Annotated in this window: 53 protein-coding genes and 2 tRNA genes (2 of these 55 cut by a window edge); 22 read left to right on the top strand and 33 right to left on the bottom strand. The window is 71.5% G+C overall.

Annotated features, from left to right (window positions below; all coding sequences use genetic code 11):
- Window positions 1-2,491, top strand: the 3' portion of a protein-coding gene (locus FB454_RS15805; RefSeq protein WP_030269580.1) for a cation-translocating P-type ATPase. 2,009 nt of this gene lie to the left of the window's left edge; 2,491 of the gene's 4,500 nt are visible here — the last part of the coding sequence; its start codon lies beyond the left edge, outside the window; it ends in the stop codon at window positions 2,489-2,491.
- Here FB454_RS15805 and FB454_RS15800 read toward each other — a convergent pair.
- The gene (locus tag FB454_RS15800) at window positions 2,488-3,435 is read right to left on the bottom strand and encodes an L-threonylcarbamoyladenylate synthase (protein ID WP_030269579.1); all 948 of its coding nucleotides are present in this window, start codon (window positions 3,433-3,435) and stop codon (window positions 2,488-2,490) included. The two genes, FB454_RS15805 and FB454_RS15800, sit on opposite strands and share 4 nt — an antisense overlap.
- An 89-nt stretch (window positions 3,436-3,524) precedes the next feature.
- The gene (locus FB454_RS15795) at window positions 3,525-4,115 is read right to left on the bottom strand and encodes a winged helix-turn-helix domain-containing protein (protein ID WP_013283247.1); all 591 of its coding nucleotides are present in this window, start codon (window positions 4,113-4,115) and stop codon (window positions 3,525-3,527) included.
- A gap of 65 nt (window positions 4,116-4,180) precedes the next feature.
- On the opposite strand from FB454_RS15795, the gene FB454_RS15790 reads away from it, so the two are divergent.
- The gene (locus FB454_RS15790) at window positions 4,181-4,771 is read left to right on the top strand and encodes a dienelactone hydrolase family protein (protein WP_030269578.1); all 591 of its coding nucleotides are present in this window, start codon (window positions 4,181-4,183) and stop codon (window positions 4,769-4,771) included.
- A 3-nt stretch (window positions 4,772-4,774) separates the two neighbouring features.
- Here FB454_RS15790 and FB454_RS15785 read toward each other — a convergent pair whose 3' ends face one another.
- From FB454_RS15785 to FB454_RS15770, 4 genes are all read right to left on the bottom strand, one after another.
- A complete protein-coding gene (locus FB454_RS15785) occupies window positions 4,775-5,464 on the bottom strand; it encodes a PH domain-containing protein (RefSeq protein ID WP_030269576.1) in 690 nt (229 codons plus the stop codon).
- Window positions 5,465-5,571: 107 nt separating this feature from the next.
- Window positions 5,572-6,054 carry a hypothetical protein gene (locus FB454_RS15780; protein ID WP_232236628.1) on the bottom strand — a complete coding sequence of 161 codons (483 nt, stop codon included), beginning with the start codon at window positions 6,052-6,054 and terminating at the stop codon, window positions 5,572-5,574.
- Window positions 6,055-6,064: 10 nt separating this feature from the next.
- Window positions 6,065-6,451, bottom strand: a complete 387-nt coding sequence (locus tag FB454_RS15775; protein WP_013283243.1) for a VOC family protein — start codon at window positions 6,449-6,451, stop codon at window positions 6,065-6,067.
- A complete protein-coding gene (locus tag FB454_RS15770; protein WP_013283242.1) occupies window positions 6,448-6,753 on the bottom strand; it encodes an ArsR/SmtB family transcription factor in 306 nt (101 codons plus the stop codon). Before FB454_RS15770 ends, FB454_RS15775 begins: the two co-directional genes overlap by 4 nt.
- Window positions 6,754-6,804: 51 nt before the next feature.
- On the opposite strand from FB454_RS15770, the gene FB454_RS15765 reads away from it, so the two are divergent.
- Together FB454_RS15765 and FB454_RS15760 are read left to right on the top strand one after the other, a co-directional pair.
- Window positions 6,805-7,371, top strand: coding sequence for an AAA family ATPase (locus FB454_RS15765; protein ID WP_030269574.1), 567 nt, complete (start codon window positions 6,805-6,807; stop codon window positions 7,369-7,371).
- A gap of 122 nt (window positions 7,372-7,493) precedes the next feature.
- A complete protein-coding gene (locus tag FB454_RS15760) occupies window positions 7,494-8,525 on the top strand; it encodes a DMT family transporter (protein WP_030269572.1) in 1,032 nt (343 codons plus the stop codon).
- A 4-nt stretch (window positions 8,526-8,529) separates the two neighbouring features.
- Here the strand turns inward: FB454_RS15760 and FB454_RS35385 are convergent, their stop codons facing one another.
- Window positions 8,530-8,658: a hypothetical protein gene (locus FB454_RS35385; RefSeq protein WP_269635817.1), complete on the bottom strand. Its 129-nt coding sequence runs from the start codon at window positions 8,656-8,658 to the stop codon at window positions 8,530-8,532.
- Window positions 8,659-9,002: 344 nt separating this feature from the next.
- On the opposite strand from FB454_RS35385, the gene FB454_RS15755 reads away from it, so the two are divergent.
- Window positions 9,003-9,371, top strand: coding sequence for a hypothetical protein (locus FB454_RS15755; RefSeq protein WP_145823131.1), 369 nt, complete (start codon window positions 9,003-9,005; stop codon window positions 9,369-9,371).
- 2 nt (window positions 9,372-9,373) lie between these two features.
- Here FB454_RS15755 and FB454_RS15750 read toward each other — a convergent pair.
- The 6 genes from FB454_RS15750 to gyrB form a co-directional block, all read right to left on the bottom strand.
- Window positions 9,374-9,449 (bottom strand) — tRNA-Ala (locus tag FB454_RS15750).
- 10 nt (window positions 9,450-9,459) lie between these two features.
- Window positions 9,460-9,588, bottom strand: a complete 129-nt coding sequence (locus tag FB454_RS35175) for a DLW-39 family protein (RefSeq protein ID WP_013283222.1) — start codon at window positions 9,586-9,588, stop codon at window positions 9,460-9,462.
- Window positions 9,589-9,631: 43 nt separating this feature from the next.
- A tRNA-Ile gene (locus FB454_RS15745) sits at window positions 9,632-9,705 on the bottom strand.
- Between the two features lie 144 nt (window positions 9,706-9,849).
- A complete protein-coding gene (locus tag FB454_RS15740; protein ID WP_013283221.1) occupies window positions 9,850-10,776 on the bottom strand; it encodes a DUF3566 domain-containing protein in 927 nt (308 codons plus the stop codon).
- Window positions 10,777-10,779: 3 nt separating this feature from the next.
- Window positions 10,780-14,559 (bottom strand): intein-containing DNA gyrase subunit A, encoded by a 3,780-nt coding sequence (gene gyrA / locus FB454_RS15735; protein WP_145823130.1) that lies wholly within the window; start codon window positions 14,557-14,559, stop codon window positions 10,780-10,782.
- A 130-nt stretch (window positions 14,560-14,689) separates the two neighbouring features.
- Window positions 14,690-16,636: a DNA topoisomerase (ATP-hydrolyzing) subunit B gene (gene gyrB / locus FB454_RS15730; RefSeq protein WP_013283219.1), complete on the bottom strand. Its 1,947-nt coding sequence runs from the start codon at window positions 16,634-16,636 to the stop codon at window positions 14,690-14,692.
- Window positions 16,637-17,183: 547 nt separating this feature from the next.
- On the opposite strand from gyrB, the gene FB454_RS15725 reads away from it, so the two are divergent.
- Window positions 17,184-17,738: a hypothetical protein gene (locus FB454_RS15725; protein ID WP_013283218.1), complete on the top strand. Its 555-nt coding sequence runs from the start codon at window positions 17,184-17,186 to the stop codon at window positions 17,736-17,738.
- Here the strand turns inward: FB454_RS15725 and FB454_RS15720 are convergent.
- Window positions 17,723-18,211, bottom strand: a complete 489-nt coding sequence (locus FB454_RS15720) for a MarR family winged helix-turn-helix transcriptional regulator (protein ID WP_013283217.1) — start codon at window positions 18,209-18,211, stop codon at window positions 17,723-17,725. The two genes, FB454_RS15725 and FB454_RS15720, sit on opposite strands and share 16 nt — an antisense overlap.
- A gap of 80 nt (window positions 18,212-18,291) precedes the next feature.
- On the opposite strand from FB454_RS15720, the gene FB454_RS15715 reads away from it, so the two are divergent.
- Entirely contained in the window at window positions 18,292-18,531 is a 240-nt protein-coding gene (locus FB454_RS15715; protein WP_145823129.1) for a hypothetical protein, read from the top strand.
- On the opposite strand, the gene FB454_RS15710 is transcribed toward FB454_RS15715, so the two are convergent.
- The 6 genes from FB454_RS15710 to dnaA form a co-directional block, all read right to left on the bottom strand.
- Entirely contained in the window at window positions 18,522-19,127 is a 606-nt protein-coding gene (locus tag FB454_RS15710) for a DciA family protein (RefSeq protein ID WP_013283215.1), read from the bottom strand. The two genes, FB454_RS15715 and FB454_RS15710, sit on opposite strands and share 10 nt — an antisense overlap.
- On the bottom strand, window positions 19,117-20,250 hold the full coding sequence (gene recF / locus FB454_RS15705; RefSeq protein ID WP_013283214.1) for a DNA replication/repair protein RecF: 1,134 nt from the start codon (window positions 20,248-20,250) through the stop codon (window positions 19,117-19,119). Before recF ends, FB454_RS15710 begins: the two co-directional genes overlap by 11 nt.
- Before the next feature lie 16 nt (window positions 20,251-20,266).
- Window positions 20,267-21,139 carry a phosphogluconate dehydrogenase (NAD(+)-dependent, decarboxylating) gene (gnd, locus tag FB454_RS15700; protein WP_013473312.1) on the bottom strand — a complete coding sequence of 291 codons (873 nt, stop codon included), beginning with the start codon at window positions 21,137-21,139 and terminating at the stop codon, window positions 20,267-20,269.
- A 40-nt stretch (window positions 21,140-21,179) separates the two neighbouring features.
- Complete coding sequence (dnaN, locus tag FB454_RS15695) at window positions 21,180-22,313, bottom strand: DNA polymerase III subunit beta (protein WP_013283212.1); 1,134 nt, start codon at window positions 22,311-22,313, stop codon at window positions 21,180-21,182.
- Between the two features lie 212 nt (window positions 22,314-22,525).
- Window positions 22,526-22,798, bottom strand: a complete 273-nt coding sequence (locus FB454_RS15690) for a hypothetical protein (RefSeq protein WP_141722578.1) — start codon at window positions 22,796-22,798, stop codon at window positions 22,526-22,528.
- 572 nt (window positions 22,799-23,370) lie between these two features.
- A complete protein-coding gene (gene dnaA, locus FB454_RS15685; protein ID WP_013283211.1) occupies window positions 23,371-25,194 on the bottom strand; it encodes a chromosomal replication initiator protein DnaA in 1,824 nt (607 codons plus the stop codon).
- A gap of 576 nt (window positions 25,195-25,770) precedes the next feature.
- On the opposite strand from dnaA, the gene rpmH reads away from it, so the two are divergent.
- From rpmH to FB454_RS15640, 9 genes are all read left to right on the top strand, one after another.
- Window positions 25,771-25,908 carry a 50S ribosomal protein L34 gene (gene rpmH, locus FB454_RS15680; RefSeq protein ID WP_013289388.1) on the top strand — a complete coding sequence of 46 codons (138 nt, stop codon included), beginning with the start codon at window positions 25,771-25,773 and terminating at the stop codon, window positions 25,906-25,908.
- 34 nt (window positions 25,909-25,942) lie between these two features.
- The gene (gene rnpA, locus FB454_RS15675) at window positions 25,943-26,356 is read left to right on the top strand and encodes a ribonuclease P protein component (RefSeq protein ID WP_030269559.1); all 414 of its coding nucleotides are present in this window, start codon (window positions 25,943-25,945) and stop codon (window positions 26,354-26,356) included.
- 41 nt (window positions 26,357-26,397) lie between these two features.
- Window positions 26,398-26,637, top strand: coding sequence for a membrane protein insertion efficiency factor YidD (gene yidD / locus FB454_RS15670; RefSeq protein WP_013477538.1), 240 nt, complete (start codon window positions 26,398-26,400; stop codon window positions 26,635-26,637).
- Complete coding sequence (gene yidC / locus FB454_RS15665) at window positions 26,638-27,639, top strand: membrane protein insertase YidC (protein ID WP_013289386.1); 1,002 nt, start codon at window positions 26,638-26,640, stop codon at window positions 27,637-27,639.
- Window positions 27,640-27,849: 210 nt separating this feature from the next.
- Entirely contained in the window at window positions 27,850-28,440 is a 591-nt protein-coding gene (locus FB454_RS15660) for a Jag family protein (protein WP_013477537.1), read from the top strand.
- Between the two features lie 341 nt (window positions 28,441-28,781).
- Complete coding sequence (gene rsmG / locus FB454_RS15655) at window positions 28,782-29,534, top strand: 16S rRNA (guanine(527)-N(7))-methyltransferase RsmG (protein WP_420063435.1); 753 nt, start codon at window positions 28,782-28,784, stop codon at window positions 29,532-29,534.
- Between the two features lie 245 nt (window positions 29,535-29,779).
- Window positions 29,780-31,117, top strand: coding sequence for a ParA family protein (locus FB454_RS35380; protein ID WP_082171330.1), 1,338 nt, complete (start codon window positions 29,780-29,782; stop codon window positions 31,115-31,117).
- A gap of 27 nt (window positions 31,118-31,144) precedes the next feature.
- Window positions 31,145-32,185, top strand: coding sequence for a ParB/RepB/Spo0J family partition protein (locus FB454_RS15645; RefSeq protein WP_145823128.1), 1,041 nt, complete (start codon window positions 31,145-31,147; stop codon window positions 32,183-32,185).
- A 1,897-nt stretch (window positions 32,186-34,082) separates the two neighbouring features.
- Window positions 34,083-34,961 (top strand): hypothetical protein, encoded by an 879-nt coding sequence (locus FB454_RS15640; RefSeq protein ID WP_145823127.1) that lies wholly within the window; start codon window positions 34,083-34,085, stop codon window positions 34,959-34,961.
- A gap of 2 nt (window positions 34,962-34,963) precedes the next feature.
- On the opposite strand, the gene FB454_RS15635 is transcribed toward FB454_RS15640, so the two are convergent.
- Both FB454_RS15635 and FB454_RS15630 read right to left on the bottom strand, forming a co-directional pair.
- Window positions 34,964-35,959, bottom strand: a complete 996-nt coding sequence (locus FB454_RS15635; protein WP_013289379.1) for a D-alanine--D-alanine ligase family protein — start codon at window positions 35,957-35,959, stop codon at window positions 34,964-34,966.
- Window positions 35,960-35,966: 7 nt separating this feature from the next.
- Entirely contained in the window at window positions 35,967-37,280 is a 1,314-nt protein-coding gene (locus FB454_RS15630; protein ID WP_013477530.1) for an aminotransferase-like domain-containing protein, read from the bottom strand.
- Between the two features lie 282 nt (window positions 37,281-37,562).
- On the opposite strand from FB454_RS15630, the gene FB454_RS15625 reads away from it, so the two are divergent.
- Window positions 37,563-38,228, top strand: a complete 666-nt coding sequence (locus FB454_RS15625) for a GNAT family N-acetyltransferase (protein ID WP_013289377.1) — start codon at window positions 37,563-37,565, stop codon at window positions 38,226-38,228.
- Between the two features lie 8 nt (window positions 38,229-38,236).
- On the opposite strand, the gene FB454_RS15620 is transcribed toward FB454_RS15625, so the two are convergent.
- The 7 genes from FB454_RS15620 to murJ form a co-directional block, all read right to left on the bottom strand.
- The gene (locus FB454_RS15620) at window positions 38,237-39,397 is read right to left on the bottom strand and encodes an N-acetylmuramoyl-L-alanine amidase (protein ID WP_145823126.1); all 1,161 of its coding nucleotides are present in this window, start codon (window positions 39,395-39,397) and stop codon (window positions 38,237-38,239) included.
- Window positions 39,398-39,559: 162 nt separating this feature from the next.
- A complete protein-coding gene (gene trxA / locus FB454_RS15615) occupies window positions 39,560-39,883 on the bottom strand; it encodes a thioredoxin (RefSeq protein WP_013289375.1) in 324 nt (107 codons plus the stop codon).
- Between the two features lie 38 nt (window positions 39,884-39,921).
- A complete protein-coding gene (gene trxB, locus FB454_RS15610; protein WP_030269547.1) occupies window positions 39,922-40,875 on the bottom strand; it encodes a thioredoxin-disulfide reductase in 954 nt (317 codons plus the stop codon).
- Between the two features lie 176 nt (window positions 40,876-41,051).
- Window positions 41,052-41,993 carry a hypothetical protein gene (locus FB454_RS15605; protein WP_071097344.1) on the bottom strand — a complete coding sequence of 314 codons (942 nt, stop codon included), beginning with the start codon at window positions 41,991-41,993 and terminating at the stop codon, window positions 41,052-41,054.
- Window positions 41,990-42,694, bottom strand: a complete 705-nt coding sequence (gene sigM, locus FB454_RS15600) for an RNA polymerase sigma factor SigM (protein WP_030269539.1) — start codon at window positions 42,692-42,694, stop codon at window positions 41,990-41,992. Before sigM ends, FB454_RS15605 begins: the two co-directional genes overlap by 4 nt.
- Before the next feature lie 43 nt (window positions 42,695-42,737).
- The gene (locus tag FB454_RS15595; protein ID WP_030269537.1) at window positions 42,738-44,348 is read right to left on the bottom strand and encodes a protein kinase family protein; all 1,611 of its coding nucleotides are present in this window, start codon (window positions 44,346-44,348) and stop codon (window positions 42,738-42,740) included.
- Between the two features lie 410 nt (window positions 44,349-44,758).
- Entirely contained in the window at window positions 44,759-46,507 is a 1,749-nt protein-coding gene (gene murJ / locus FB454_RS15590) for a murein biosynthesis integral membrane protein MurJ (RefSeq protein ID WP_145823125.1), read from the bottom strand.
- 132 nt (window positions 46,508-46,639) lie between these two features.
- Between murJ and FB454_RS15585 the strand changes: the two genes are divergently transcribed.
- Together FB454_RS15585 and FB454_RS15580 are read left to right on the top strand one after the other, a co-directional pair.
- Window positions 46,640-48,100, top strand: coding sequence for a CCA tRNA nucleotidyltransferase (locus tag FB454_RS15585; RefSeq protein ID WP_013289369.1), 1,461 nt, complete (start codon window positions 46,640-46,642; stop codon window positions 48,098-48,100).
- 176 nt (window positions 48,101-48,276) lie between these two features.
- Window positions 48,277-50,313 carry a S8 family serine peptidase gene (locus tag FB454_RS15580; protein WP_145823124.1) on the top strand — a complete coding sequence of 679 codons (2,037 nt, stop codon included), beginning with the start codon at window positions 48,277-48,279 and terminating at the stop codon, window positions 50,311-50,313.
- A gap of 57 nt (window positions 50,314-50,370) precedes the next feature.
- Here the strand turns inward: FB454_RS15580 and FB454_RS15575 are convergent, their stop codons facing one another.
- Both FB454_RS15575 and FB454_RS15570 read right to left on the bottom strand, forming a co-directional pair.
- On the bottom strand, window positions 50,371-51,879 hold the full coding sequence (locus tag FB454_RS15575; protein ID WP_013289367.1) for a flotillin family protein: 1,509 nt from the start codon (window positions 51,877-51,879) through the stop codon (window positions 50,371-50,373).
- A gap of 25 nt (window positions 51,880-51,904) precedes the next feature.
- Entirely contained in the window at window positions 51,905-52,447 is a 543-nt protein-coding gene (locus FB454_RS15570; RefSeq protein ID WP_013289366.1) for an NfeD family protein, read from the bottom strand.
- A gap of 81 nt (window positions 52,448-52,528) precedes the next feature.
- Here FB454_RS15570 and FB454_RS15565 point away from each other — a divergent pair, with 81 nt between their 5' ends.
- Window positions 52,529-53,008 (top strand): methylated-DNA--[protein]-cysteine S-methyltransferase, encoded by a 480-nt coding sequence (locus FB454_RS15565; protein ID WP_091330524.1) that lies wholly within the window; start codon window positions 52,529-52,531, stop codon window positions 53,006-53,008.
- 65 nt (window positions 53,009-53,073) lie between these two features.
- Here FB454_RS15565 and FB454_RS15560 read toward each other — a convergent pair whose 3' ends face one another.
- Together FB454_RS15560 and FB454_RS15555 are read right to left on the bottom strand one after the other, a co-directional pair.
- The gene (locus tag FB454_RS15560) at window positions 53,074-54,153 is read right to left on the bottom strand and encodes an inositol-3-phosphate synthase (protein WP_013289364.1); all 1,080 of its coding nucleotides are present in this window, start codon (window positions 54,151-54,153) and stop codon (window positions 53,074-53,076) included.
- 23 nt (window positions 54,154-54,176) lie between these two features.
- Entirely contained in the window at window positions 54,177-54,815 is a 639-nt protein-coding gene (locus FB454_RS15555) for a PadR family transcriptional regulator (protein WP_013289363.1), read from the bottom strand.
- Between the two features lie 174 nt (window positions 54,816-54,989).
- Between FB454_RS15555 and FB454_RS15550 the strand changes: the two genes are divergently transcribed.
- Entirely contained in the window at window positions 54,990-55,436 is a 447-nt protein-coding gene (locus tag FB454_RS15550; protein ID WP_013289362.1) for a DUF5318 domain-containing protein, read from the top strand.
- A gap of 194 nt (window positions 55,437-55,630) precedes the next feature.
- Window positions 55,631-57,491 carry the 5' portion of a transglycosylase domain-containing protein gene (locus tag FB454_RS15545; protein ID WP_145754171.1) on the top strand. Its footprint extends 965 nt past the window's final position, so the window shows 1,861 of its 2,826 coding nt (coding positions 1-1,861); the start codon lies at window positions 55,631-55,633; the stop codon falls past the right edge of the window.

Below are 57,491 nucleotides of genomic sequence, written 5' to 3'. Positions count from 1 at the left end.
GCGCGTCGAGGTCGGCGACGAGCACGGCCCGGCCGGGCTGCTCCGCGCGTTCGTGGAGGAGCTGTCCAACCCGCTCACCCCGGTGCTGGCCGCCGGTGCGGTGCTCTCCGCCGCGTTCGGCTCACTCGTCGACGCGGCACTGGTGGGCGGCGTGGTGGGCGGGTCCGCTCTGGTCGGCGCGGTGCACCAGCGCAACACCGAACGATCGCTCGCCGAGCTGCTGTCCCGCTCGGCGGTCACCGCCCGGGTGCTGCGCGACGGCACCGAGCGGGTGGTGCCCGCCGAGGAACTGGTACGCGGCGACGTGATCACGGTCAGCTCCGGGGACGCCGTACCGGCCGACTGCCGGGTGCTGACGAGCGACGGGCTGGAGGCGGACGAGTCGTCACTGACCGGCGAGTCGCTGCCGGTGGCGAAGAGCCCGGAACCGGTGGTGGCGGCGGCCATCGCCGAACGGCACTCGATGCTGTTCGAGGGCACCACTGTGGCCGCCGGGCACGGCACCGCAGTGGTGGTGGCCACCGGTGCGGAGACCGAGGCCGGGCGGAGCCTCGCCATGGCCCGGCAGGCCCCGCCCGCCAGTGGCGTGGAGGCGCGGCTCGGCAGGCTGACAAGCAGCGCCGTACCCCTTGCGGCCGCCTCGGCGATCGCTGTCGCAGGCGCAGGGCTGCTTCGGGGCGTACCCCTTGCCGAAACGGCGGCGACCGCCGCGAACCTGGCCGTGGCGTCGGTGCCGGAGGGGTTGCCGTTCCTGGTCAGCGCCGCGCAGCTGGCGGCGGCGCGGCGGCTGGCCGAGCACGGCGCCCTGGTCCGCAACCCCCGGACCATCGAGGCGCTGGGGCGCGTCGACGTGCTCTGCTTCGACAAGACCGGCACGCTCACCGAGGGGAAGCTGATGCTGGCCGGCGTGGGTACGGGCGACGGCCGGTACGCCGCGCTGGACGACCTGGACGAGCCGCTGCGGTCGACGCTGGCCGCCGCGGTGCGGGCCACCCCTGCTGCGGCGGATCCGGACGAGTTGCCGCAGCAGACCGACCGGGCGGTACGCCACGGCGCGGACACCGCCGGGGTGGACGAGCGGACCGGAGCGGCGGACTGGACCGCCACGGCCGGGCTGCCGTTCGAGCCGTCCCGCGGCTACAGCGCCGCTGTCGGGCGTGCCGCCGGCGGGCTGCTGCTGAGCGTGAAGGGCGCCCCCGAGTCGGTGCTGCCGCGCTGCGCGTCCCGCCGAACCGCCGAGGGTGACCGGCCGCTCGACGCGGCCGGACGCGAGGAGGTGCAGGCCATGCTGGCCGGGCGGGCCGGTGCCGGGCACCGCATCCTCGCCGTGGCCGAGTGCCAGGTCTCCACCGAGCAGGTGAGCGACGAGCAGGTCGACGGCCTGGTCTTCGTGGGTTTCCTGACGCTCGCCGACGGGGTGCGGGAGAGCGCCCGGCCGGCGGTGGCCCGGATCCGGGCCGCGGGTGTGCACACCGTCATGATCACCGGCGACCACCCGGCGACCGCCGAGGCGATCGCCGCCGCGATCAGCCCGGACGACGGCGGGCAGCGCGTCGTCACGGCCAGCGACCTGGACCGGCTGGACGACGCCGCGCTCGCCGAGCGCCTGATGGCCACCGACGTGGTGGCACGCTGCACGCCCGCCCACAAGGTACGGATCATCCAGGCGTTGCAGCGCCAGGACCGCACCGTCGCGATGACGGGTGACGGCGCCAACGACGCCCCGGCGATCCGGCTCGCCGACGTCGGTATCGCGCTCGGTCAACGCGGCACTCCCGCCGCCCGCGCCGCCGCCGACCTGGTGGTCACCGACGACCGGCTGGAGACGATCATCGCCACGCTCGTCGAGGGACGGGCCATGTGGTCGTCGGTACGGCACGCGCTGAGCATCCTGGTCGGCGGCAACCTCGGCGAGATCGCGTTCAGCGTGCTGACCGCCGCCGCGACCGGCCGGTCCGCCCTCAACGGCCGGCAACTGCTGCTGGTCAACCTGCTCACCGACCTGGCGCCCGCGCTCGCCATCGCGGTCCGGCCGCCCGCCGACGACAGCGCCGACCACCTGCTGCGGGAGGGGCCGGACTCCTCGCTCGGCGTCACCATGACCCGGGAGATCGGGCTGCGCGCGGCGTCGACCACGCTGGGCGCGACCGCCGGCTGGACGATCGCCAGGTGGACCGGCACCCAGCGGCGTGCCAGCACCGTCGCGCTCGCCTCGCTGATCGGCACCCAGCTCGGCCAGACAGTGCTGGCCGGCGGCACCAGCCCCAGCGTGCTCGCCGCCACCGCCGCGTCGGTCGGCGTGCTCGTGGCTGTGGTGCAGACGCCGGGCGTCAGCCAGTTCTTCGGCTGCACCCCGCTCGGCCCGGTGGGCTGGACCATCGCCACCGGGTCGGCACTCGGCGCGACGTTCGCCAACGGTGCGCTGACCAAGCTGGTCGACCGCCTGCCGCAGCCGGGTTCGCATCGGCGACCCGACGCCGGCCAGTCCTAGCGCCAGGTGGCGGCAGCCCGGCGCAGCCGGTCGTTTATCGCTCGGCCCACGCCGGTCTCCGGCACCGGCTCGGCGACGATCTCGGTCACCCCGGCCGCGTCGAGCCGGTGCAGCGCGTCGAACAGGCGCGCCGCCGCCGCCGTCACGTCGCCGTCGGGCGACAGGACCTCCACCGCCGCCCAGTCGCCGTCCGCCGGTGGCTCCCGGAAGGCCAGGAAGCCCCGCCGGCCGCCGCCGGGCTCGGCCGCCGCGCCCAACCGCAACGGGGTACGCGGGGCGTAGTGCGCGGCGAGCGTCCCGGGCGCGACCGGCTGGCCGGAGCTGCCCTGGCGCACCTCGACCGGGCCGACCGCCTCGACGAGCGCCTCGACCGGCAGCGCGCCCAGCCGCAGCACCACCGGCCGCTCACCGCGCGCGTCCACGATCGTCGACTCGATCCCGCATCGGGTGGGCCCGCCGTCGAGCACCACGTCCACCGCGCCGCCCAGCCCGGCCACCACGTGCTCGGCCCGGGTGGGGCTGAGCTGGCCGAACCGGTTCGCGCTCGGCGCCGCCACCGGCACTCCGGCGGCGGCGATCAGCGCCCGCGCCGACGGCTCGTCCGGTACGCGTACCGCCATGGTGTCCAGACCGGAGGTGACGATCGGCGGGATGATCTCCGGACGGTCCACGATCAGGGTGAGCGGGCCGGGCCAGAACCGCTTCGCCAGCTCGGCCACCGCCGCGGGCACCTCGCCCACCAGCGCGGCCAGGTCGGCGGCGTCGGCCAGGTGGCTGATCAGCGGGTCGAAGCTGGGCCGCGCCTTCGCCTCGAAGATCCGCGCCGCGGCCCGGGCGTCGAGCGCGTTGGCGCCCAGCCCGTAAACCGTCTCGGTGGGAAAGGCGACCAGCCCGCCGGCACGCAGGACGGCGGCTGCCTCGTCGATGCCGCGCTCGGCCGGCAGGACGCGCGGGGATCCGATGCTCACGCTTCCGACGCTAGTCTGCCCGGTTCGCCGTCCCGGCAAGACCCTGCCGTCACGTGGTGGGGCCGTCAGTCGCGTGGGTCGGTGGCGGGTTCCGTGTCGGGGAGCGTGGGCGCGTCGGTGGGGTAGAGGCCGGCGGCGAAGCCGTACACCTGGTCGCCGGCGCGGGGGATCTGCGCGAACCGCCGGGCCAGCGCCTGCACCTCCGCCCAGAACTCGCGGACGTCCTCGATCGGGATGCGCGCGTGCACGAGCGTGCACCGCAACTCGTCGGCGGCGTGCGCGGCCGCCGCTTCGGCTGCCGCCTCGGCGAGCCCGTTGATCCGGGACACCACCTGCTTGTCCTCGGCCCGGCTGAGCGCGCCGACGTAGTAGGTGCGGGCCACCCGCCCGTAGAACCGCTCCTCGATGGCGCGTACCCGGCGGGTCCGCACCACGCGCAGCAGACCGGCGTCGACCAGTTGGTTCACGTGGTACGCCACGCTGCTCTTCGGCCGGTCGACGGCGCGGGCCATCTCGTTGACAGTGGCGGCGCGCTCCAGGAGCAGTTCGAGCAGCGTGCTCCGCAGCGGGTCGGCGAGCGCACGCAACTGCTCCGGAGCGGTGACCACGAGCAGGTCGTCGAGGTCGTAGTCCGGGATTCGCTCATTGACCGACATTTCTCGACCGTTCTAAGATTCTGGTTCGTTCGACAACTCTGGTCTGACAACTCAGGAGTGTAGTGATGGCCGAGATCGTGCTCTTCCACCACATTCAAGGGCTCACGGACGGCGTCCGCGCGCTCGCCGGCTCCCTGCGGTCCGGTGGCCACACAGTCCACGCCCCCGACCTCTTCGACGGCGAACGGCCGGCCACCATCTCCGACGGCGCCGCGCTGATCAAGCGGATCGGCGGCGACGTCCTCGACCGGCGCGCCGACGCGCTCGTCGCCGGCCTGCCCGCCGGCCTCGTCTACGCGGGCGTCTCCTGGGGCGCCGCCATCGCCCAGCGGCTCGCCCAGACCCGGGCCGGCGCCCGGGCCGCCCTGCTCTACGAGGCCTGCCTGCCGGTGACCGGCGAGTGGGCGATCGGCCCGTGGCCCGACGGGGTGGCGGTGCAGGTGCACGGCATGGAGCGCGACCCGTTCTTCGGGCTCGAAGGCGACGTCGACGCCGCGCGCGAGCTGGTGTCGATCGTCGGTCCCGAGCGCGGCGAGCTGTACGTCTACCCCGGCGACCGGCACCTGTTCACCGACAGTTCGCTGCCCTCGTACGACGCCGAGGCCACAGCGCTGGTGGTGAGCCGCAGCCGCGAGCTGCTCGACCGGCTCGGTTGACGCCTACTCGTCACCGCGCAGCCGCGCCAACGCGGCCGCGTACTCGGCGTCGGTCAGCACTCCACGCTCGTACTGCCTGGTCAGCGCGTGGATGTCGCGCCGCTGCGTGGCGCTCGGAGCGGGCCGCCGGATCTGCCCCGGCGGGTCCAAATGGTCGGTGCGGACCGGATCCGGCGCCGGGCTCGCCGCCGCGCGCTGCTCCGGGGGTCGGGCGTTGCGATGGCACTCCCGCAGGTTCGCGAGGATCTCGTCGTAGTGCTCCGGCCAGGTGACCAGCCGGGTCAGCTCCAGGCGGAACGGCCGGACGACGGCGCCGGACTGGATCGGCGTCTGCACCGGCTCGCCGTCGATCCGCTCGATGACGATCGCGTCGCGTCCCACGTCCAGGCCCACGATCGAACCCGTACCGCTGTGTATCTCCGCAACCGACGCCCACGGCACTGTGGTCGTGCGGAGCAGCGAGCGCGAGCGTACGCCGACAGGGCTCACCCAGACGCCGAGCATCGCGCGGCGGACCGCGACGGCGAGGCCGACGGCGTTCCACACGCCGAGGAACACCGCATCCCGTCCCGGCATCCTGCCGCTTCTGACCTCGAACACGAGGAGCACGAAGAAGCCGACCGCCAGCACCGCCACGACCATGAAGCCGGAGGTGGTCAGGTCCAGCGAGTACGGGCGCCGCCACACCGTCATGCGGCCAGAGTGACCGATCGTGTCCAGCGGTTCCGCGCGGAGTCAACGACCTCTCGCCAACTTCACGACCTCGGCGAGGCTCGCGACCCGGTCGCACTCGTCGTCGGTCAACGTGTTGATGAGTGCCTTGGCGGCCTGGGCCTGGGGAGTCGTGGGCAGGGCGCCGGCCAGCAGGTCCGGCAGGACCAGCTCGTAGCCGACCCGCGCCCGGGTGAGTAGCGGTGGCGGCTGCGGGTCACCGCCGTGGCGACGCGCAGCGCGTGCTCGTTGCCGGGCGGCACGTGCGGGCGGTCGCGCTCCCGGGCGCCGAACCGCATCCGGTGGCGGAACTCGCACGTCTCGCACGTCGCCGGTCCGGCGGTCAGCCGTGCCCCGCAGTCGGGACAGGTCAGCCGGTCCACCGCGCCGTCCACGGTCCGCCAGTCGTACGCCCCGGGGTCGTCGACGACGAGCCAGGCCAGCTCGCTCTCCTCGGGCGAGCCCGGCGCCACGTCCAGCTCACCGCGCAGCCGCGCCCAGGCGTCCCGGATCTCGTCCTCCAGGCGCGCCACCGCGGCCGCCAGCGCCGGGCTACGCCACGGTCCGGCCACTGTCGACCCGCTACCGGTACTGTGCGATCTGGATCAGGTTGCCGCAGGTGTCGTCGAACACCGCCGTGGTCACCGGGCCCATGTCGACCGGCTCCTGGGTGAACAGCACGCCGAGGCCCCGCAGCCGGTCGTGCTCGGCGGCCACGTCGTCCACCGCGAACTGCGTCAGCGGTATCCCGTCGCCCGCGAGCGCCTCCTTGAACGCCTTGGCGGCCGGGTGCGCGTCGGGTTCCAGCAGCAGCTCCACGCCGTCCGGGGCGTCCGGCGAGACCACAGTCAGCCACCGGTACTCCCCGGTCGGCACGTCTGTCTTCTTCACGAAGCCCAGCACCTCGGTGTAGAAGCGCAGTGCCTTGTCCTGGTCGTCGACGTACACGCTGGTGAGGTTGATTCTCATGGGTTCTCCTGGGTGGGTGCGTCGGACCTGAGCCATCGCTCGGTGATGGACCGCAGCGGCCGGGTGTCGAGGTGGTGGAACTTGTAGCGACCCTGCCGCCGCGTGACGATCAGGCCGGCGGCCTCCAGGACGTCGAGGTGCTGGGAGATCGCCTGCCGGGACGAGCCGACCTGGTGCTTGGTGGCCAGCCGGCCGCAGATCTCGAACAGGGTCTGACCGTCGCGCTCGGTCAGCTCGTCGAGGATCAGGCGGCGGGTGGGATCGGCCAGCGCCTGGTACAGATCGCCCACGTCACCCACCATATGCAAGTAACAGCTTGCCTATCAAGAGGCTGTCTGCCAACGGAGGACGTCATGCCCGGATTCATCCTCACCGGCGCTCCCGGCTCCGGTAAGACCGCGATCCTGCGCCACCTGGAGGTCGACGGCCATCCCGTCGTGGAGGAGGCGGCGACCGACGTGATCGCGCTGCACCAGGCGCTCGGCCGGCCCGAACCGTGGCGGGAGCCGGACTTCGCCGAGCGGGTGCTGGCTCTCCAGCGGAGGCGTCGGCGCCGAGCCGAAGCGCACGCCGGGGAGATCATCTTCCACGACCGCTCACCCGTCTGCACGCTCGCGCTGTGCCGCCACCTGGGGTCGACGCCGCCGTCCGCCCTGCTGGACGAGGTCGAGCGCCTGACGACGGAACGCCGCCACTACGAGCGGACCGTCTTCTTCGTACGGAATCAGGGCTTCGTCGAGGCGACCGCCGCCCGCCGGATCAGCTTCGAGGAGTCGCTCGTCTTCGAGCGCGTCCACGAACTGACGTACCGCGACGCGGGATTCGACCTCGTCGAGGTGCCCGCGGGACCGCTCGCGACGCGGGTGGCCGCGATAAAGCAGGCGGTCGATCGTCTGCGCGCCGCTAGGGTGCGGACATGACGTTCCGCGTTGTCTCGCCGCCACCGGTCACCCGGTAACGACGCCGTTCACCGAACCCGGCTTTCGATCCAGAGCCCGGGTGCGTTCGCGGTGCCCGGGCGGCGACGACAACGGAGAATCCCGTGCGCAGAAATCTGCCCCCGACCGTGGGGCGAGGAACCCTGTACATCCTCCTGGCGGCGATCGCCTGGGGCACCGGCGGCGCCGCGGCGGCCGTCCTCTACGACACCAGCGGGTTGGGCCCCGTCGCCGTCTCCGTCTGGCGGTTCGCGGGCGGCGTCCTGCTGCTCGCCGCCGGACACCTGACACGTCGGCGACCATCCTCGCGTATCCGGGTCGTCAGCACCCGGCTGCGCCACAGGTGGCGGCAGGTCGTAACGACAGGCGTAGGTCTCGCCGTCTACCAGACGGCGTACTTCGCCGCAGTGGGGTACGCCGGTCTGGCCGTCGCCACCATGGTCACCCTGGGCGCCGGGCCGGTCCTCATCGCCCTCGGTTCACGCCTGGCCCTCGGCGAGCGACTCGGCCGATCCGGCGGAGTCACAGTCGTGACAGCACTCGTCGGCCTGGTCCTGCTGCTGGGCGGTGGTAGCGCCGGCAGCGCCCCGGCGCCGCTGCTGGGATTGGCCTGCGCGCTGCTGTCCGCGGCCGGGTACGCAGCCGTCACCCTGCTCAACCGGAAGCTCGGCCGAGACGGCGGCTGGCACACTCCGCTGCTGGGCGGATTCGCCGTCGGAATGATCTGCCTGCTTCCGCTGGCCCTGCTCGAAGGGATCCTGCCCACAGCCGGTGACACCCGTCAGACAGTGGGCCTGCTCGCCTTCCTCGCCGTGGCGCCCACCGCCGTGGCGTACACCCTGTTCTTCGCCGGGTTGGCCTCGGTCCGGGCGACCACCGCGTCGGTCATCGCGCTCGTGGAGCCGGTGACGGCGGCGCTCATCGCGGTGCTCCTGCTCGACGAACGGCTCACAGTGACCGCCGTTCTCGGGTCGATCGTGCTGCTCGCCGCGGTGGTCACGCTGATGCTCGGCGAACCCGGGCCGGCGCCGTCGTCGACTGCGGCGCTCAGGGACCGTGACGCCGACATGCGGAACCGCCGCCGGCCTCGACGAGCGAGGGCCGGCGGCGGTGTGGCGACGCGCCGTCCGGGGTGACGGATCAGCCGGCGAGCTGGCGCCGCACCGAGTCGGTGTCCATCAGGTACGACATGAACTTGAACTTGACGTCCTGGACCCCCTCCTGGGCGTTCTGGAGAACCTGTTCCACGCGTTCGGCCGCGACGGGCACGAGATCGTCTTCGTCTTCGACTGCCGGCTCGCCGACCAGTCCTCTACGAGCGGGATGCCGTCGGTGAGATACGCGACGACGCGGGCACGAAGGTGATGTGGCGGCCGCTGAACAGCTTCGACGCAGGGAGTCCGCTCTACCCCGTCGGCCTCGCCGAGCTGCTTCGCGGAGAAACCCGTTGTCGTAGGTAGTGCCGCCCGCCCACCATGGCCGCTGTGAGCCGAAGCCTCCGAACAGACCCCCGTTCGCGCCAGGCACTCCGGCGCGCGCCCCGGCTCGACCGGCTGCGGATCCACGTTCACGCACCGCGATCCGGATTCGCGCACCCGGCAAGCGGGCAAGACGTGCGCGACGTGCTGGAGACCCTCGGGCCCTGGGCGTGGTACGGGTTACGCGGCATCGAGCTGCGACAGAGGGAGGATTTCCGGCCCGGATTCGTCGTCTACGGCAGAACCAGGGTGCCGGGCGAGATCGTTCTCTACGAGCAACCGCTACCGGAGGCCGCGTCGATGCGGGACTTCATGCGGTTCGACGTACTGCTGCACGAGCTAGGGCATCACGTGCTCCAACACCGCAGCCGGAAGGTCGGCCGGGTGCAACGCCGATCAGATCATGAACGGTTCGCCGAGGCTTTCGTTGATCGATGGAAGCCGACTGCCGAGGCGGCACGCGACACAGCAGCATCGACAGCCGCTGATGATCCGGCGAAATGATGTGGTGGAGCCCAGGGGACTCGAACCCCTAACCCCTGCCTTGCAAAGGCAGTGCTCTGCCAGTTGAGCTAGGGCCCCGTGACGGCGTTCAGCGCAGGTCGGGCGCCGTGGTCGCCTCGTGCCACAGGGCGCGCTCGTCGTTCGAGGCCTTGACCTTCTTGGCCACGACGGCGGCCACACCGACGATGCCGGCCAGGATCAGGAGCTTCTTGAACATGTGCTTGACCCCTCGCGCTCGACTGTCGTCGGACGATGTGCGGTGGGGCTAGCTGGAATCGAACCAGCGACCTCAGAGTTATCAGCTCTGCGCTCTAACCGACTGAGCTATAGCCCCGCGTAGCGACGAGCTAGGTTAACCCATCGCCTCCACCGCGCCCAAATCGGGGGTCTGTGGTGGGAAGCACCCGCGCCACCTCGAACCTACCCGGACGCACGACGCCGGGGCGACCGCTTTACGCGGTGCCCCGGCGCCGGTCGATCAGTCCCGCTCGGCGAGCGTCAGCTCGATCCCGCCGACCAGGTCGGCGCAGACGTTGTAGACGAACGCGCTGAGCGTGGCCAGCGCGGTGAACAGCACGACGTTCACCAGGCCGATCAGCGCCGACGTCAGGATCACGCCCTTGGCGGTGATCCGGAAGCCGCCGCCACCCTGGCCGCCGCCGGCGTTCACCAGGTCGGTGAGGCTGTCGTTGACGCTCTTGAACACACCCATGGCGTCCAGCGCCAGGTAGAGCACCGACGTCGCCACGACGACCACGATGAAGAGCACCACCGACACCGCGAAGGCGAACTTCATCACCGACCACGGGTCGATCCGCTTCAGGTTCAGCCGGGCCCGTCGCGGTCCGCGCGACGCGGCCGAGCTGACCGAGGTACGCGCGGCGCGTACCGCCTCACCCACGCGCGCGGCGCCGACGGCTGCCGCGCCGCTGATGCCCGGCGGCAGGCCGCCGCCGTTGGCGGGCCGGGCCTGGGCGCTCGCGGCGCCGCTCGGGCGCGAGCCGTCGGGCGACGTCTTCGGGGCGGTGCCCAGGCCGGCACCGATCCGCGGCTGCGTGCCGGTCGTCCCGGTGGAGGCCCGGCCGGCGGCCGACGGGGTCTTGATCGGCTGGGTGCTCGTGGCGTTCGCGGGCTTGGCGGCCGGAGCGGCCAGACCGTCGGCCGATGTCGGCGCGTCGACCTTGGTCTCGGCCGAGTCCCGGGAACCGGAGTCCTCGGCCGGCTTGTCCGGAGGCGGGGCCATGCCGGGAGCCCGGGTGAACTTCGGGGCAGGCGCGTCGGCGGGAACCGTGGCCCGGCCCACAGCCGCGCGGCCGGTCGCTGGTGTGCCGCCCTGCGCGGCCTCCTCCTCGACCGGAGTGGCCGAGGTCCCCTTGTTCCCCGACTTCGCCTGTGTCTCCGTCATCAACTAGTCCTGTTCGTCAGGCTCGTCGGCATTGCGAGCAATCGCCACGATAGTCACGCCGTCCGGGAGGTCCATCAGCTTGACCCCCATTGTGTTCCGGTCACGCGTACGGCGTACAGGCTTCACCGGAGTCCGGATGACGCCGCCGTTGCTCGTGATGGCGAACAGCTCGTCCTCCGGATCGATCACGACCGCGCCGACCAGGCCACCGCGTCGCTCGGTGATCTTCGCGGTCAGCACGCCCTTACCTCCCCGGCCCTGGACCGGGTATTCCTCGATCGGGGTACGTTTCGCGTAACCCCCGTTCGTCGCGACCAGAACGTCCAGACCCTCTCGCACCACCTCGACGGCGAGCAACTCGTCCTCGCCGCTGAAGCGCATGCCGATCACACCGGAGGTGGCCCGGCCCATCGGACGCAGCGCCTCGTCGGTGGCGTTGAAGCGGATCGCCTGGGCGTTCTTCGACACGAGCAGCAGGTCGTCCTCAGCAGCGACCAGTACCGCACCGACCAGCTCGTCCTCATCGCGCAGGTTGATCGCAATGATGCCGCCGGAACGGTTGGAGTCGAACTCCTCGAGCCGCGTCTTCTTCACCAGGCCGTTCTTCGTGGCCAGTACCAGGTAGGGGGCCACCTGGTAGTTCGGGATTTCAATGATCTGCGCGATCTGCTCGTCGGGCTGGAACGCGAGCAGGTTGGCCACGTGCTGGCCCTTGGCCACCCTACTGGCCTCGGGAAGCTCGTACGCCTTCGCCCGGTAGACCCGACCCTTGTTCGTGAAGAACAGGATCCAGTCGTGGGTAGAGCATACGAAGAAGTGGCTGACGATGTCGTCCTGGCGGAGCGTCGCCCCGCTGACGCCCTTCCCGCCACGCCGCTGCGACCGGTAGAGATCGACCTTGGTCCGCTTCGCGTACCCGGTGCGGGTGATCGTCACCACCACGTCCTCGCGGGCGATGAGGTCCTCCATCGAGACCTCGCCGTCGAACGGGACGATCTTCGTACGCCGGTCGTCGCCCCACTTCGCGACGATCTCGCCCAGTTCCTCCGAGACGATCCGCCGCTGCCGCTCCGGCTTGGCCAGGATGTCCTTGAGGTCGGCGATCTCCACTTCGAGCTTCGCCAGGTCGTCCAGGATCCGCTGCCGCTCCAGGGCGGCCAGCCGGCGCAGCTGCATGTCCAGGATCGCGGTCGCCTGGACCTCGTCGATGTCCAGCAGCCGGATCAGACCCTGCCGTGCGTCCTCCACAGTGGGCGAGCGCCGGATCAGGGCGATCACCTCGTCCAGCGCGTCCAGCGCCTTGGACAGACCGCGCAGGATGTGCGCCCGCTCCTCGGCCTTGCGCAGCCGGAACGCGGTCCGCCGCCGGATCACCTCGATCTGGTGCTCGACGTAGTAGCGGATGAACTGGGCCAGGTTCAGCGTGCGCGGCACGCCGTCGACGAGCGCCAGCATGTTGGCGCCGAACGTCTCCTGGAGCTGGGTGTGCTTGTAGAGGTTGTTCAGCACCACCTTGGCGACCGCGTCGCGCTTGAGCACGAGCACGATCCGCATGCCGGTACGTCCGGAGGACTCGTCGCGGATGTCGGCGATGCCGGCGAGCTTGCCCTCCTTGATCAGCTCGGCGATGCGCTCGGCGAGGTTGTCCGGGTTGACCTGGTACGGCAGCTCGCTTACCACGAGCGCCGGCCGGCCCCGCTTGTCCTCCTCGACCTCGACCACGGCGCGCATGCGGATCGAGCCGCGCCCGGTCCGGTACGCGTCCTGGATGCCCGCCTGACCGACGATCAGGCCGTGGGTCGGGAAGTCCGGGCCCTTGACGATCTCCAGGAGGGCTTCCAGCGTGGTGGCCTCGTCGGCCTCCGGATGCTCCAGGCACCACTGCACGGCCGCGCCGATCTCGCGCAGGTTGTGCGGCGGGATCTTGGTGGCCATGCCGACCGCGATGCCCTCGGAGCCGTTGATCAGCAGGTTCGGGATACGCGACGGCAGGATGGTGGGCTCCTTGGCCCGGCCGTCGTAGTTGTCCTGGAGGTCGACGGTGTCCTCGTCGATGTCCCGCAGCATCTCCATCGCCAGCGGGTCGAGCTTGCACTCGGTGTTGTGGCTGACGAAACCGTCGGAGACGAACGAGTGGTCCTCGGTGTCCACCCGGATGCTGTAGACCGGCTGCACACCGGCGTCGGTGACGTCGGTCACCCCGGCGTAGTAGAAGCGGCCGTCGACGAGCGGTTCGACCACGTCGAGGATGCCCGGCTCGGTGATCCGGGCGGCGATCTCGTCGCGGTCCCGCTCCCAGCGCTCGATCCGGTCCACGTTGTGCCGGCGCAGCCAGTCACGCTCGGTCCAGCGGCTCGCGCCGTGCTCGCGGACGAAGTCACCGACGAACGGCACGTGATCGCCGGAGAGCGCGGTGCTGCTCGCCGGCACCTGGGCCAGCTCGGATTCCAGCTTGGCCTGCTTGCGGCCGAGGAATCCGACGTGAGTGGCGAAGATCCGGGCGTCCCGCCGGTTGGTGACGACGACCTTGATCTCGCCGTTGTCGTACCGGCACTGCCGGCTGACCACGCCGGACTCCAGCAGCAGTTGCTGCACCTCGCGGGCCAGCCGCTCGCTGCGGGTCGAGTAGGAGACCTGGATCGTGTGGCGGGGCAGCAGCGACGACGAGCCGTCGCCCTCGAACAGCGCCTGGAGGAAGGCCCGCTTGACCGCGGCCGGTCCGCGCCAGACGAACTCCGGCACGAACTTGTCGGCGCTCCGCGCGCCCACCATCTCGCCGAGTACGCTCGCCCGCAGTGCGGCGAGGTTCTGTACATCGAGTTCGTGCAGCGTGCTGCCCGAGTCGATGACCCGCTCGGCGACGTACCGGGGGCCGCCGACCGCGAGGTCATAGGCGGTGAGGACCCGGACGAAGAACTCCCGGTCCACGTTGTTGAAGCCGGCTCGCTGCTCGGACACCCACCCCTCGGACACAAGCGCGCCCGCGAGCACGGCTGCCTCGACGTGCTCCAGCATCGGGTAGCCGATCTCGTCCGGCACGGTGCGCTGGAGGGCCACCCGGTCGCCCGGGGCGATCTCGGCAAGCAGCTTCCACAGCAGGGTCGGCACACCGGCCACGTTCACCAGGCAGAGCACCGGGTGGTTGTGGGTGCCGGTCAGCTCGTACCCCTCACGGGTGCGCAGCCGCAGCGTGGGGTGCTCGCCGGAGTGGAAGAACCTGCTGGCACGGACCAGGTCGCCGTTGCGGTCACGGACCTTGAGGTCGACGTCGGTCTCGCTGCTCGGCGCGGCGTCCGGCACGACGTCGCCGATCCGGACGGTGCCGTCGACGGTACGAACCCGAACATCTGCCGCAAGGCAGTACCGCATGGCGGCGGCCGGGTCGTTACCGGGCGAACCGAAGTTGCCGTTGCCGTCGACCAGCGGGTAGCGCAGCGACCACGGCTGCGCCATCCGGACCAGCGCGTCGTAGATGGCCGAGTCGCCGTGCGGGTGGAACTGGCCCATCACGTCGCCGACGACGCGGGAGCACTTCACGTACCCGCGGTCCGGCCGGTAGCCGGAGTCGAACATGGCGTAGAGGATCTTGCGGTGGACCGGCTTGAGCCCGTCCCGGACGTCCGGCAGGGCCCGCCCGACGATGACGCTCATCGCGTAGTCGAGGTACGAGCGCTGCATCTCGACCTCGAGGCCGACCGGCTCGATCCGGTCGTGCTGGACGACCGCCGCCAGTGGTTCCGGGGTCTCCGGCTCGTTCGGGGTGGACTCGGGAGTATCGGTCACTGTTAACCCTTATCAGACTCAGAGTCGTGGTCTCGCTGTGGATAACGGCTGTGGAAAGCGGCCAGACTGTGGATAACTCTGTGGATCGCCGGGCCGGCCGGTGGATCGCCGGCCGACCCGGGCGCGTCCGTCAGATGTCCAGGAACCGCACGTCCTTGGCGTTGCGCTGGATGAACGACCGGCGAGCCTCGACGTCCTCACCCATCAGGACGCTGAACAGCTCGTCCGCGGTGGCGGCGTCGTCGAGCGTGACCTGGCGCAGCGTACGCGTGGCCGGGTTCATCGTGGTCTCCCACAGCTCGGGGTAGTTCATCTCGCCGAGACCCTTGAACCGCTGGATGTCGTCCGGGCGGGCGTTGGGCTTCTTCTGCTGGCGCAGTGCGATCAGCCCGTCGCGTTCCCGGTCCGAGTACGCGTACTGGGCGTCGTCGCCCTTCTTGTTCCACTTGATCTTGTAGAGCGGCGGGGCGGCCAGGTAGACGTGCCCCAGCTCGACCAGCGGCCGCATGAACCGGAACAGCAGCGTGAGCAGCAGCGTCTGGATGTGCTGGCCGTCGACGTCGGCGTCGGCCATCAGCACGATCTTGTGGTAGCGCAGCTTCTCGATGTCGAAGTCGTCGTGGATGCCGGTGCCGAGCGCGGTGATCAGCGCCTGCACCTCGTTGTTCTTCAGCACCCGGTCGATCCGGGCCTTCTCCACGTTGAGGATCTTGCCGCGGATCGGCAGGATCGCCTGCGTACGCGGGTCGCGGCCCTGCTTGGCCGAACCGCCGGCCGAGTCGCCCTCGACGATGAAGACCTCGGACTCGCGCGGGTCGGTGGACTGGCAGTCGGCCAGCTTGCCGGGCATCGAGCCGGACTCCAGCAGCGACTTGCGCCGGGCGAGCTTGCGCGCCTGCTGGGCGGCGATCCGGGCCCGGGCCGCCTGGGAGGCCTTCTGGATGATGATCTTCGCCTCGGCCGGGTTGCGGTCGAACCAGTCGACGAGCGACTCGTTGCAGACCCGCTGCACGAAGCCCTTGACCGGGGTGTTGCCCAGCTTGGTCTTGGTCTGACCCTCGAACTGCGGATCGGTGAGCTTGACCGAGATGATCGCGGCCAGGCCCTCGCGGATGTCCTCACCGGAGAGGCGCTCGTCGCCCTTGAGCAGCTTCTTCTCGGCGCCGTAGCGGTTGACGACGCTCGTCAGCGCGGCCCGGAAGCCCTCCTCGTGGGTGCCGCCCTCGTGGGTGTTGATGTTGTTGGCGAAGGTGTAGACCGACTCGCCGTACGACTCGTTCCACTGCATGGCGATCTCGACCGACATGCCCGTCTCCTCGGCGCCGAACTCGACCACCGTCTTGTGGATCGGGCTCTTGGAGGCGTTGAGGTGCCGGACGAAGTCGGCGATGCCGCCCTCGTAGTGGAAGGTGACCTCGCGGGTCTTGCCGTCCTCGTCCTCCGGCACCCGCTCGTCGAGCAGGTGGATGGTGAGACCCCGGGTGAGGAAGGCCATCTCCTGGAGGCGCCGGTAGATCGTGTGGAAGTCGAAGTCGACGGTCTCGAAGACGTCCGGGTCGGGCCAGAAGGAGACAGCCGAACCGGTGCGGTCGGTCGCCTCGCCCTTCTCCAGCGGCGTCGGCTTGGAGTGGTGGTACTGCTGACGCCAGACGAAGCCGTCCTTGTGGATCTCCACGGCCATCCTGGTGGACAGCGCGTTCACCACGGAGACGCCGACGCCGTGCAGGCCGCCGGAGACGGCGTACGCCTTGCCGTCGAACTTGCCGCCCGCGTGCAGCACGGTCAGGGCGACCTCGACACCCGGCTTCTTCAGCTTGGGGTGCAGGTCGACCGGGAAGCCACGGCCGTTGTCGGTCACCCGGACACCGCCGTCGGCCAGCAGCACCACGTCGATGGTGTCGCAGTGCCCGGCCAGCGCCTCGTCCACCGCGTTGTCGACGACCTCCCACACCAGGTGGTGCAGACCGCGCTCGCCGGTGGACCCGATGTACATACCGGGCCGCTTCCGGACCGCTTCCAGGCCTTCGAGAACGGTGATGGACTCGGCACCGTACTTCTTGTTGTCCTCCGCTGCCACGCTCGGCCACTTTCTCGCACCGGCCGCGCGTGGGCGCGGGGCGCGGGTTCGGCGGACAGGACGCGACGTCGGCGCGCATGGACCGCCCCTGGGATCGCCAGGCTCGGATCATGTACGCCGGGCGCCGCGGTTGCCCGCGGATCGCGATCGGCTCGGACCCGATGCGGGACTATGATCGAGGGCTCATGCGGGCCCCTGTCCGTCGCTCCGTCTCGGGTCTTTCGTCTCGCCCTCAATCTTACTGTGCGGAGCCGACCAAACCGCCACTCGGCACCCTCTCCGGGGCGGCTGAGAATGCCGTAGCCGGACGAACCGCGTCGCCCACGACTCCCCCTACACGCCATTGGGGCGGTACCGCGCCACCGGCCACCGTGAGCCACGACGGTCATCCGACCGGTGATCGGCGGCTGCCCCGACCGGGGGTCGCGGCCGGGCCCGGCGTGCCGTAGCTTTTGCGGCGCCGCCGTTGCGGTCTTGATCTTTTGCGCCCGGAACCGGGACGATCGTCGGAGATGGTCCGAAAACGCTTGGTGAGAGGTGACGCCAGATGGGGCTGGACAACGTCGCGGTGCACTGGCCGCGGACCGGCCGCTTCTACGATCCGGTCGCGCCGGCTGAGTTCGTGGACTTCGGCGAGATCGTGGACATGCCCCGGATCTCCGCGCCGACCGCGGCGCTCGCCGAGCTGATCGCGAAGACCGGCACGGTACGCGCGACCGCGTACACCGAATTGGTCGATTTGATCCTCGGGCTGGAGAATGTGCTCTACGCCACGGAGAACGCGGTCGAGGACGAGGACCCGGTGATCGACCCGGACGGCTGCTCCTGGATCGCCGAGGGCGTGGAGAAGTTCGTCGCACGGCACCGGCCGTACGGCGAGCCGGTCACGTTCGAGTCGGTGAGCGAGGTGCTGCGCGCGCTGCTCGGCGACGGGCGGCTGGCCGAGCAGCAGCTCCGCTGGCTCGACAGCCGGCTCGACCGGCTGCGGGACGAGAGCGGCGATCCGCCGCAGTGGAACTTCACCTGCGCCGAGCTGAGCGTGCTGGCGGCCTTCTACCGGCGCTGCGCGGAGCGGGGCTTCGCGGTCTACGCCGACGCCTGACCGGGCGCCGCAGCGCCCGAAGAAGACGTGGCCTGGTTGGCTGCCGCGATCACCTCGGTCAGCGCCGTGTGCAGGTGCCGCAGGTCGGCCAGCGGCAGGCCGAGGCGCTGCACGATGGCCGGCGGGATCCGCTCGGCCTGCGCCCGCAGCGCCTGCCCCTCGGCGGTGAGCGAGACGGCCAGGCTGCGCTCGTCGGCGGCGTCGCGTTCCCGCCGGATGTAGCCGGCCGCCTCCAGCCGCTTGAGCAGCGGTGACAGCGTGCCCGGGTCGAGCTGGAGCAGCCGGCTCAGATCCCGGCCGGACAGCGGCGCGTGCTGCCAGAGCGCCAGCATCACCAGGTATTGCGGATGAGTGAGCCCCATCGGCTCCAGCAGCGGCCGGTAGACAGCGACGACGCTCCGGGCGGCGACTGAGAGCGCGAAGCAGACCTGCTGCTCCAGCGCCAGGGGGTCCTCCTCGATGCCGTCGGTCACCCGCGTCCTCCTCGTCGTCGTTGCGATCGTAGCAATGATTGGTGTACCAATGGTTTGCACACAAACAGAGAGGCGGCGGGATGAGCGACGACGAGCAGGTGGGCGACGCCTCCGGCAAGGGTGGCCGTCTGCTGGGCTGGGTGTTCCGCAACCTAGCCGGCCCGTCCCAGGTGCAGGGCGCGGTGCAGGGCGGCTCGAAGCTGGCCCGCGACGCGTGGAAGGAAGACCTGGAGCGCCGCAAGCAGTGGAGCCGCGAGCAGCGCGAACTCAAGCGCGCCCGGCGGGAGTCGCGGCGTTCGGGCGGTGTCGGTCAGCCGTAGGTGTCGCGAGGGCCGCGCCCGCGTACCCGTCGAGGGCCGCGCGACCACGACGGCGCCGCCGGCCCGTGGATGTGCAGCTTGCGCACCACGTTGTGGCCGACCTCGCGGGCGATCTGCTGCAACAGCGAGCCCGCCAGCAGGCGCAGCTGGGTCGCCCAGGCCGTCGAACGCGCCTCCACGGTCAGCTCGCCGTCCTCCAGCTTGACCGGGCGACTGTGCTGCGCGACCTCCGGGCCGACCACCTTCTCCCACGCGCCGAACACGGTCGCCTCGGCGGCCGGCTGCTGCCAGCCGCGCGCCTTCATCAGCTTGTCCAGCACCGCGCCGAGCGGCTGCGGGTCGCGCGGGTCCGGCCCCGGGCCGGAGTAGCCACGCAGCCGCTTCTCGCCGTCGCCGCGGACCGCGCCGCGCCGTCGCGGGGCCGCCGCCTGCCGCCGGGCCTTCGCCGCGTCGAGCACCGCCCGCGCCAGCTCCGGCCCGGCCGTGCCCTCCGGCAGCTTCGCGGCCGGCTCGCCGTCCGCGGGCTTCCCCGGGGTACGCGCGTCGCGTCCCGGCCCGAGCCGCGCGGGCGGGAGCTGCACCTCGTCATCCGGCACGTCGCACCGTCCTCTCGCCCACCGCGTACCGGGTGCCGCGCAGCGTCGCCGGCACGTCGTCGTCCACCGCGCAGGTGACCAGGAGCTGGCTCGCGCCGCCGACCAGCTCGGCCAGCCGCTCCCGCCGGCCGGTGTCCAGCTCGGCGAAGACGTCGTCGAGCACCAGCACCGGCTCGATCCCGTCGGCGCGCAGCAGGTCGTACCCGGCCAGCCGCAACGCCAGCGCGTACGACCAGGACTCGCCGTGGCTCGCGTACCCCTTGGCGGGCAGCGGGCCGAGCGTCAGCGCCAGGTCGTCGCGGTGCGGGCCGACGAGTGTGGTGCCGCGCTCGATCTCGGCGGCGCGGTTCGCGGTGAGCGCGGCGGCGAGCGCCTCCGCCAGCGCCGCGCGGTCGGCGCCGGGTTCGGGCAGCTCCACCGAGGGCCGGTACGCGATGCCCGCCGCGCCACGTCCGGCCGCCACCGCGTCGTACGCCTTCGCCACGTGCGGGGTCAGCGCGGCCACCAGCTCCAGGCGGCCGGCGAGCAGGTCCGCGCCGTGCTGCGCCAGATGCGCGTCCCACACGGCCAGCGTCGACAGGTCTCCGCCGCGTGTGCCGCCGGTCTTCCGAGCGAGGTACGACGTACGCAGCAGCGCGTTGCGTTGCTTGACCACACGCTCGTAGTCGGCACGGACACCGGCATAGCGGGGCTGGCGGGTGACCAGCAGGTCGTCCAGGTAGCGGCGGCGTTCAGCCGGGTCGCCGCGGACCAGTTCCAGGTCCTCCGGCGCGAACAGCACCAGGCGCAGCGCGCCGAGCACGTCCCGGGCGCGGCGGGCCGGGGACCGGCCGAGGCGGGCCCGGTTGGCCTTGCCCGGAACGATCTCCAGCTCGACCAGCAGCTCCCGGCCCTCGTGCACCACGGCGCACCGGATCACCGCCGAGGCGGCGCCCATCCGGACCAGCGGGGCGTCGGTGGCGACCCGGTGCGAATCCAGGGTCGCCACGTAACCCAGCGCCTCGACCAGGTTGGTCTTGCCGACGCCGTTGGCGCCGACGAGCACGTTCGGCCCCGGCTCCAGGTCGACGCCGACGCGCTCGTACGAGCGGAAGTCGACCAGTTCGAGCCGGCGGACGTACACAGCCTGTGGATACCGGTCAGCGCTTGTGGACGGCGTGGCCGCCGAACTGCTGGCGCAGCGCGGCGACGGCCTTCATCGCGGGCGAGTCGTCCTGCCGGGAGGCGAACCGGGCGAAGAGCGACGCGGTGATGACGTTGAGCGGTACGGCGAGCCGGACCGCCTCGTCCACGGTCCAGCGGCCCTCGCCGGTGTCCTCGGTGTAGCCGCTCAGCTCGGCCAGTTCCGGATCCTCGTCGAGTGCCCGGTCCAGCAGGTCGAGCAGCCAGGAGCGCACGACGGTGCCCTCGCGCCACGACTTGAACACGCCGGGGACGTTCGTCACCAGCTCCGAGGCCGCCAGCAGCTCGTAGCCCTCGGCGTAGGCGTGCATCAGGCCGTACTCGATGCCGTTGTGCACCATCTTGGCGTAGTGGCCGGCGCCGACCGGGCCGGCGTGCACGAAGCCGAACTCGCCCTCGGGCTTGAGCGACTCGAAGATCGGCATGAGCCGCTCGACGTGCTCCTGCGCCCCGCCGACCATCAGCGCGTACCCGTTCTGCCGGCCCCAGACGCCGCCGGAGACGCCGACGTCGATGTAGCCGATGCCCTGCTCGTTCAGCCGCTCGGCGCGCGGGGCGTCGTCGCTGAACCGGGAGTTGCCGCCGTCGATGATGATGTCACCCTCGCCGAGCACATCGGCGAGCTCGTCGATGGTGGCGTCGGTGACGCCGGCGGGAACCATGACCCACACCGCGCGGGGCGACTGGAGCTTCTCGGCAAGCTCGGCCAGGCTCGCGGCGTCGCTGATCTCCGGGTTGTGGTCGTAGCCGACCACCTCGTGCCCGGCGGCGCGCAACCGCTCCCGCATGTTGCCGCCCATGCGGCCGAGTCCTACCAGGCCGAGCTGCATCTGCTCCTACCTCCGTACGTCAGGGTCGTGCTGCCTGCGATCAGCGGGACACGCGGATCGGCATGATGAGGTACCGGTACCCCGGGATGACCTCGCCATCCTCGCCTGCCGGGGAGATGACCGCGGGCTTGAACGCGTCGACGAACCGGAGCAGGGCGTGCTGCGCGCCCAGGTTGGCCAGGCCGTCGATGAGGTACTGCGGGTTGAACCCGATGGTCAGCGGCTCGCCGCTGAAGGTGGCCTCCATGGCCTCGCTGGCCCGGGCCTCCTCGGTGCCGCCCGCCTCGACCACGAGACCGTCGGCGCTGAAGCTGAGCAGCACCGGGGTGGTGCGCTCGGCGACCAGCGCGACGCGCTTGACCACCTCGATGAGCGCGGCGACGGCGACGCGGGCCTCGGCGTTGTGGTCGGCCGGGAACAGCGAGCGCACCGGCGGGTAGTTGGCGCCGTCGAGCAGGCGGCTGGTGGTCCGGCGGGTGCCACCGGAGAAACCGATCATGCCCTCACCGGCGCCGCCGGAGGACAGCGCCATGGTGACGTGGCCACCGAGCGGGCCGAGCGCCTTCGCGGTGTCGTGCAGCGTACGGGCCGGCACCAGCGCGTTGAGGCTGATCTCCGGGTCGTCCGGGTTCCACTCCATCTCGCGCAGCGCGAGGCGGTAGCGGTCGGTCGCCAGCATGGCCATCGTGCTGCCGCTCAGCTCGATCCGTACGCCGGTCATCATCGGCAGCGTCTCGTCGCGGCCCGCGGCGACAGCCACCTGGGCCACGGCGGAGGCGAAGGCGGCGGCGTCGACGGTGCCCGCGCTCTCCGGCATCTCCGGCAGCGTCGGGTAGTCCTCCACCGGCATGGTGGGCAGCGTGAACCGGGCGCTGCCGCAGACCAGTTCGAGGTGGGCGCCGACGGCGGCGATGTCCACCGGCTTGGCCGGCAGGGCCTTGGTGATCTCGGCGAGCAGGCGGCCGGAGACCAGGGCGGCGCCGTCCGCGTCACCCTGCACCTCGACCGTCACCTGGCTGGAGACCTCGTAGTCGAAGCCGGAGACCTGCAGGTTGCCGTCGGTGACGCGGAGCATCACCCCGGCCAGCACCGGTACGGAGGGTCGGTTGGGCAGGCTCTTGGCGGTCCACGCGACCGCCTCGGCGAGCGCGTCGCGCTCCACTCGGAACTTCATCAATGCCTCCGCGTCGACGTCAGCGACAACTCTCTCATGCCGACCGCTGCCACCCGTCCCGCCCGACCGTGCGGGTACCCATCGCACCTTAAGGCGCTGGGACATCGGCTGTGCGCCCGACCCCGTGGATCCAGGTGCCCCGGGCGACTGCCGACGGCAGTGCTCCGGCCCGATCCACAGGAAGTCCAACGGTGATGATTGGTTTTTGTTGTTTAGAAGAGATAACTCATCGTCTTCATCGCACCTGTGCAAACTGTGGAGAACCGGCGTCCGCGCAGGTCAGACACGTTATCCACCGGTGGTTTGGCTGTGGAGAACCAGGGGTAAAACTCGTGTCCCGGTCCACAGCCCTCGCCGGCCGCCGGGTTTTCCACGGCTGTCCACCGGTTGTCCACCGGTAATCCACCGGTTTTCTCCCCAGCGCTGTGGACAACGCCGACAGGGTCGAGAGCCGTCATCCCCAGAACCTTCAACAGCTCGCCCACAGGCAGACCGTCGTCTGGGGATGACGACTGCGTTGTCCCCAGGCATCCACAGCGTCGTCCCCAGGAGTTGTCCACAGTCTGTGGGTAACCGGCCGGGTGCAAAGCGTGGTTGTCCACTGCCTGTGACACAGGGGCTGTGGACAACGGGTACGAGCTGTGGACGAGCACACGACAGATCCTGGGCCCTCCACCGGGTCGAGGGTCAACCGATCCCCGCTGTCGGCTACTTGCCACCCGCCCGAGCCCGCCGCGTCGGCGCCGAATTGGTCACGAGGTCACGCCGCCCCTCCCGCGATTCCGCCCGCCCCGCCCAGCCCTGCTCGGGTTGATCATGAAGTTGGCGGCATCTGGCGTCCGGTTTGTCGCCGCTAACCTCATGATCGACGCGAACGGTCGGCCGGTGAGGGTGGGGACCGTGGCTGCGTTCAGGTCACGCGTGAGGTGTGACGTTCAGCTCTGGCGAGATCTTGGTGGGAGACGGCCCCTATGAGGGCGCCAAGCTTCCAAGATCTGCGGGGACGTCCGCGGCGGGAGCGGTGAGGGAAAGAGGCAGCGCGAGGAGAGAGAGACGGTCAGGTGTTCTGCTTGATGCGGTTCGTCAGCTCGGCGATCTGGTTGTAGAGCGAGCGCCGCTCCGCCATCTGCTGGCGGATCTTGCGGTCCGCGTGCATCACCGTCGTGTGGTCCCGGCCGCCGAACGCCTGCCCGATCCGGGGCAGCGACAGGTCGGTCAGCTCGCGGCACAGGTACATGGCCACCTGACGCGCGTTCACCAGCACCCGGGAGCGGGAGTGGCCGCGCAGGTCCTCCAGGCTCACGCCGAAGTAGTCGGCCGTGGACACCATGATCTGGTCCGCGGTGATCTCCGGGCCGGCGCCGTCCGGGATGAAGTCCCGCAGCACCTCCTCGGCCAGCGACAGCTCGACCGAGGATCGGGTGAGGCTGGCGAAGGCGGTGACCCGGATCAGCGCCCCCTCCAGTTCGCGGATCGAGTTCGACACCCGGGACGCGATGAACTCCAGCACGTCCGGCGGGGCGAACAGCCGCTCCTGGGCCGCCTTCTTCTGCAGGATCGCGATCCGCGTCTCGAGGTCCGGCGGCTGGATGTCGGCGAGCAGGCCCCACTCGAACCGCGTACGCAGCCGGTCCTCCAGCGTCGCCAGCTGCTTCGGCGAGCGGTCGGACGTGATCACGATCTGCTTGTTGGCGTTGTGCAGGGTGTTGAAGGTGTGGAAGAACTCCTCCTGCGTCCGCTCCCGGTTCTCCAGGAACTGGATGTCGTCGATCAGGAGGATGTCCACGTCCCGGTAGCGGCGCTGGAACGCGCTCGTCTTGTCGTCGCGCAGCGAGTTGATGAAGTCGTTCGTGAACTCCTCGGTCGAGACGTACCGGACCGAGCGCGCGTTGCCGAGCGTCGTGGCGTAGTGCCCGATGGCGTGCAGCAGGTGGGTCTTGCCCAGCCCGGAGCTGCCGTAGATGAACAGCGGGTTGTACGCCTTCGCCGGCGACTCGGCCACCGCCACGCTCGCGGCGTGCGCGAACCGGTTGGACGAGCCGATGACGAAAGTTTCGAACATGTACTTCGGGTTGAGCCGGTTACCGCCGCTCTCCGTACCGCCGGGGAGCCTGCGATCGGCCTGGCCGCCGCCGCCCGGACGGTGGTGGTCGGCGCCACCCCGGCCGGGGCCGTTGTCGGTGGCGCCGTCGCGCGGCAGGCCGCGCATCGGCGCGGGGTCGGCGGGCGGACTCTCCCGGTATCGGGGCTCGTATCCGCCGGCGTCGGGCACGGGCGGCTCGATGCGGGTGCGCTCGTCGAAGGCGCGGCGCTCGGGCGCGGTGCGTACCGGCTCGGCGAACGCAGCGCTGAAGAGCGTGTCCTGCGCGTCCCGGCCGGCCGGAATGAGGTGCGGGCGGCCGCCGCCGTCGGCGGTCCGCTGGCGCGGCGCCGGCTCGTCGAGCGGCTGCTCCGGGCGCGGTTCGGCGTACCCGGCCTCGGCGTACCCGGGTTCCGGGCGCGGCGACGGGAAGGCGGACGCGGGCTGGTCGAAGCCGGGCAGCGGGGCGGCGGCGTCGTGCTCGGGCAGCGGCTCCGGGCCGCTGCGGTAGACAGTGCCGGCCGGGCGGGCGCTCGGGTCGTCGGAGACCCGCACGGTGACGGCCACCTGGATCGGCCGGCCGAGCCGGCGGCTCAACGCCTCGGTGATGGCCGGGCGGAGCCGGGACTCGATCACGTCCCGGGTGAAGGCGTCCGGCACCGAGAGCAGCGCCGTGTCCTCGACGATCGCCCGCAGCCGGGTGAGCCGGAGGTACGCCCGTTGCTGCGCGGAGATGATCTCGTCGGCGAGTTCGTCGGTGGTCGCCGTCCACACCGCGGCAAGGTCGGTCGCTCCGGTCACCGTCGTGCCACCCCCTCGCCTGCTCCTTCTCACGCCCGCCCGGACGGCTGACCGGTCGTCATCCACAAGTTATCCACAGCCTGTGTACCGACCGATTGTGGCCGCCCACCGGACGCGGGTCGGACCTGCCCCCCTCGATCCGGGGAGGCGTTGAAGCGGGTTCACCGTGCCGAACGATTCAACAGCGTGTCCGGTCTTGCCGATCGGCGACAAACCCCGGACCCCCGACGCCGACCGCAATCGCGCACGCTAACAGCGCGGACCCCACAGCATCAACCGGCGACACCCTGACGACCTCGGCAACATCAGTGAAAACCGCCCCTTCGGTCGCGCTTGCGCGCAGGTCGGACGCCCGAGTGTGACGTTTGACGGTCATTGCGCCCCTGCGTAGGCTGGAGCGGCTGCTCTCTCGCCCTCTGCTAGGGTGATTGATGCTTGCTGTCCGTGGCTGTCACCCCGCATCGCCGGGGAGCGTGTCGCGGCAGCGCCGATCGGAGGTCACCGACAGGTGATCTGGACCAGCACACGACCCCGGGCGATCCGCCGCGCGGGGCGTACGACAACGGAGAGCCTGACGTGAGCAAGCGCACCTACCAGCCGAACAACCGCCGGCGCGCGAAGACCCACGGCTTCCGGCTGCGCATGCGCACCCGTGCCGGCCGCGCCATCATCTCGACCCGTCGCTCCAAGGGCCGCGCCCGCCTGTCGGCCTGACGCCGACAGGTCCGGTCCGGGGACGTGGGCAGTCGTGCTGGCCGCCGCGCAACGACTGCGGCGCAGTAACGACTTCGCCGCAGCGGTTCGCGGTGGCCGACGCGTCGGCCGTGGCGCCGTCGTGGTCCACCTGACCCTCCCCGAGCCGATCGGCACCACCGCGACACTCTCGCCGGAGCCGGCGCGAAGCCTCGGTGCGGAGACCTCCGCACCGAGCCGCGCCGGCTTCGTCGTGTCCAAGGCCGTCGGCGGCGCTGTGGTCCGCAACAAGGTCCGCCGCCGGCTCCGGCATCTGGTCCGCGAGCGGCTGGGCGAGCTGCCCGCCGGCACCACCCTCGTGGTACGCGCGCTGCCTGCGGCCGCCGACGCGACGTACGCCCGGCTCGGGGCCGACCTGGACGCGGCCATCGCCGCCGCACGGGCCCCCCGGGGACGGCGGTCGCGGTGACCGGCCCGACGACGACTCCGTCGCCCACAACCGGTGCCCGCATGCTGCTGGCACCCATCATCGCGTACCGTCGGTGGATAAGTCCGGCACTGCCGGCCCGCTGCCGGTTCTACCCGTCGTGCAGTGCCTACGCCGTCGAGGCGGTGTCCCGGCACGGTGCGCTGCGGGGAGCCTGGCTGACGGTCCGTCGGCTGTCGCGCTGCCACCCCTTCCACCCTGGTGGACACGACCCGGTTCCGGAGCCGGGCGACCGCCGCCGTTCCGACGTGACTGGAGCCTGAGTGTTTAGTCTCGACTGGATCTACTACGCGATCTCGTGGATCCTGCTGACCTGGCACTCGGCCTGGGACGCCATCGGAGTTCCGGTCGGGGCCGTGATCGGTACGAACTGGGCCTGGATCCTCGCCATCGTCTTCCTGGTGGTGACGGTCCGGGTGATCCTGTTCCCGGTCTTCGTCAAGCAGATCAAGTCGCAGCGTGCCATGCAGGCGCTCCAGCCGAAGGTCAAGGAGCTCCAGGAGAAGCACAAGGGTGACCGGGAGACGCTCCAGAAGGAGATGATGGAGCTCTATCGGAAGGAAAAGGCCAACCCGCTCATGGGCTGCCTTCCGATGTTCCTCCAGATCCCGGTCTTCCTGGGCCTGTTCCACACGCTGCGCCGCCTCAGCCCCGACAACCAGGGCAAGACCCTGTACGGCTGGACCGTCGACCAGTTCAACAGCGCCTCCAACGCGACGCTGTTCACCGCGCCGATCTCCGGCAAGTTCGGCTCCACCGCTGACGAGCTGAGCCGGCTCGGAGCGAGCACCGGCACGGTCAAGGTGGTCGCCGGCATCCTGGTGATCATCATGATCGCCACCACCTACCTGACCAGCCGTCAGATGATCCTCAAGACCGGGTGGGCCGAGGACCCGCAGCAGCGCATGGTGCAGCGGCTGATGCTCTACGGCATCCCGCTGTCGCTGCTGATCTCGGGTGCGATCTTCCCGATCGGTGTGATCATCTACTGGGTCACCAACAACCTCTTCACGCTCGGCCAGCAGCAGTGGGTGCTGCGGAAGTTCCCGCCGCCGCCGACCGCGAAGAGCACCAGCGCCGCCAAGAGCACCTCCGGCAAGGGCCCCGTGCAGCCGGCCAAGGCCGGTGGCCTGTTCGGCCGCAAGGCGGCCCAGCCGCCGGCGAAGGCTCCGGCCGTCGCGCCGAAGGTGGCCGGCCCGAAGCCTGGCGCCAAGCCGGTCAACCCGAAGAAGGGTGGCAGCAAGCCCGCCAAGCGACAGGGCTGAGCCCACAGGGCCACCGTCGCGACGTCGGCGGTGGCCCGTTCCGGCCGCGTGCTGCCATCCGAGGAGTCGGCGCCGGGCCGGAATCGCCGCGCGGAGCGCGGACACGGGCGAAACTGGCCCGTACAGACGTGCCCGAGGGCACCCGGCGAACCTCCCGCCGGCCCCGGGAGACCAGCGGACCCCCGACGGTCCGGCCGAGCGAGTACGGAGATGAGACCCGTGACCGAGACCAGCATCCCCAGCGCCGACCAGTCCCTGGACGAGGAGACCCCCGTTACCGCCGCCACCGAGACCGAGGACGCCGTGGGCGAGGCCCGGGAGAAGAAGGCCCCGGCCGACAGCGACCTGTTCCGGCAGAGCGAGATCGCCGCCGACTACGTCGAGGGACTGCTGGACATCCTCGACTACGACGGCGACATCGACGAGCTGGTCTCCGGCGGCCGCCCCGTCGTCGAGGTCGTCGGCGGCCGGCTCCAGAACCTGGTCGGCCAGCGCGGCGCGACCCTGGAGGCGCTCCAGGAGCTGACCCGGCTGGCCGTGTTCCGTCAGACCGGCACCCCGAGCCGGCTGCTGCTCGACGTCGGCGGCTACCGGGCCGCCCGGCGCAAGGAATTGGCCGCCGTGGCGAAGAACGCGGTCGAGAAGGTCAAGGAGCACGGCGAGCCGGTGCGCCTGGAGCCGATGTCCGCGTTCGAGCGCAAGTGCGTGCACGACGTGGTGAACGCGATGAGCGGGGTGGAGAGCGAGTCCGAGGGCGTCGAGCCCAACCGCCGCATCGTCGTCCGGCCGGTGGCGGACTGAGGTCTGTGATCTCCGACGAGACGACGGCAGGAGCCGTGACCGGCCCGGGCGGTACGCCGCCCGGGCCGTCGGCTGCGCGCCCCGACAACACAGTCGACCCGGTCTTCTCCGATGACGACGGGCCGGCCGACCCGGCGTACCCGGGAAGGGCCGTGACCGACCCCGGCGAGCCCGCCTTCTCCGGCGAGCCGGCGGTGGTGACCGGGATCGAGCCCGCCGACCCGGCGGTGGACGTGACACCCGCCTTCTCCGGCGAGCAGGCGGCGGACGTGACGCCGGCCGACCCGGCCGCGGTGGCCGACCCGGTCTTCGCGGAGCCGTCGGCGGACGCACCGTCCCTCGTGGACGGTGACGACGTCCCCGACCCGGCGACGGCGACGCTGCCGCCCGAGCTGGCGGAGGCCGCCCGCGCGTTGTTCGATGACCGGCTCGACCTGGCCGCCGCGTACGCCGAACTACTCGCCACCGACGGCGTGGTCCGCGGCCTGATCGGCCCCCGCGAGACGCCGCGCCTCTGGGAGCGGCACCTGCTCAACTGTGCGGTGGTGGCGGAGCGGATCCCGGAGGGCGCCAGCGTGATCGACGTCGGCTCCGGTGCCGGGCTGCCCGGTCTGGTGCTGGCGATCGCGCGTCCCGACCTCACCGTGACGCTCGTCGAGCCGCTGGCCCGGCGGACCGCCTTCCTGATCGAGGCGGTACAGCGTCTCGGCCTGACCCGGGACGTCCGTGTGTTCCGTGGGCGGGCCGAGGAGGCGGCGGCCGGCTCGCGTGACCGGGAACCACTGAGCGCCGACATCGTGACTGCCCGCGCGGTGGCGCCGCTGGACCGGCTCGCCTCCTGGTGCCTGCCGCTCGTGGCCCCCGGCGGACGGCTGGTCGCGCTCAAGGGCGCCTCGGCGGCCGACGAGATCACCGAGCACACCGAGGCCGTGATCCGCCTCGGCGGCGCGACCCCGGAACTGCACCGCTGCGGCGAAGGGGTGATCGACCCCCCGGCGACTGTGGTCGAGGTGGTCCGGGAGCGCGTGATCAACCCGCGCCGTCCGAAGAAGCCGAAGCGGTCGCGTGGCGGTCGCCGCCGCGGCGACCGCTGAGCCGGTACGCCATTCCGCACGCCCGATCCGGTCGTTGGACCGGTGGGCGTGACGCGATCGATCGCAACCCGACATGGACCCACCGCGCCCGTCGGCCGTAGGCTGACCGCGCGTCGATAGTGTGGAACGGCGGTGCCGGGCGGCACCCGAACCTGACGGTTCCCGCCGAACCGACGGCGCCGTGCGAGGCGCGGACGCGATTCGACGGGTGCGGACCGACCATCCGGAGCGGGTAGGGATGACAGGTGCATGACGACGGCAGGTACGACGATCCACGGTTGACCGGACCAGGAGGCGAGCCCTCCGCCGACCCCGTTTCACGTGAAACCAACTACCAGGAGTGGACGGTGAACGAGCCCGGCGAACCGTCCTCCCCGTACCCGGCTCAGCCGTCCAAGCGACGGGAGCCGTCGGCCGGCGGGCCCGTGCGGCCCGTGTCGTCCGTGCCGGCGAACGTACCGCCGGCCCGCGACCCGCTCGACCCGGCCGACGGTCCGGTGAACGCACCGACTCCTCGCCCGCCCGCGGTGCGGGCGAACGCCGCGGTACCCACCCGCTACGAACCCCAGCCGCCCGTCTCGGCCGTGCCGTTCCAGGCCGTCCCCGAGGTCACAGCGGCGCCGTCCGACACGCCACAAGCGGACGGGTACGGGGACGAGGTAGACGCCAGCACGTACGTTTCACGTGAAACCCCGACGCGCGAAGAGGATGATCCACCGTTGGCTATGGAGGCGATGCGCGCCGTGCAGATCCTGAATCCCAGTGGCGAGGTCACCATGCCGCGCCCCGACCGGACCCGGGTGATGTGCGTCGCCAACCAGAAGGGCGGCGTGGGTAAGACGACCACCACCGTGAACCTCGCAGTGGCACTCGCGCTGCACGGCAACCGGGTGCTCGTGGTCGACCTTGATCCCCAGGGCAACGCCTCCACCGGTCTTAACGTGCCGCACCACACGGGCGTGCCCGACGTGTACGACTGCCTGATCGACAGTGTGCCGCTGGAGGAGGTGGCCCAGGCGGTCGAGGGCATCCCGAACCTGTGGTGCGTACCGGCCACGATCGACCTGGCCGGCGCCGAGATCGAGCTGGTCTCCGTGGTGGCCCGGGAGTCGCGCCTGGCGAGGGCCATCGCCGCGTACCCCGGCCACTTCGACTACGTCTTCATAGACTGTCCGCCGTCGCTCGGCCTGCTCACAGTCAACGCGCTCGTGGCCGCGCAGGAGGTGCTGATCCCGATCCAGTGTGAGTACTACGCGCTGGAGGGCCTCAACCAGCTGATCAACAACATCAACCTGGTTCGTCAGCACCTCAACCCGAAGCTCGAGGTCTCCACGATCCTGCTCACCATGTACGACAGGCGTACCCGGCTGGCCGACGCGGTGGAGCAGGACGTCCGGAACCACTTCGGCGACAAGGTGCTCCAGGCCGTCATCCCCCGCAACGTGCGTGTCTCCGAGGCACCGAGCTACGGCCAGTCGGTGATGACCTACGATCCCGGTTCGCGGGGGGCCACGAGTTACTTCGAGGCCGCCCAGGAGATCGCGGAGCGAGGCGTCAAGGAGCCGGTGAGCCGGAATGCGTAGTGCGGAGATGTCGCTGGGAGGCGTCGCATGAAGAACCGTCCCCGCGGCGGACTGGGCCGAGGGCTCGGCGCCCTCATCCCCACCGGACCGGTACCGGGCGCCGAACCGGCTGCCACCGAACCGGAATCGTCGGCCACTGCCGCGTCGCCGTCGACTCCGGTCGCCGGCGCGACCGCCGCCATCACCGGCGGCGTCGGGGGTACCCCGCCTCCGGCAGTCGAGCCCGAGCCCCAGCTGAGCCCGGTGCCCGGCGCCCGCTTCGCGGAGATCCCGGTCGACGCGATCGTGCCGAACCCGAAGCAGCCCCGGCACGTCTTCGACGAGGAGGCGCTGGAGGAACTGAAGACCTCGATCCAGGAGGTCGGCTTCCTCCAGCCGATCGTGGTCCGCCAGCTCGACCCCGAGAAGTTCGAACTCGTGATGGGTGAGCGGCGCTGGCGTGCCGCCCAGGCGGTCGGCCGGGAGACCATCCCCGCCATCGTCCGGGACACCAAGGACGACGCGATGCTCCGGGACGCGCTCCTGGAGAACATCCACCGCGCCAACCTCAACCCGCTCGAAGAGGCGGCGGCGTACCAGCAACTCCTTGAGGAGTTCGGTGCCACGCACGAGGAACTGGCCCGGCGGATCGGCCGCAGCCGCCCGCAGATCTCCAACACCATCCGGCTGATGAACCTGCCACCCGCCGTGCAGCGCCGGGTCGCCGCCGGTGTCCTCTCCGCCGGCCACGCCCGGGCACTGCTCAGCCTGGACAACGCCGAGGCGCAGGAGGCACTCGCCGAGCGGATCGTTCGCGAGGGCATCACGGTCCGCGGCGCCGAGGAACTGGTGCACCTGGCGCTCACCGAGGAGCCGGCGAAGTCGGCCGCCGCCAAGCGTCGGCCGAAGCCGCACGCCCCGGCGCTCACCGATCTCGCGGACCGTCTCTCGGACCGGTTCGACACCCGGGTGAAGGTCGACATCGGCCGCAGCAAGGGCAAGATCACGATCGAGTTCGCCACCGTCGACGACCTGGAGCGGATCGTCGGCATCATCGGCGTGGGCGAGGACGGGCAGCCCGAGGCGTAGCCCTTTTCTCCGGTGTCGATCCGGCCGCATCCCGACGAGGGGATGCGGCCGGATCTGTGTCCGGGTCGGTTCGGTGCCGTTCGTCGGGCATGGCGGTTCGTTGGGTCACGGCTACTCGGTCGACGGGGACCGGCCCCTCCGAAGCCGATGCCGTCTCCGACGAGGGGCCGGGCCGTCTGGTGCCGGTGGTGCTCACCGATGCCCTAGCGTCCTTCCGCGCTGATGCGGTCGAAGCGGGAGCATCCTGGGTCGCATCGGCTGTTGGGGCTGTCGTGCCTCGCCCGTCGTTTCACGTGAAACGGGGGCAGGCGACTGGGTGGTGGCGGTGAATCTGCTATCCGCGTTACTGATCGGCGGCAGGCCGCGCGCCCGAGCGCTGAAGGGCTGAGTACGCGAGGGCCGAGTGCCAAAGGTTCCGAAAGAGCCGCCGTTCGGCGTTGACGAGTCGGTCCGCGCCCACTCCGCTGAGTCTGGCAGGAGGGCTGGCGGCGACGGCTCAGACGGAATCCGTTGCTTGGTGACCCGCTCGTTCCGCGTGACGCACCCGTCTAGCCGCCGGCTGGTGCCGCCCACCGATCGCACGCACGCGAACCGGTTCTCCGCCGGGAAGCCATTCGGGCCGCCGGGCTGCCGGGCCGTCGGGCTGCCGGGCCGTCGGGCTGCCGGGCTGCCGGGCCGTCGGGCTGCCGGGCTGCCGAGCCGCCATGCCCGGGCCAGCGTGCCGGCGTGCCCCGGGCTGGCGTGCCGACTGTCCCGGGTTGGCGTGTCGACTGTCCCGGGCGGCAAGCCCTGAGCTAGGGCAAGGGCGATCGGAGGATGACCATGCTGACGGGCCAGAGGGTTGAGCACGCCCGGCCGTGACGACCGCGCAAGAGCCGTCCTGCCGACCCCTATCCGATCAGCGCCTGTGAGCGATCCAGGCGCATTGAGCCGCGCCCCGCCGAACCGGGGAGCACCTGAGCGAGGGTCGCTGAGCCGAGCAGTGCCGAACCGAACACTGCCGAACCGGGGAGTGTCGAACCGGCGAGCGGCCGAGTCGGGAGCGCCGAGTCGGGAGCGCCGAGCCGGGAGCGCCTGTCGCGAGGAGCCCGGCCAGCGGGCCGAGCTGTGCGGCCCGGCTCAGCATCCCTGGGCCGAATGATGCTGACTCGTTCGCGCCGCCGTCGATGACCCGGCATCGCTCTCCGGGCCGGCCGGGTGGTCGCACGACTCCAGGGCGGTGGCGAGCCCAATCAGCGGTCGAGCGGCAAACCCGAGGCCCGTGCGGCCAGCTCGGGCTCGGCCTGTCGGCTCAGACGCGCTTGCTGTTTCACGTGAAACGCGGCGACCAACCCGACCCTCATCCGATCGAGTCCCGGCTGTGCCGGGTACAAGCGATGCGGCGCGGTGCCGGCCATAAGCCGAGCGGTGGTCGGCGCGGCTTGGTATCCGCGCAGCCCGGCCCGCTCCCAACGAACAACCGCCGGATGGCTCGCCTCGCGACTCCTCTGTCGCCGTCGCCCCGAGGCGCCTCGTTCGATCCGCCGCACCCGCCGCGGACGCAGTCACGGAACAAGGTCAGTCGACGCCAGCGAGCCGAGCGACCGCGCCGAGATGCGGGCCGACGCGTCCGCCGTTTCACGTGAAACACGCACGAGAAGAAGCCGTCGGCACCCGGTGCGGATCGTTCACCGGATCGTTGGAAGAACGGGCCCAGACGCACCCCGAGTTATCCACAGCGGTTGTCCACAGGCACTCCCCGTTTCACGTGAAACAAAGCGAGGAAACCCTTGCTGAGCAGTGCATGACGCGCTGTGCTGGTGATCTCGGCAGCCTGTGGACAACGCGGTGGACAACCGGTGGGCGGCCAGTGGAACAGGTAGGGACAGGCGTCGCCAACTCGGTTAGGGTCAGCGTCGTGCCGGACACCCCTCCCTCAGTTCCCGACTTCACCCAGTGGCCGTCCTTCCCCTTCGAGGGCGATCTCCGCGTCAAGCAACTCGACGAGCCCGTACCGTTCGAACCTCCCCGCCGCGGCGAGGCGGACCGGGAGTGCACCGCCTGCAACGCGCCCGACGAGGCGTACATCTGGGTCGGTGAGCGGTGGCGCGTCCGCGCCATGGACCGGCCCACCGGCCTGCCGATGGTCCTGATCCTGGAGTCCCGTTCCCACCTGGATCTGGGCGACCTGCCGAACCTGCTCGCCGCCGAACTGGGCGTGATGACCGTCCGCCTGGAGCGGGCCGTCCGCTCGCTCGACGGAGTGGCCCGCGTCCACGTGAACCGGTGGGGCGACGGCTCGGCGCACCTGCACCTGTGGTTCCTGGCCCGGCCGTACGGGCGACTGCAGCTGCGGGGCACGTTCCTGTCGCTGTGGGACTCGATCCTGCCCCCGATCTCCGAGGAGAAGTGGCGGGAGAACCTCGCCATGGTGGCCGCGTGGCTCGCCGAGTTCGGCGGCCGCCCGTTGGCCGAGCCGCCGCGCATCCACTGGCAGGCGCCGTCGAGCCTCTCCCCGACCTCGCCCGCGAACGCCGCTGAGGAGCCCGAGGACGAGGCCGTGTCGGTGATCGAGGCAGCGGACGAGATCCCCGAGTCCGACGCGGCAGCGGGCCTCTCAGACCCCTCGGCGGGCCCGTCGGAGCCCGACCCGGTCCCGCAGGCCGGCCCTGCACCGGAACACGCAGGGGACAGTGCCCCGGACAGCGAAGACGAGGACGAGGCCGGGCCGGACGACGCCGGGCCGGACGACGCCGCGGACGACCGGCCGGACGCAGCGCGTACCCGGGAGAGCTGAGGTCAGCGACGCCGTGCGGCGGCCCGGGTCACGAGCGTGCCGAGGACCCGGCCGAAGTCCAGCCCGGCGGCCTGGATCGCCAGCGGGAGGAGCGACGTCTCGGTCATGCCCGGTGAGACGTTGACCTCCAGCACGTGCGGGTCGCCTCCGGCGTCGACGATCAGGTCGACCCGGGACACGTCGCGCAGCCCGAGCGCGGTGTGCGCGGCGAGCGCCACCTCGGTCACCCGGGCGGTCGTCGCGGCGTCGAGCCGGGCCGGCGCGTGCCAGGTGGTGCGCCCGGCGGTGTAGCGGGCCGCGTAGTCGTAGACGCCGTTGCGCGGCACGATCTCGACCGGGGGCAGGGCCTGCGGGCCCTTGCCGAGGTCGAGCACGGAGACCGCCACGTCCATCCCGGGGACGTAGCGCTCCACGAGCGCGGTCTGGTCGTACGCGAAACAACCCACCATCGCGGCCGGCAGCGACGCCGCCTCCCGGACCACGGCGGCGCCCAGTCCGGAACCGCCCTGCGCGGGCTTGACCATCAGCGGCAGCCCGAGGCGGTCGACGATCCGGTCCAGGACGGCCACCGCGCCCAACTCGGAGAAACGGTCGTGCGGCAGCGCCACCCAGTCGGGTGTGGGGATACCCGCCTCGCGCAGCACCGCCTTGGCGGACGGCTTGTCCCAGGCGAGGCGGGACGACCGGGCGTCGCAGCCGACGTAGGGCACGTCCCAGAGGTCGAGTACGCCGCGCAGCGAGCCGTCCTCGCCGGTGGCGCCGTGCAGGGCGATCACCACGGCGTCCGGCGGGTCGGCGGTCAGGGCGGGCAGCAACGCCACGTCGGCGTCGCGCAGTTCCGCGTCGACGCCGACGGCACGCAGCGCGTCGAGCACCCGGCGGCCCGACCGCAGTGAGACGTCCCGCTCGTAGGAGAGGCCGCCCGCGAGTACGAGCACGTGCAGCTCGTCGGCGGTGGATCCGGTCACGGGAGGCGGTGCGGCGGGGCTGTCGGACATGCGGGCATCATGCCAAGTCGGGACCGGGCGCGTCCGAGCCGCCCTGGCGACGGCGGGGTCCGGCGCCGCCGACCGCGCCGAAGACCTTGCGCATGGCGATCTCCTGCTCCATCACCCCGGCGAGCCGGCGGACGCCTTCGCGGATCCGCTCCGGCGTCGGGAAGGAGAAGTTGAGCCGCATGTTCCCGGTGCCGGTGCCGTCGGCGTAGAAGCCGGTCCCCGGCACGTACGCGACGCGGGCGGCCACGGCGCGCGGCATCATCGCCTTGGAGTCGAGCCCGTCGGGCAGCGTCGCCCAGACGAACAGGCCGCCCCGCGGTGTGGTCCAGGTGGTGCCCTCCGGCATCAGGTCGGCCATCGCGTCGAGCAACGCGTCCCGGCGCTCGCGGTAGACCTCGCGGTAGACCTTGAGCTGCTGCCGCCAGGGCATGGTGCCGAGGTACGTCGAGACGGCCGACTGCGCGTAGGCGCTCGGGCAGAGGATCTGCGCCTCGCTGGCGATGACCAGCTTGTCGCGGACCGCGTGCGGGGCCAGGATCCAGCCCACCCGCAGGCCCGGCGCGAACGTCTTGGAGAACGTGCTCAGGTAGAAGACCCCGTCGCGCCGCCGGGCCCGCAGCGGCCTGGGCGCCTCACCCTCGAAACCGAGCTGACCGTACGGGTCGTCCTCCACCACGAGCAGCCCTGCGCGCTCGCAGATGTCGAGCACCCGTTCGCGCCGCTCCTCGCTCAGCGTCACACCGGCGGGGTTCTGGTAGGTGGGGATGGTGTAGAGGAACTTCACCCGCCGGCCTGCTCGGGCCAGGTCGGCGATGGCCGTCTCCAGCGCCTCCGGGATGAGCCCCTCGTCGTCCATCGGCACGTGGGCCACCTGGGCCTGGGCGGCCTGGAACACCCCGAGCGCGCCGACGTACGTCGGGCCCTCGGCGAGCACCACGTCACCCGGATCCAGGAAGAGACGAGCGACCAGGTCGAGGGCCTGCTGGCCGCCGACCGTGACCACCACGTCCTCCGGTGAGGCGCCGCAGGAGGCGTCGATCCCGGACAGGGACATCACCTCGCAGATCCGCTCGCGCAGCTCCGGGGTGCCCTGGCCGATGCCGTACTGGAGGGTGGTGGCGCCGTGCTCGGAGCCGAGCCGGCCGAGCATCTCGCCGACCGCGTCGAGCGGCAGCGCCGCGATGTAGGGGGCCCCACCGGCGAGCGAGACGACCTCCGGCCGGCTGGCCACCGCGAAGAGTGCCCGGATCTCCGAGGCGGTCATTCCGCGGACGCGCCGGGCGTACCGGTCGGTGTAGTCGTCGAGCGTCGTGCCGGTCATGGACATCACCTCGATCGGGTGTCGGCGGGGCTGCCGCCCGGTGTGGTACCCGCGATGCCGACATCCATTGGCGGCGGGGGCCGGTTGGTCGATCGTAGTCCCCGGTGACGGTCGCGGCACCGGCCGTGTGGACACGTCCACATCCCGGACCCGCCGTCGGCCGTCCGGGCGAGGGCTCGCGCGTTCACTCCCGTACCGCCGGAGGGGGGCGTACGATCGCTCGTCGGGAGCAGGAGGGCGCGGGACTCACCGGCGCTCCGAGCCTAGTGGTGGGGTGCGCTCATGTCGCGACGTCTGGTCAGCCTGACCCTGGACACGCTGGAGGACCTGCCTCGATCCTGCCGGAGCTGCGTCTACTGGGAGCTGGATCCGGTCTCCGCCGAGCGGGCCTGCGCGGCAGGCGACCCGGGCCTGGAGAAGGAGGCGTGGGTCTCCCAGACGCTGCTGGAGTGGGGTTCCTGCGGCAAGCTCGTCTACGTCGACGGCATGCCGGCCGGTTTCGTCATGTACGCCCCACCGGCGTACGTCCCGCGCTCGATGGCGTTTCCCACCTCACCTGTCTCGGCGGACGCGGCTCTGCTGATGACGGCGCACGTGGTGCCCGCCTTCGCCGACGGCGGCCTGGGCCGGATGCTGGTGCAGGGCGTGGCCCGCGACCTGACCAAGCGCGGCATCAAGGCGATCGAGGCGTTCGGCGACGCCAAGTTCGGCGACGACGCGGACGACCCGGCCCGCGCGTGCGTGGCACCCGCCGACTTCTTCCTCTCGGTGGGCTTCAAGACGGTCCGGCCGCACCCGCGCTACCCCCGCCTGCGGCTGGAGTTGCGGACGGCGCTGAGCTGGAAGTCGGACGTCGAGTACGCGCTGGAGAAGCTGCTCGGCTCGATGAGCCCGGAGACGCTGCTGCGGCCGGTCCGCCCGGCACCCGCCACCCGCTCGACGAGCTGAGCCGCGGGTCAGTCGACGACGGTGCCGGCGGCCACGATCGCCCGCAGTTCGCTCACGTCGATCGAGCCGGTCGGCACGTCCCGCTCGATCGGCAGGTACATCCGCTGCACGCCGGCCACGATGGCCTCGACCACCCGGTCCCGGAAGCGCGGGTCGACGAGCCGCGCCCGGTCGTCCGGTGAGGTGAGGTAGCCGACCTCGACGCGTACCGCGGGCATCCGGGTGAGCCGGAGCAGCTCCCATGCCTTGGCGTGGGTACGGCAGTCGCGCAGCCCGGTGCGGGCCACGATCTCCCGCTGCACGAGCCCGGCCAGGCGCTCGCCGGTCGCCGACGTGACGCCGTTGTCGGTGCCGTAGTGGTAGGTGGCCACACCCTCTGCCTCCGGGTTGGCGTGCCCGTCGGTGTGCAGGGAGATGAACACGTCGGCGCCGAGCGAGTTGGCGAGCTGGGCCCGGTCCGCGTCCGGCAGGCAGTCGTCGGGCGACGGACCCCGGGTGAGCTGCACCCGTACGCCGGCGGCGGCGAGCCGCCCTTCCAGCCGGCTGGCGAGGTCGTGCACGAGGTCCGCCTCGCTCCAGCGCAGCGTGCCGTCGGGCACCACCACGCCCGGGTCGGTGCCCCCGTGCCCCGGGTCGATCACCACGGTCCGCCCGATGAGCGTCGGCCCGGCCTGCCGGATGGCGTCGGACTCGCGCAGCCACTGCGGGCGCCCGCCGACCACCTTGCGGCCGAGGCGGCGCAGCGCGTTGACGGTGTGCGGCCCGCACGAGCCGTCCGGTTTCAGGCCCATCTCCCGCTGGAACTGCGCCACCGCGCGGGAGGTGCGGATGCCGTAGATGGCGTCGGCGCGGCCCACGTCGTACCCCATCTCCAGCAGGCGTTCCTGGAGCGAGCGGACGTCCTCGCCGGTCAGCGGCTCGGGGACGGCGTGGTAGAGCGCGCGGGCCCCGAACCGCCAGCGGGCCGCGTCGAGCGCCCGCCAGGTCTCGGCGCCCACCCGCCCGTCGACGCTGAGGCCGCGGGACTGCTGGAAGGCCCGTACCGCGCGTTCGGTCTGTGCGTCGTAGTCGTCTCCTCCGGCCTCGGCGGGAAGAAGTTCCAGGCTGGCGAGGACGGTACGGATCTCGGCCACCGCCGGTCCCTGGTCACCGGGTCGGATCGGACGCACGACGACCCCCTCTGCACGGACGTTGGCGGACCGGAACTCCGACGGATGCTTACGGAGCGTACCGTGGGCGATACCCGGCGGGTTCGTGTTCATGCAGGTCAGGAAAGCCGCAACCCCCGCCACCGGGCGTGGTGACGGGGGTTGCGGCGGTGCCGGTACGGCTCAGAGCGCCGACTCGATGAGCTTGACCAGCTCGCCCTTCGGCTTGGCGCCGGCGATCGACTGCACGGGCTGGCCGTTCTTGAAGATGGTCAGCGTCGGCACCGACATCACCCGGTAGGCGCGGGCCGTCTCCGGGTTCTCGTCGATGTTGAGCTTGACGATGGTGACCTGGTCCTTCATCTCGCCCGCGATCTCCTCCAGCAGCGGCGAGACCTTGCGGCAGGGGCCGCACCACTCCGCCCAGAAGTCGACCAGAACCGGCTTGTCGGACTGCAGCACGTCACTGACGAAGCTGGCGTCCGTGACCGCCTTGGTTGCTCCCACTATGAACTCTCCTCCTCCGAACCTTGCTCGTGGAACTCTCAGCCCTGAATGGTGGCGATGAACCGCTCGGCGTCCAGCGCGGCGGCGCAGCCGGTGCCGGCCGCCGTGATGGCCTGCCGGTAGGTGTGGTCGACGAGGTCACCCGCCGCGAACACGCCGGGCACGCTGGTACGGGTGCTGGGGGCCTGCACCTTCACGTACCCCTCGTCGTCCAGCTCGACCTGACCGCGGAACAGCTCGCTGCGCGGGTCGTGCCCGATCGCCACGAAGACGCCCGTGACGTCGAGCACCTTGCTCTCGCCGGTGTGCACATTGCGCACCCGTACGCCGTTGACCTTGCCGTCGTCGCCGAGGATCTCCTCGACCACGGAGTTCCACTCGACCTTGATCTTCTCGTTGCCCAGCGCCCGGTCCGCCATGATCTTGCTGGCGCGGAACGAGTCGCGGCGGTGGATGATCGTCACCGACTCGGCGAAGCGGGTGAGGAAGCTCGCCTCCTCCATCGCCGAGTCGCCGCCGCCGACCACCACGATGTGCTGGTTGCGGAAGAAGAAGCCGTCACAGGTGGCGCAGGACGACACACCGTGGCCGAGGTATTCCTGCTCACCCGGCACACCCAGCGGACGCCAGGCCGAACCGGTGGAGAGGATGACGGCGTGCGCGCGGTACGCGGTCTCGCCCACCCACACGGTGCTCACCGCGTCGGAGCCGATCTCGCCGGTGTCCTTCAGCTCGACCCGCGTCACGTCGTCGGTGAGGAACTCGGCGCCGAAGCGCTCGGCCTGCTTGCGCATGTTGTCCATCAGCTCGGGGCCGAGGATGCCGTCCGCGAAGCCGGGGAAGTTCTCCACCTCGGTGGTGGTCATCAGCGCGCCACCCGACTGCACGCCCTCGATCACCAGGGGCTTCAGGTTGGCGCGGGCGGCGTAGACCGCCGCCGTGTAGCCGGCCGGACCGGAGCCGATGATGATCAGGTTGCGGACCTCGTCCACTGCCGTCTCCCGATGTGTGTGTTCGTCACCGGTCGCACCGATGTCGATCCCGAGTGCCGACGGCTCAGGGGCGCCGGCGCCTGACTTGCAGAACGTCATCGTACGAAGCGGGGATTCCCGAGCCGGTCATCCGGTGGGTCAGGTCACGTGGCGGGACAAGCGTCGTGACCGCGTTTTCACCCTACCCGCGTCCGGAACCGCGTGTCCGCGCCGGACCCGGGTACTCCGCACTCCGGCCCGCTCACCCAGCCCCAGCGGGCGCCGCCCGCGTCCGCGAACGTCACCACGAGCGCCGGTGCGCCCTGGAACCGGGCGTAGTCGACCATGTTCACGGTGAGCGGCCCGGAACCGTGCTCGACCCCGATCGCGGTGAGGCACGCGGCGAGCGTCTCCGGGCGGGTCAGCCGGTCCACCCCGCCGAGGGCGTCGAGGCGGTACTGATCGGGGGACAGGGGCGTCTCCGCGCCGTCCTTCGCCGCGCCGGACGGACCGGCCATGTCTCCGGTGATCGACTTCGCTCCGGCGGGCGCCCGGGCGCCGGCGAGGCGTTCCGGTGTCCAGTCGGTGCCGCTGCGCACTGCCGGTCCGGTGGTCCGGTACGGCGCGCCGGCCATCGGCGCCGCCTCCCGGGCCGCCTGGTCGGCCGTACCGCTGTCGCCCGGGTCGGCCAGCCGGCCGACACCGAGCCCCACCGCGGCGACCGAGGCCGCGGCCAGGGCCACCGGCCCGGCGATGCGGGCCCAGCGCCGGGGACGACGACCGGGGCCGCTGTGCCGTTCGGGACGGGGTGCCGTGCCGGGTGGCCGGCTCGCGCCGCCGGACTGCGCCGGCACGAGCGGCGTACCGTCGCGCAGCGCGGGGCCGGCGCCGGCGAGCGCCGCGGTGATCCGGTCGGCCACCGCCTGCGGCATCTCCGGCGCGGGGGCCGCGGCCCAGCCGGCCAGGTCGGCGCCGACCAGGTCGATCGCGTCGGCGAGATTCTCGTACGCGGCACGCCACGTCGGGTCCTGCTCGACCAGCCGTGCCACTGTCGCCTGCTCGGGGGTGCCGTCCAGCGCCCCGCCGAGGTAGTCGGCGAGCAGGTCGTGGTCGACCTCGCTGAACTCCCGGGAAGTCACGGCTCCTCCTGGCTGACGGCCTGACGGGACGCTCCCGACGAGGATCCGACGCCCTCGGGGCGTCTGCGGTTCCCGGAGGTGAGCCGCGGCACGTCGGCGGCCGGTGCGTCGGTGCCGGTACGCAGGTGCCCGAGCAGCACGGCGAGGCGGGCCCGGCCTCTGGCGCACCGGCTCTTGACCGTGCCCTCGGCGACCCCGAGCATGGCGGCGACCTCGGCCACCGGGTAGCCCTGCACGTCGACCAGGACCAGCGCGGCCCGCTGTTCGGCGGGCAGTGCCGCGAGCGCCTGCCGGACCACGAGCGCGGTGTCGTGATCGTGGGCCGGCGCGGCCGGTTCCGGACCGCCGGTGTGCCGGCCCGGTTCGCCGTCGGTGTGCACGCCGTCGGGCAGCGGGACGGTGGCGTGGGTCTGCCGCCGCCGGATCCGGTCCAGGCAGGCGTTCACCACGATGCGGTGCAGCCAGGTGGTGACCGCCGAGTCGCCCCGGAACCGGGCCGCGGCACGGTGCGCCGACAGCATGGCGTCCTGGAGGGCGTCGGCGGCCTCCTCGCGGTCGCCGATCGTCCGCAGCGCGACCGCCCAGAGGCGGTCCCGGTGCCGTCGGAACAGCTCGGTGAAGGCGTCCCGGTCGCCTGCCGCGTGTGCCCGGAGCAGCTCCAGGTCGGAGCGGCCGGGCTGCGCGCCGTCGCGTTCCGCCATCACCACATCCGGCGGAGGTGGCGCGGCGGGGACGGCGGCCGGGTCACGAGCCCTGGACCACGATCTCCTGGACGCCGAGCTTCCAGCTGTTGCCGCTGTCCTTCGCCGGCAGCTTGGTGATCCAGAACAGCAGGTACTGGTATTTCTGGTCCGGCTCGAAGGCGTTGAAGATCATCTTGGTGCCGCCGTCCTCGTTCGCCGGCCCGATCAGCGTCGAGTAGGCGTTGACGAGCTGCTTGTCGCCGGAGGAGCTGGACGGGAAGTCGCCGCGGGCGCCGGTACGCAGCTCCACGGTGGCACCGGTGGCCGAGAGCGTCGCCTCCAGCTGCTTGACCGTGTGCGGGGCGCCCAGGTCGATCCAGACACCCATGCCCTTCTTGAGACCGCCGAACTTGCCGTTGTTGCGGTAGCTGTTGGTCTCCCAGCCCTCGTCGTCGTTCCCGTCGATCACCTTCTCGGCGTTGCGCACCTCGGCGCGGTCGCCGTCCGGGTCGATGATCCGTACGTCCTGGATGGTGAGCTTGCGGACCTGCGCGGCGGGCTCGGCGCCGCCCCCGGTGGCCGGCGCGCTGTTCGACGGCTGGGCGACCGGCTCCTTGTCGCCGTCGTCGCCACCGCCGAGCGCGTTGATGCCGATGAGCAGCCCGACCAGGGCGACCGCCAGCAGACCGGCGATGCCGATGGCGACCTTGCGACCGCCGGCCGCGGCCAGCGGTGAGGGTTCCTCGCCGGGCTCGGCGGTGAAACGCAGCGGACCGGCCTGCTCCAGGAACTGCTCGTCGGCGGGGATGTCGAGCCGGCTCAGCTCGGCGGCCAGCACGTCCGACGACGGCGGAGGGATCTCCGCGTCGAGCAGGTCCATGGTGAGGTCGTCGAGGTAGGCCGGCACACCGGCGCGCATCTGCCGTGGCGCGGCGATGGCGCCGCCGGCGTCCCGGACGGCGTCCGGCAGTGCGGCGCGGCCGTGCCCGGCGGTGGCGCCGTGCAGCGGGGCCTCGCCGTGCGGCCAGTGCCCGGTCAGGGCGAAGTAGAGCACCCCGCCGACCGCGCGCAGGTCGTTCTCCTGGCTGTCCGCGCCGTCGGTACGCGCGTCGGCGAGCACCACGCGGCCGTCGTCGCTGATCATGACGGTGCCGGGGTGGAGGTTGCCGTGCACCATGCCGGTGGCGTGCACGGCGGCGAGGGCGCTCGCGACGGCGTTGCCGATCGCGGTGGCCCGGGCCGGGTCCAGCGGCCCGTCGGCGGCGACCAGCTCGCGCAGCGACTGCCCGTCGACCCACTCGCGGACCACGTAGGCCCGGTCGTCCTCGTCGATCGCGTCGTAGACGCCGACCAGGTTGGGGTGGATGACGCGGCTCGCGGCGACCGCGGCCTGAAGCATCTCGGTGGCGGAGTCGCCACCCGGGTAGCGGAGGACCACGGCGACGGGACGGCGGAGCACCACGTCGACACCGCGCCAGACCAGCCGGCCCGCGCTGTCGTTGTTGATGTGCTCGACCAGTTCGTACCGCTCCGCGAGCAGCTCACCGACAGTGGGAGCACCGAAGGTCACGACCGCAGGAGAGGTCTCCTCCGCTTCCTGACCCTCGCCGACCTGGGTCACCCGTCCTCCCTCGGTGATCGCGTCGATCGATGGACCCGTGCTGCTGGGCATGTGGCTTCCCGCTCTGCCTTCGGTGGAACGGCCGGCGGTCTCGACACCCGCGCCGATCCCGGTCGTACCCGTCGAGAGCGACCTTACCCGGGATGCCCGGTTCTCCGACATGTCATCTTCCCGCTGTGACCGGCCGGAAGGCCAGTCGCCACGGGCCCCGGCCGGGTCGCCCGCCCACCCGGCGGGCGAGCCGGACACGCACCGTCAATCTAAAGGTTGGCGGCAACGAGGCGGCACAGGGGCGTACCGGTGCGGAGACGGGGAGGTTTTCCCCGCCCCGGCCTGCGCTCCCTCGTCCGTACGGTTGGTTGTCCACAGGCCGAGAGGCCCATTGGACGGCGGAATTCCAAGTTATCCACAGCCGTATCCCCAGCCTGGTGATCCTCGTTCACCGTCGGTCACCTAGGGGGTCAACGCCCGAGGCGCCGCCGGACCATCCCGACCACCTCGGTGATCTCGCCGATCCGCAGCACCATGGCGAGCCCGAGATAGGTCGCGCCGATCGCCGCGCCGCCGATCACCAACTGGACCGCCGCGGCGAGCCAGCTCAGGCTCGCCGGGTTGCCGGGGAGCACGGCCACCACGAGCACGCCGACGAGCGCGGCGCCGAGCGCCGCCACGACCACCCGGCCGAGCGTCCGCATGATCCCGCCCAGTCCGATCCGGCCCACCCGGGGCCGCAGCAGCATCGCCGAGATGATCGCCGCCGCCAGGTACGACACGGCGTTGCCGAGCATCATCCCGGCGGCCGCGAACGTGTTCGAGAAGAGCAGGAACAGGCCCACCTGGAGCAGGACGCGCAGCGCCACCACCGGGATGTTGATCAGAGCCGGGGTACGGGTGTCCGGCAGCGCGTAGAACGCGAAGGTGAAGAGCTGGCTCACCGCGAACGGCACCAGGCCCAGCGCCGCCACGAGCAGCACGGTCGAGGTGGCCACCGCGTTGTCGCCGGTGAACGCGCCGTACCGGAAGACCACCACCGAGATCGGGGCGGCCAGCACCGCGTAGCAGACCGCGATGGGCGCGAGCACCGCGGTGACCATCCGGGTGCCGCGGGACAGGTCGGCGGTGACGTCGTGGAACCGGTTCTCGGCCGCCGCCGCGCTCATCCGGGGCATCAGCGCCGTGATGATCGAGACCGCGATGATGCCGTGCGCCATCATCAGCAGCAGGAAGACGTTGTTGTAGATCAGCAGGCCGGCGTTCTCGCCGTCCCCGCCGCTGGCCCGGTTGAGCAGGTTGACCACCACGAAGAGGCCGAGCTGGTTGACCGCGACGTAGCAGAACATCCAGGCGCCGAGCCGGGCCAGCTCGCGCAGCCCCAGCTCGCGGAAGTCGAACCGCGCCTTCCACCGGAAGCCGACCTTGCGCAGCGCGGGCAGCAGGCCGATCGCCTGCACCGCCACGCCCAGCAGCGTGCCGCCGCCGACCAGCAGGATCCGGTCCCAGCCCACCTCGTCGGGCCGGAGGCCGGTCGCGCCGAAGACGACGATGTACAGGCCGAACGTGCCGATCGACACGAGGTTGTTGAGGATCGGCGCCCACATCGGGGCGGCGAAGTGCCCCCTGGTGTTCAGCACCGCGGCGATCAGCGCGCTGATGCCGGTGAAGAACAGCATCGGCAGCATCAGGTACGACAGCCGGGTGACGAGCTTGGTGTACGCCGGATCGTCGCCGCCGGCCGCGTACACGGCGGTCAGCACCGGGGCCAGCAGCACCGCGATCAGCGCGGTCGCGGCGAGCGCCAGTACCGCGAGCGTCAGCAGGCGCTGCGCGTACGCCTCGCCCCGGTCCGCGTCGATCTTGCGGCGGCGCACCAGCACCGGCACCAGGACGCTCGTCAGCACGCCGCCGAGCAGGAACTCGTACACCTGGTTGGGCAGGAACTGGGCGGTGGTGAACGCGTCGCCGACCATCGTGCCGAGCGCGGCGCCGATCATCAGGTTGCGGATGAACCCCGTACCCCGGCTCACCAGGCTGCCGATCGCCATCACCGCGCTGTTCGCCGCGGCGCTGGTCTCGGCGACCACCTCCTGCGGCGGTGCGACGGCCTCGACGCCGGGCTGGTTCAGGGGCTCGGCCGAGATGAAGGTGGCGCCGTCGTCCGGCGGCAGGCCGCCGCCGTGCGCGTTCGCGCTGCGGTAGAGCCCGCCGCTCATCTGCCAGCCTCCAGGGGGTACGTGGCGATCGGGCCCGGCCGGCCCCGCCCAACCGGAACCTTAGTCAACCCGGACCCGTTACCCGCGCCCGGCGCGGTCGATCCACCTCCGGCCCGATAGGCTGGCGATCCCATGTCCGAAGCCTCCGCCTCCCACGCCGCCGACCGCCGCGAACTGACCGCCGCGCAGCGCAACGCCGTCGCCGAACTGCTCCGAGTCTCACCGGTCGCCGACGAGCTGGGCCGGCGCTTCGCCCAGGCCGGTCACGAACTGCACCTGGTGGGCGGATCCGTCCGCGACGCGCTGCTCGGGCGGCTCGGCAACGACCTCGACTTCTGCACCGACGCCCACCCGGACGAGACCATCAAGGTCATCCGCGGCTGGGCCGAGTCGATCTGGGAGACCGGACGCGAGTTCGGCACCATCGCCTGCCAGCGCGACGGCCTCAACCTGGAGATCACCACGTTCCGCGCGGAGGTCTACGACCAGGTCAGCCGCAACCCGGTGGTGCAGTACGGCACCAGCCTGACCGAGGACCTCAAGCGCCGCGACTTCACAGTCAACGCGATGGCGGTCAGTCTTCCGGACCACCGGTTCACCGACCCGTACGGCGGACTGGCCGATCTGGCCGCCAAGATCATTCGTACCCCGGGAACGCCGCAGGAGTCGTTCCGCGACGACCCGCTGCGGATGCTGCGCGCGGCCCGGTTCGCCGCGCAGCTCCGCTTCGCCGTCCACCCGGACGTTCGCGCGGCGATGACCGAGATGGCTGCGGACCTGGACCGGATCACCGCCGAGCGGATCCGGGACGAGTTCACCAAGCTCCTCTGCGGCGCCGACCCGATCACCGGGCTGCGCCTGCTCGTCGACACCGGGCTGGCCGAGCGCTTCCTGCCCGAGCTGACCGGGCTGAAGCTCACCATCGACGAGCACGCCCAGCACAAGGACGTCTACGAGCACACGCTCACGGTGGTCAGCAACGCCATGTCGATGGAGTCCGACGGTTGCGACTTCGTGCTGCGGATGGCCGCGCTCATGCACGACATCGGCAAGCCCGCCACCAAGGCGGTCGGCGCGGACGGCCGGGTCAGCTTCCACCACCACGAGGTGGTCGGTGCCCGGCTGACCAAGAACCGGATGAAGGCGCTGCGCTACTCCAAGGAGATCACCTCCCAGGTGGTCAAGCTGGTCGGGCTGCACCTGCGCTTCTACGGGTACGGCCGGGGCGAGTGGACCGACTCGGCGGTACGCCGGTACGTCACCGACGCCGGTGACCTGCTGTCCCGGCTGCACAAGCTGACCCGCTCCGACTGCACCACCCGCAACCGGCGCAAGGCCGCCCAGCTCGCGGCCGACTACGACGCGCTGGAGGAGCGGATCGCCCGGATCGCGGCCGAGGAGGACCTGGCCCGGGTCCGCCCCGACCTGGACGGCAACGCGATCATGGAGCTGCTCGGCGTACCACCGGGGCCGGTGGTCGGTCGCGCCTGGCAGTACCTCAAGGAGCTGCGGCTGGAACGCGGGCCGCTGGACCGCGACGAGGCCGAGGCGGAGCTGCTGCGCTGGGCGCGCGACGAGGGCATCACCGGCTGAGGCCGGCGCCGCGGATCTGACGACGATACGCCGGCGTGTCGACCGAACGGTTGACCCGCTCCGGTCGATGTCTCCCGCATGATGAGTCATCGGCAGCCGCCGAATCGACAGATGCGGCTGTTCTGATTCATCCGCCCGTCCGATCCGGACGGTCGCTGGACACGGGGAGACAATTCGTGACACGTCGTGGCGGCTTGCGCCGCTCCGCCCTCGTGGGGCTCGCCCTCACCAGCGCCACCTCCATCCTCTGCGCCACCGTCGCCGGGCCGGCCCTCGCCGACCCGAAGCGACCGTCGGTCCGTGGCGCCGGCACGGCCGAGGCGGTGCCCGGCCGCTACATCGTGGTCCTCAAGAAGGGCAAGACCACCCCGGCCAAGGTGAAGTCCGCCGCGTCCGCGCTGGCCGGCGAGCACGGCGGCACCGTCCGCCGGGTCTTCGGCAAGGCGCTGAACGGCTACTCGGCCACCATGGACGCCCGGCAGGCCGCGCGGCTCGCCGCCGACCCGGACGTCGAGTACGTCCAGCAGGTCCAGCGCTGGAGCACCGCCGGCACCCAGACCACCCCGCCGTGGGGCCTGGACCGCATCGACCAGCTCAAGACCCGGACCGACGGCAGGTACACCTACCCGTCGACCGGCGCCGGGGTGACCGCGTACGTGATCGACACCGGCATCGACATCGACCACCAGGACTTCGGCGGGCGCGCCCGCAACGGCTACGACGCGGTCGAGCAGGACGACGTCGCGCAGGACTGCGACGGGCACGGCACGCACGTGGCGGGCACGATCGGCGGTACGACGTACGGCGTCGCGAAGGCCGTCGACCTGGTCGCCGTCCGGGTCCTCGACTGCTCCGGCCAGGGCGACACCGAGCAGGTGATCGCCGGCATCGAGTGGGTCACCACGAACGCCACCGGCCCGTCCGTGGCGAACATGAGCCTCGGCGTCGACCGCGTCGACCAGGCGGTCAACGACGCGGTCGCCCGCTCGATCGCCTCCGGCATCACCTACGCGGTAGCGGCCGGCAACAGCATGCAGGACGCCTGCGGCTCCTCGCCGGCGAGCGTGCCCGCCGCCATCACCGTCGGGGCCACCGACCGGGTCGACATGCGCGCCTGGTTCTCCAACTACGGCCGCTGCCTGGACCTGTTCGCCCCCGGCACCGGCATCGTCTCGGCCAAGGCCGGCACCAGCGCCGGCTCGGAGTCGATGAACGGCACCTCGATGGCGTCCCCGCACGTGGCGGGCGCCGCCGCGCTGCTCCTGGAGGAGCACCCGGGCTGGTCGCCGCAGCAGGTGCGCGACTCGGTCGTGACCACCGGCATCGGCGGCGTGGTGCACGACATCATGGGCTCCACCGACCGGCTGCTGCACATCGGCTCGGCCGTGACGGCCCGCGGCTCGTACGGGCTCAAGGCCCGCGTCAACGGCCGCTACGTCACCGCGGAGAGCGCCGGGACGAAGCCGCTGATCGCCCGGGGCACCTCGATCGGCGCCTGGGAGAAGTACGACGTGGTCGACGCCGGCGGAGGCCTGTTCGGCCTGCGGGCGCGGGTCACGAACAAGTTCGTCACGGCGGAGAGCGCCGGGGCGAAGCCGCTGATCGCCCGCTCGGCCACCATCGGCGCGTGGGAGAAGTTCCAGATCGTCGACAACACCGACGGCACGATCAGCCTGAAGGCGGCGATCAACGGCAAGTACGTCACCGCGCCGAGCGCCACCTCCCCGCTGATCGCGAGCAAGACCGCGATCGGCACCGCCGAGAAGTTCGACTTCGACGCCCCGGCACCCCTCGTGAGCATCAAGTCGGTGGCCAGTGGCAAGTTCGTGACGGCGGAGAACGCCGGGGCGAAGCCGCTGATCGCCCGCTCGGCGACCGTCGGCGCCTGGGAGAAGTACGAGCTGGTGAACGTGGGTGACGGCTACGGCACCTTCGGTCTGAAGGCCCAGATCAACGGCAAGTTCGTGACGGCGGAGAGCGCCGGGGCGAAGCCGCTGATCGCGCGGGGCGCCTCGATCGGCGCGTGGGAGGGGATGTCGTTCCTCGACTACAACGCCGACGGCTCGGTCTACCTGTACGCGAACATCAACGAGAAGGCGGTCACCGCCGGCAGCGCCGGCACCAGCCAGCTCATCGCGAGCCGGACCATCGACTGGAACAGCCCGACCCTCGGCCTGGGCGCGGGCGAGAAGTTCGTCGTCGCCGTGCTCTGATCCGTACCACCGCACGACGCCCGCCGGCTCCCGAGGGGAACCGGCGGGCGTCCGTCGTCACGGGGTGACCGTGGTGCCGTCCACTGTGGTCTTGCCGTTGTGCTGGGCGCTGCTGCCCAGCCGCGCCAGCAGCCCGGCCAGGTCGATGCCGGTCAGGTCGCTGCCGAGCTGGAGGCCCTGTGCGACGTTGCCGGCCACGGACTTGGTCAGCGACGACGCGCCGTCGGTGGAGATCACCGTCATCTTGTCGATCGCGCCGATCGGGGCGCTGGCCGCGCCGACCACCTCGGGCAGCACCTTGACCAGCAGGTCCAGCACGGCCGCCTCGCCGTACGCGGCGAACGCCTCGGCCTTGCGGGCCATCGCGTCGGCCTCGGCCTGACCCTTGGCCAGGATGGCCGCGGCCTCGGCCTGGCCCTCTCGCTCGACCGCCTCGGCGATCGCGGAACGACGGCGCTGCTCGGCCTCGCCCTCCTTGGCACCCTCGATCGCGTTAGCCTCGGCCAGCGCGGCCCGGCGGGCCCGCTCGCCCTCACCGGTGAGGCGGGCCTGCTCGGCGGAGGCTTGCGCGGCGGCGATGGTGGCCTGCCGCTGCGCGTCGGCGTTGAGCACCGCCGCGTTGCGGGCCGCCTCGGCCTCCTGCTCGACCTTGTACCGGGCCGCGTCGGCCGGCTTGCGCACCTCGGTGTCGAGCTGGCGCTGCTTCAGCTCGGCGTTGCGCTCGGCCACCTTCTGCTGCTCGGAGAGGATCGCCTGGTCCCGCTCGGCCTGCGCGAGCGGCCCGGCCGCCGCCGACTTCGCCTTCGCCGCGTCGATCTCGGCCTGGATGCCGGCCTGCTTGAGCGCCAGGTTCCGGTTCGCCTCGGCGATCGCCTCCTCGGCGAGCAGCCGCTCCTGCTCGGCCTGCTGCCGGGCCCGCGCCTCGGCGATGGCCGCGTCCTTGAGCACCCGGGCCGCCTCCGGCCGGCCCAGGTCCTGGAGGTAGGAGCCCTCGGCCGAGATGTCCTGGAGCTGGAACGTGTCGAGCACCAGGCCCTGGTTGGTCATCGAGTGCTCGGCCTCCTCGGCGACCGCGCTGGCGAACGCCGCCCGGTCCCGGATGATCTCCTCGACGGTGAGCCGCCCGACGATCGAGCGCAGCGCGCCGGCGAGCACCTCGCGGGTGAAGTTGTCGATCTCCTCCTGCTGGTTCAGGAAGCGCTGGGCGGCGGCGCGGATCGCGTCCTCGGTGCCGCCGACCTTCACGATCGCCACGCCGTGCAGCTCGGTGCGGATGCCCTGCTTGCTCACCGCGCCGCGGATGCTGACGTCGATCCGGCGGCTGGACAGGTCGAGCGACTGGAGCTTCTGCACCACCGGCAGCACGAAGACCGAGGCGCCGAGCACGACCTTCTGGCCGGACATGTCTGTGGAGCGGGCTCCGTCGGCGGACTGGGTGGTGCGGCCCTTGCGGCCGGTGACGATGAACGCCTGGTTCGGCCCGGCCACCTTGATCCGGGACAACACGAAGAGGACGAGGACGACGGCGAGGAGGACCGCGCCGCCGATGGCGACGAGCAGGGGCATGGGCGTTCCCGTCTGTGTGGTGGTGTCAGTAGGTCTCGACGTGCACGCTGGTCTCGCTCAGTGCTTCGACCACGAAGATCCGGGTGCCGACCGCGATCGGCCCGTCGGCGCGGGCGTTGAGCTTCACCGGCTGGCCGGCGAGGCGTACCCGCACCTCGCCGTAGCCGCCGCTGGGGATCGGCGTCACCACCAGGCCGATCGCGCCGGCCAGGTGGTCGCGGGTGGGTGTGGCGTCCGTGCGCATGTTGCGGGCCGCACGGCTCAGCCGCGCCGCCAGCCAGCCGGTGGGCACGGCGGCGAGCGCGCCGCCGGCCACCGCCGCCGCGATCATTCCGGGGGTACGACCCCCGAGCAGCTCGTTGACGATCGCGCCGCCGAAACCGAACGCCCCGGTGAACCCGGCGGCCGCCTCCAGCGACACCGGCCCGTCGACGTCCGGCTGGCCGAGGTGGAGCACTCCCGAGCCGAGCAGGGCGAGGGTCAGCACGCCGACACCGATCCCGCCGATGATCAGGAAGATGAGCGTCCCGGTGGCCATGACCTGCACGGTATCGACGCCGTGCAACATCGACTTCGCTCAGCGGTCGTCCAGCCCGCCCTCAGGGAACCGGCCGGGGAGAATGTCGGCGTGGGCGCGACAATGGGTGGCATGCGCTGGACCGTGCTCGACTCCCCGATCGGCGAGTTCTCCGTCGGCACCGACGACGACGCGGTGCGCGGCGCGCACTTCGGCCGGGTGGACGGGGCGGCCGGCGAACCCGGCGACGCGGTGGCCCGGCTGGCGGTGGCGGAGCTGCGGGCGTACTTCGCCGGTGAGCTGACCGAGTTCACCGTGCCGGTGTCGGCACCCCGGGGCTCCGAGTTCGAGCGCGCCGTGTGGCGGGAGATGACCCGCATCCCGTACGGGGAGACGAAGACCTACGGCGAGGTGGCGAAGGCGGTCGGAGACCCCGGAGGCGCCCGGGCGGTCGGGGTGGCCTGCAACCGTAATCCGGTGCCGGTGATCGTGCCCTGTCACCGGATCGTCGGCGCGGGCGGCAAGCTGGTCGGCTTCGGTGGCGGGCTGCCGCGCAAGGTGACGCTGCTGGAGCTGGAGGCGTCGGTGGCCCTGCGGCGAGCCTGGTCCTGACGTACGCGAAGAAGGAAGGCCGGGTCCGCGCGGACCCGGCCTTCCTTCTTGTGCGTGTCAGCGCGTCAGCGCTCGATCTCGCCGGCGATGAACGCCTCGACGGCAGCGTGCGCGTCGTGGTCGGCGTACTGCTCCGGCGGGGACTTCATGAAGTACGAGGAGGCGGAGAGGATCGGGCCACCGATCTTCCGGTCCAGCGCGATCTTCGCGGCGCGGACGGCGTCGATGATGACACCGGCCGAGTTCGGCGAGTCCCACACCTCGAGCTTCAGCTCCGCGTTGAGCGGGGTGTCACCGAAGGAGCGGCCCTCCAGGCGGATGTACGCCCACTTGCGGTCGTCGAGCCACGGCACGTGGTCGGACGGGCCGATGTGCACGTCGCTCTTGCTCATCTCGTGCGGGATCTGGGAGGTAACCGACTGGGTCTTCGAGATCTTCTTCGAGACCAGGCGGTTGCGCTCCAGCATGTTCATGAAGTCCATGTTGCCGCCGAAGTTGAGCTGGTACGTGCGCAGCAGCTCGACCCCGCGGTCCTCGAAGAGCTTCGCCAGGGCGCGGTGCACGATGGTGGCACCGACCTGGCTCTTGATGTCGTCACCGACGATCGGCAGGCCGGCGTCGGTGAACTTCTTCGCCCACTCCGGGTCGGAGGCGATGAAGACCGGCAGGGCGTTCACGAACGCGCAGCCGGCGTCGATCGCGGCCTGGGCGTAGAACTTGTCGGCCTCCTCGGAGCCCACCGGGAGGTAGGAGACGACCACGTCGACCTGCGCGTCGCGCAGCGCCTGCGCCACGTCGACCGGCTTGGCGTCCGACTCCTCGACGATCTCGCGGTAGTACTGGCCGAGACCGTCGAAGGTCGGGCCGCGCTGCACGGTGACGCCGGTCGGCGGCACGTCGCACAGCTTGATCGTGTTGTTCTCGCTGGCGACGATCGCCTCCGCGAGGTCCATGCCCACCTTCTTGGCGTCCACGTCGAACGCCGCGACGAACTTCACGTCCGAGACGTGGTAGTCGCCGAAGGTGACGTGCATGAGACCCGGGACGCGGTCGTTCGGGTCGGCGTTCCGGTAGTACTCCACGCCCTGTACGAGGGACGAGGCGCAGTTACCCACACCGACGATGGCGACGCGGACGGAGCCCATAGCGTCTGCCTCCTTCTTCTTCATCACGGCCGCTCTTTCCTGGACGTTCCAGGCGTGGGCGGGCTGTCGTTGTCTCCTCGGCCACCGGCCGTCCCGGGTCGCGGGTCGGCGGGGGCCCGGCCGGAGCGCTCGTTGGCGATGAGCTCCTCCAGCCAGCGGACCTCGCGCTCACAGGCGTCGAGCCCGTGGCGCTGCAGTTCCAGGGTGTACGCGTCGAGGCGCTCGGCTGCCCGGCCGAGCACGTCACGAAGACCTTCGCGACGTTCCTCGATCTTGCGGCGACGACCTTCCAGGATCCGGAGCCGGGTGGCCTGGTCGGTCCGGGCGAAGAACGCGAAGTGCACGCCGAAGCCCGTGTCGTCGTACGTCTCGGGTCCAGCCTGCGCTATGAGCTGGGCGAAGCGTTCCTTGCCCTCCGCGGTAATGGTGTAGACCACCCGACCGCGTCGGCTGGTCAGCGCGGGAACCTCCTCGGCAGTCGCGGGTGTCTCGGCGGCTTCGGCGATCCATCCCGCCGCCTGCAGCCGACGCAGGGTCGGGTAGAGCGAGCCGTAGCTGATCGCCGCCCGGATGGCACCGAGCTTGGCGGTCAGCTCCTTGCGCAGCTCGTAGCCGTGCATCGACGCCTCCTGCAGGAGGCCGAGGATGGCGAGCTCGAGCACGGGCCATCCCCTCTTTCCCCCTGCGCGGAGCGCTAACCACCGCGATGTATCGAACCGATACATCGCACGTTAGCGGAGAGGTGAGGATGGGGCAAACCCCTGCTTACGCGACGCGATCATCACGCATCGTGACCATGGTCGCCTGGGTTCGCGGGAGCGCGTACCCTTTGCCGCATGCGTACGCAGCGCCAGGTCGTCGACTACTCGCTTCAGAAGCGAGCTGTGCTGCGTGAACTGCTCGCCGGGCGGATCGGCACGTACGACGTCTGCGACGCCTCGCCGTACCTGAAGAACGCTGCTCGCTTCCACGGCGAGCCGACCGACCACCGCTGCCCGATCTGCCGCAGCGAGAACCTGATCCACGTCCACTACATTTACGGTGACGAACTCAAGCAGTCGGCCGGCCAGGCGCGTACCCGGGCCGAGTTGCCCGTCCTGGCCATGACGCTGCGTGAGTTCCAGGTGTTCGTGGTGGAGGTCTGCCCCGGCTGCGACTGGAACCATCTCGTCGAGCAGTTCCTGCTCGGCCGGGACGGTCTCGCTGGCGAGGCGGAGGACGCGGACGAGTCGGTCGCGGCCAACGGCTCCACCCCTCGGCGAAGGCGAGAGGCGCAACGGTGAACGCGGCTGTCCCGATCGCTGCCGGCCCATTCCCCGGGCGGCAGGATCGACAGCCTTTACGCGTAATTGGTCCGAATAGATCGGATTTGACGGGCGATCGCTGGCACGGCCGGCGGGTAACGTCCCGTGTTCCAGCTCACGGCAACCCGGTGGCGGCGCCCCCGCGCCCCACCGCGACCGGCAGGGTGTGAGGAATGAACTACGGCGATCCCAGTTCTTCGCGTGGGCGGGCCCAGATCCCGGGCCCGAACGGCGACCCCGGTTCCGAAGGGAGCCGGGGCGGGAACGGTTGGTCCGGCGCGGCTGAGGGCGGCGCCTCGGCGCGCGCCTCCGCGACACCGTACGGCGCGGGCGGCCGGGCCTCGGTCGGTGGCGCTCCGGCGCCGCGCGGGGCGGCAGGCTCGGCCTCGGTCGGCCGGGCCGGCGCGGGCGGCCGGGCCTCGGTGCCCGTCTCGCCGGCACCCGGCGTCTCCGGACGCGCGGGCGCCGGCCGGGCGTCGGTGCCCGTCTCCCCGGCCGCTCCGGCCGGACGCGCCTCGGTGGGCGCGGCGAGCGTCGGCGCGGCTGGCCCCGGCGGGCGTGCGAGCGTGGGCGCACGCGCGAGCGTCGGCGCGGCGGCCGTCGGTGGCCGCGCCCGGGTGCCCGGCGCCTCCGGCGGCGGCCCCGGTGGTCCCGGCGGTCCGGCCGGCCCCGGCCGGCGTGGCCGCGGCGAGGACCCGGCGCGGGCGAAGAAGCGCCGCCGGATCAACATGCTGATCGCCGGCTTCGCCGTGTTCATCATGCTCGCCGGCATCGGCGTGGTGAGTTTCACCTGGTACTCCACCAAGGTGGTGCTCCCGGAGGACACCATCCCGCCGCTGTCCACCACCATCTACGACTCGACCGGCAAGCAGGCCATCGCCCGGATCGGCGACCAGAACCGCCAGCTGGTCACCATCGACCAGATCCCGGAGCACGTCCAGCACGCGGTCGCCGCGGCGGAGGACCGGAACTTCTACAAGCACTCCGGTGTGGACTACAAGGGCATCGCCCGCGCCGCGTGGAACAACCTCACCGGCGGCGACAAGCAGGGCGCCTCGACCATCACCCAGCAGTACGCGCGCAACGCGTTCGAGAACTTGAACCAGGACACGTACGGCCGCAAGGTGAAGGAGGCGATCCTCGCCTCCAAGCTGAACGACAAGTACGACAAGCGCGTGATCATGCAGCACTACCTGAACGTCATCTACTTCGGCCGTGGCGCGTACGGCATCCAGGCGGCGGCGCGGACCTACTTCGGCAAGGACGTCAAGAGCCTGACCGTGGCCGAGGCCGCGGTGCTCGCCGCGCTGATCAAGCAGCCGGAGCCGAGCGCCACCCACCAGGGCTACGACCCGGCGATCAACCCGACCGCCGCGCTGGACCGGTGGAACTACGTGATCAACGGCATGATCACGGAGAAGTGGCTGGACGCGCCGAACACGCCGCAGCACCCCACCGAGTACCCGACGAACATCGCGAAGCCGTCGAAGAACAGCGGCGGCGGCTTCGGCATCGACACCCCGTACGGCAACATCGTCAACTACGTCTCGCAGGAACTGCGCGAGATGAAGCTCTGCACCGACAACGAGGCCGAGGCGACCGAGAAGAAGCCGCTGTGCTCGAAGGCGCTGAGCCGGGGTGGCTACAAGATCACCACCACCATCAACCAGAAGATGCAGGAGGCGGCGCTCGCCGCGGCCCAGCGGGCCAAGAAGGGCTCCGAACTCGCCGGCCAGCCGCCGAACCTGATGGCCGCCGTGGTGGCCATCGACCCGAAGACCGGCCGGGTGCTCGCCTACTACGGCGGCGACAACGGCACCGGCACCGACTACGCCGGGAAGAACGTCGACAACGGCGTGGTCAGCGGCGGTCACTCGCCGGGCTCGAGCTTCAAGATCTACACGCTCGCCGCCGCCCTGAAGGAAGGCATCTCGCTCAAGTCCCGGTGGAAGGGATCGGCGTTCACGCCGAAGGGCACCAAGTTCAAGGTCAGCAACGCCGGCGCCGACCGGGTCACCTGCGGTGACTCCTGCA

This window comes from Micromonospora sp. CNZ297 (genome assembly GCF_007827625.1).
The sequence above is the reverse complement of the archived record's forward strand: the minus strand, read 5'-3'. Positions and strand labels throughout refer to the sequence as shown.

Coding starts and splice junctions, on each gene's coding strand:
- FB454_RS15795 (WP_013283247.1), bottom strand. CDS start 4,115: ATGTCGGTCAATGAGCGAATCCCGGACTACGACCTCGACGACCTGCTC.
- FB454_RS15790 (WP_030269578.1), top strand. CDS start 4,181: ATGGCCGAGATCGTGCTCTTCCACCACATTCAAGGGCTCACGGACGGC.
- FB454_RS15785 (WP_030269576.1), bottom strand. CDS start 5,464: ATGACGGTGTGGCGGCGCCCGTACTCGCTGGACCTGACCACCTCCGGC.
- FB454_RS15775 (WP_013283243.1), bottom strand. CDS start 6,451: ATGAGAATCAACCTCACCAGCGTGTACGTCGACGACCAGGACAAGGCA.
- FB454_RS15770 (WP_013283242.1), bottom strand. CDS start 6,753: ATGGTGGGTGACGTGGGCGATCTGTACCAGGCGCTGGCCGATCCCACC.
- FB454_RS15765 (WP_030269574.1), top strand. CDS start 6,805: ATGCCCGGATTCATCCTCACCGGCGCTCCCGGCTCCGGTAAGACCGCG.
- FB454_RS35175 (WP_013283222.1), bottom strand. CDS start 9,588: ATGTTCAAGAAGCTCCTGATCCTGGCCGGCATCGTCGGTGTGGCCGCC.
- FB454_RS15740 (WP_013283221.1), bottom strand. CDS start 10,776: ATGACGGAGACACAGGCGAAGTCGGGGAACAAGGGGACCTCGGCCACT.
- FB454_RS15725 (WP_013283218.1), top strand. CDS start 17,184: ATGGGGCTGGACAACGTCGCGGTGCACTGGCCGCGGACCGGCCGCTTC.
- FB454_RS15715 (WP_145823129.1), top strand. CDS start 18,292: ATGAGCGACGACGAGCAGGTGGGCGACGCCTCCGGCAAGGGTGGCCGT.
- gnd (WP_013473312.1), bottom strand. CDS start 21,139: ATGCAGCTCGGCCTGGTAGGACTCGGCCGCATGGGCGGCAACATGCGG.
- dnaN (WP_013283212.1), bottom strand. CDS start 22,313: ATGAAGTTCCGAGTGGAGCGCGACGCGCTCGCCGAGGCGGTCGCGTGG.
- yidD (WP_013477538.1), top strand. CDS start 26,398: ATGCTGCTGGCACCCATCATCGCGTACCGTCGGTGGATAAGTCCGGCA.
- FB454_RS15660 (WP_013477537.1), top strand. CDS start 27,850: ATGAGACCCGTGACCGAGACCAGCATCCCCAGCGCCGACCAGTCCCTG.
- FB454_RS15645 (WP_145823128.1), top strand. CDS start 31,145: ATGAAGAACCGTCCCCGCGGCGGACTGGGCCGAGGGCTCGGCGCCCTC.
- FB454_RS15635 (WP_013289379.1), bottom strand. CDS start 35,959: ATGTCCGACAGCCCCGCCGCACCGCCTCCCGTGACCGGATCCACCGCC.
- FB454_RS15630 (WP_013477530.1), bottom strand. CDS start 37,280: ATGACCGGCACGACGCTCGACGACTACACCGACCGGTACGCCCGGCGC.
- FB454_RS15625 (WP_013289377.1), top strand. CDS start 37,563: ATGTCGCGACGTCTGGTCAGCCTGACCCTGGACACGCTGGAGGACCTG.
- sigM (WP_030269539.1), bottom strand. CDS start 42,694: ATGGCGGAACGCGACGGCGCGCAGCCCGGCCGCTCCGACCTGGAGCTG.
- FB454_RS15595 (WP_030269537.1), bottom strand. CDS start 44,348: ATGCCCAGCAGCACGGGTCCATCGATCGACGCGATCACCGAGGGAGGA.
- murJ (WP_145823125.1), bottom strand. CDS start 46,507: ATGAGCGGCGGGCTCTACCGCAGCGCGAACGCGCACGGCGGCGGCCTG.
- FB454_RS15585 (WP_013289369.1), top strand. CDS start 46,640: ATGTCCGAAGCCTCCGCCTCCCACGCCGCCGACCGCCGCGAACTGACC.
- FB454_RS15575 (WP_013289367.1), bottom strand. CDS start 51,879: ATGCCCCTGCTCGTCGCCATCGGCGGCGCGGTCCTCCTCGCCGTCGTC.
- FB454_RS15570 (WP_013289366.1), bottom strand. CDS start 52,447: ATGTTGCACGGCGTCGATACCGTGCAGGTCATGGCCACCGGGACGCTC.
- FB454_RS15565 (WP_091330524.1), top strand. CDS start 52,529: ATGCGCTGGACCGTGCTCGACTCCCCGATCGGCGAGTTCTCCGTCGGC.
- FB454_RS15560 (WP_013289364.1), bottom strand. CDS start 54,153: ATGGGCTCCGTCCGCGTCGCCATCGTCGGTGTGGGTAACTGCGCCTCG.
- FB454_RS15550 (WP_013289362.1), top strand. CDS start 54,990: ATGCGTACGCAGCGCCAGGTCGTCGACTACTCGCTTCAGAAGCGAGCT.